Origin of the sequence: Scytonema sp. PCC 10023, from assembly GCF_963920835.1 — a bacterium.
GTDB lineage: Bacteria > Cyanobacteriota > Cyanobacteriia > Cyanobacteriales > Nostocaceae > Kalymmatonema.
In genome coordinates, this window is the sequence record NZ_CAWUDP010000085.1 from 1 (window position 1) to 41,461 (window position 41,461).

A 41,461-nucleotide genomic window follows, 5' to 3' on the forward strand; every position below is an offset into this window, starting at 1 on the left:
GGGTTTCATCCCCATGCATAAATGCAGGGGCTTTCACCCTTCAATTCTCGGTAAAAAGCTGAAATCTATATAAAATAAGCTTTAAGAGCCTCTATTTCCGTTGCATGCAGGGTTTTCGGCTCAATGCCGTTGAGACACATGAGAAACAGGAGCTAGGAGCATCTCCCCTAGCTTTTAACCACACTCTGCTTTTTGATGACAACCATTTTTTATCCTTCAAGTAGGCTGACGGCGGTGAACTACCCAATCAACCACCCACAGCAGATAATGCCATTAGTGTTTCTTTCGCACCCAACTCATGCAAACTGCTCAACTTGTCAGCAACAGTCTCGACGAAACGTGGCGACTGTACTAAATCTCCAAAAATCTCAAACATGTTGAGCAAGGGTCTGGGATCTGTTTTACCTGAGCGGGCTTGTTGAGTGAGGATCTCTGCTAATGGGTCATCAATGGGGATAGGACGGTTCTGGTCGTCATAACCATTGAGATAGCGACACCAAGCAGCAATGGTCAAACTTAGGTAATCGATCGCACCTCCAAGTTGTAATTTATCGCGGAGCGATCCCAAAACAAACTTCGGCATTTTGGCTGATCCATTCAGGCACAGGCGCGGAAGCTGATCGCGAATTTTGGGATTGGAAAACCGTTCAATTAAAGTCTTTTTATAATCGTCTAAATTAATCCCAGGAACGGGTTGGAGCGTTGGTGTCACCTCGTCCATCAAGTTAGCGACTGCTTGCTGAAACAAGGGATCAGCCATGACTTCATAAACGTAGGTATAACCTGCCAGAGAGCCGAGATAGCCAATCAGCAAGTGACTAGCATTAAGCAGCCGAATTTTCATCATCTCGTAGGGATGAACATCGTTAGTCATCTGTACGCCAACGGATTCCCAATCAGGTCTGCCTGCACAAAAGGTATCTTCGATTACCCACTGGATGAAAGGCTCCGCGACGCATGGAAATGCATCATCAATACCAAACTGTTCCGCCACCATTTTGATATCTGCTGAGGTTGTCACCGGAGTAATGCGATCAACCATGCAGTTGGGAAACGCCCCCTGTTCAGCAATCCAACGTGCTAAAGCCGGATCGCGCATTTGGGCAAATGTCGTTAGCATTTTCCGCACCATGTTGCCGTTGCCCTGGATATTGTCGCAGGACAGTACTGTAAAGGGTGCCAACCCCTGTTTACGTCGCTTTTCGAGTGCGGCTGTCAAAAAACCGTATGTCCCGATTGGTTGGTCAGGATGTTGCAAATCGTGCTGAATCGTTGGGTGGTTCACATCGAATTCGCCACTTCCTTCAATGTAGTAGTAGCCGCCTTCAGTGATCGTTAGGGTAACAATTCGGCATTCGGGGGTTGCCATTGCTTCGATGACTGCTTGACGATTGTCTGGTGCAAACAGGTATCGAGTGATTGAACTGATGATTCGAGCGCGATCGCTAGAAGGCGATCGCTCAACTAAGGTATACAAACAATCTTGGGACAGCAGCGCATCCCGCATACGCTTGTCATAGTCAGAGTCCAGCAATCCAACACCACAGATTCCCCAGTCACTACCAGGATTCTGATGGAAATAATTATCGAGATACAGCGCTTGGTGCGATCGATGAAATCCACCAACCCCAATATGCACAATTCCATTAGTGATTTGACGGCGATCGTAATTGGGTACGCGCACGTTTCCAGCTAAACGAGACAGGGATGCTTCATTCAGCTTGATTGTTGAGCCTGTGCTGGTATTGCTGTTCATCTTATTTATTAACGGTTAGGTGGTGACGACGACTTTTTGAAACTGCTTCACCCTGTAAGTCAAACAGATGGCAAAGATCACCGCTAATGTGGATAGGAACAAGATCGCGCAACTGGCTGGAATTATCTCCGTCTGTTTGCACGACTAGCGTTTCTCCACCCACAATTTTGACATAGAGATAGGTTTGTCCGCCCAGTCGTTCCACAACTAACACTTCGCCATTCAGTGTTGCGCTATTGCGATCAAGTCGTAGGTGTTCGGGGCGAATCCCCAATGTTGCTTTGTCCCCAACCGACAACTTTCCAGGGTTGACTGGAACGGTCACACTTGCCTCACCAGGAAGTTTGACAGTTATACCAGAGTCATTGACGGCTGTTACTGTGACCGAGACAAAGTTCATCTTCGGTGAACCAATAAATCCCGCGACGAATAGATTGCGGGGATGGTGGTACAATTCTAGTGGCGAACCCACTTGTTCTACAATGCCGCCCTGCAACACCACAATCTTGCTGGCAAGTGTCATTGCCTCAACCTGATCGTGCGTCACATAAATCATGGTGGCTTGCAGGCTGTCATGTAAGCTGGCGAGTTCGATCCGCATCTGCACGCGCAAGGAGGCATCCAGGTTTGACAGTGGTTCGTCAAACAAAAACACTTTGGGATTGCGAACCAAGGCACGACCAATTGCTACTCGTTGGCGCTGTCCGCCGGATAATTCTTTGGGCTTGCGGTTTAACAGTGGTTCCAGTTGGAGGACACGAGCGACTTCACGCGCCCTTTCATAACGCTTGGCTTTTGGCACACCCGCGAGGCGGAGGCTAAACGCCATATTCTCCGCTACGGTCATGTGAGGATACAAGGCGTAGGTTTGAAACACCATTGCCAAACCGCGTTTATCCGGAGGCACATCATTGACTTTGTCTCCATCAATCAGCAACTCGCCAGAGGTGATTTCCTCAAGTCCGGCAATCATGCGTAACAAGGTCGATTTTCCACAACCGGATGGACCAACAAATACAACAAATTCGCGATCGCCAACATCAAGATCAACGCCTTTGATCACCTCAGTATCGGCATAAGTTTTATGGATATCTCTTAAAGCAACTGTTGACATAAAATCTTCTGTTAATAAGTTTAAAAAAAGCAGATGATTATTTCACCGCACCAAACGTGAGACCGCGTACTAATTGCCGTTGACTCAACCAACCGAAGATGAGGATAGGCGCGATCGCCAGGGTTGATGCTGCCGAAAGTTTTGCCCAAAACAATCCTTGAGGACTGGAAAATGAGGCAATAAATGCGGTTAAAGGAGCGGCATTAGCCGTTGTTAGGTTAAGGCTCCAAAACGCTTCATTCCAGGACAAAATGATTGAAAGCAATGCGGTGGAAGCAATTCCAGGTAATGCCAGTGGCAGCAACACATGAATGAGTTCTTGCTGCGTGTTTGCCCCATCCATGCGATCGGCTTCCAGAATATCTTTGGGTACCTCTTTGAAAAAGCTGTAAATCATCCAGACAACAATCGGCAAATTGACCAAGGTGTAAATAATGATCAAACCGATGCGGGTATCCAGCAAATGAGCGTTACGACACAAGATGTAGATCGGCACCAGCACGCCAACGGGTGGCAGCATTCTAGTGGACAGCATCCACAGCAAGGTGCCCTTAGTGCGTTTGGTTGGGAAAAACGCCATTGCATAAGCGGCAGGTACGGCAAGCAGCAGCGCGAGTAGGGTCGATCCGAGTGAAACCGCCACACTGTTGAGCGCATAGTTGAAATAGTTTGCCCGATCTTGGATCGCCACATAATTTTCTAATGTCGGCTGGAAAAATAACTGAGGGGGAGTTGCAACCGCCGCCACCTCCGTTTTAAAACTGGTGAGAAACATCCAGAAAATCGGGAAAAACAAGCTGCAAGCGACAAACCAGCCGAGCAAGGTAAATAGCCAACGGCGAGAAGTTTTTTGTGCCATAGTTAGGTATCCAAATTACGAGCAACACTACGCATCAGAAAAATTGCCGCGATGTTGGCAAGAATTACCGCAATTAATCCACCCGCTGAGGCACCGCCCACATCAAATTCCAGCAAGGCTCTCAGGAAGATGTAATAGGCAAGGTTGGTCGTTGCCACTCCGGGTCCGCCACCTGTGGTAACAAAGATTTCTGCAAAGATAGTCAAAAAGAAAATCGTCTCGATCATGGCGACTACGGCAATGGCGCGGCTCAGATGCGGTAGCATGACGAAACGGAATAAGGCTAGAGCATTTGCTCCATCCATCCGGGCTGCTTCTAGCTGCTCATGATCTAAAGACTGAATTGCCGTCAGCAAAATCAGTAGGGCAAAAGGAAGCCACTCCCACGAAACAATGATAATGATGGCAAGCAATGGAAAATCTGCAAACCAATCGATCGCCCCCAAACCCAAACCTCTTGTGAATTGAGCAAACAGCCCATTCACCGGATGCATTAGCATATTTTTCCAGATTAGGGCACTGACCGTAGGCATGACAAAAAACGGAGAAATCGCCAGCACCCGCGCAATTCCCTGACCATAAAAGTCCTGGTCAAACAGAACTGCCAGGAGTGTGCCTAGACCAATCGTGATCACCAGAACGGACACGACCAGAATCACCGTAATGGCGATCGATGTCCATAAAGCTGAGTCAGTTAGGATGAACGTGAAGTTTTCAATCCCGATGAATTTGCGAGCATCTGGATTGAGCAGGTTATACCGCTGAAAGGAAAACCATAGCGTCATCGCTAGGGGCACAATCATCCACAGCAGCAAGGCAATAACAGAAGGCGCAACCAGGGGTAAGGTTGATGCCTGTCGCTTGGTTCGTTGCTTAGTGGGTGGCGTTTCCTGGTGACGCTTTACAGCTAATGAAGAAGACATAGCCTGATAGAATTTTGGATTTTAGATTTTGGTAGATTGTGAAAGTTTTATGGGCGAACATTGGCTCTGGTTGCCCTAAGGCGTGTTTTCAAACTTCCCCGTCAGATTTAGATCCCCCCCAGCCCCCCTTAAAAAGCTACCGTGTACACACAAGTCGGCAGACCTCTCCCCAAACCCCTCTCCGAAGCGGAGAGGGGCTTTGAAGGTGGCTCCCCTTCCCTCTCTTCTCCTGTCGGAGACGCTGCGCGTTGGCGGAGCCTGCGCTTTGCGCTTACGAGGCGCTGCGCGAACGCAGGGAAGGGGCTGGGGGTTAGGTCTAGGAGCACTTTGAGCAAAATAAGTCACTTGTGTGTACGCGGTAGCCTTAAAAAGGGGGACTTTGACTGAATTCTTCCCCCTTTTATAAGGGGGGCTGGGGGGGATCTCCGGGTTCACTCGATATATCCGGTGTGTTTCATAAACCGTTCAGTTGAATTCTGCGATTGCTGCAACGCCTGATCGACTGAAAGGCGATTGGTTAGCGCTGCTGCCATAGTTTGCCCAACCGAAGAACCGATCGCCTGAAATTCTGGAATATCCACATATTGAATGCCCTTGTAAGGCGTTGGGTTTGCGGCGGGACGGGTAATATCGGCAGATTGGATCGACCTCAGCACAATCGAAGCAAACGGTGCGGCTTTTTGATAGTTGGGATTGTTATAGGTGGAAGTCCGCGTACCTGGTGGTACGGCGACCCAGCCACTTTGGTCAGCAACTAATTGGATGTATTCCTTTGAGGTTGCCCAGGCAACGAACTTTTGAGCAGCTTCGGGGGATTTTGAGGTTTTTGGAACGGCTAGTGCCCAAGCCCAGAGCCAATTCGAGCCGTTTGGATATCTCTCAATTGGCGCACGGGCAAAGCCAACTTTGTCATAAACTTGAGATTCTTTTGGGTTGGATAACAGTCCTGCTGCAACCGTTGCATCTACCCACATGCCGCACTTACCCGTCGAGAATAGTGCTAGATTCTCATTGAATCCATTGGAACTGGCTCCCGGTGGACCATATTTGTTGAGCAAATCGACATAGAAGGCGATCGCTTCTTTCCAAGCTGGAGTATTTATAGTGGGTTGCCACTTCATGTCAAACCACTGTCCACCAAATGTGTTGACCAATGTGGACACAAATCCCATGTTTTCGCCCCAGCCCGGTTTTCCGCGCAGACAAACACCATAAACCCCATGCGCTGGATCGTGAATCTTGCTCGCCCATTCTCTGATCTGGGGATAGGTTGGCTGTTCGGGAACCGTAATCCCTGCTTGGACAAACAAGTCTTTTCGGTAATACAGCATGGAACTCTCCCCATAGAACGGGACAGCATACAGTTTGCCGTTGTTGGAAAGCCCTTCTCGTATGGGTTTTATCAGGTCATTCACGTCGTAGCTGGCGGGTAGATCCAATGGTCTTAACCAATCTCGTCTTGCCCAAATTGGCGTTTCATAAGAACCGATTGTCAGGACATCGAATTGCCCGCCAAGGCTTGCAACGTCTGTGGTGGTGCGTTGGCGCAACACGTTTTCTTCCAGGACTACCCACCTCAGTTGAATATTTGGGTTGGCTTGTTCAAACTTGCGGGAAAGCCCTTGCATGACCACCATGTCGCCATTGTTGACAGTGGCGATCGTCAGTCTTGTTTTCCCTGCTGCTTGCGAACTCGGCGAACACGCGTGCAGTAGCTGCACCAGCATCACTCCAGCAAGGAACCCAACCAACATCTTAGCGAAGCGGGGCATACGCATCGCACAGCTCCTTAAGTATTAAAATCACATAAAAAAAATTAATTTTATGCTCTAATATTGAGCGGTTGCCCAATAATTGAATCATACTAGCTCACCTTAAATACAGAACACTTAAAGAGTATTTGCAACATATATTCATAAGGATTGAAGAGTATGACAGCTAAAGCAAGCTATCACTTTGCTGGTAAAACGATTCTGATTACGGGCGGTGCTGGTGATATTGGTCGGGCTACCGCACAGCGTTTTGCCGCAGATGGTGCAGGTGTAGTACTCCTAGACTTAAACGAAGCGAAGATGGCGGACGTTACTCACGAATTGGAAGCATACAAAATTCCAGTCGCTACCTTTCGCTGCGATGTTACGGCTCCTAACGACGTTGCTCAAGCCTTGGATGGTGCTGTAGAGCGATTTGGGCGTATTGACTATGTTTTCAACAATGCGGGTTATCAAGGAGTGTTTGCCAAAACTGACGAGTATCCCAATGACGATTTTCAAAAGGTCATTGACATCAATGTTGTCGGAGTTTTTCACGTCCTTAAGGCTGCGGCACAACACCTACGTGAATCGGGTGGAGGAGCGATCGTCAACATGGCAAGCTATGCAGGAGTGGTTGGTCCTCCAAATATGATCGCGTACTCAGCCTCCAAGTTTGCTGTGATTGGGATAACTCAGACAGCAGCGAAAGACTTGGCTCCCTACGGCATCAGGGTGAATGCACTCTCGCCTTCGCTGATTGGTCCCGGCGTCATGTGGACGCGGCAGACTCAATTGCAGGCGGGCGTGGGGTCACAGTACTTTGATGCCGATCCTAAAGTGGTAGAGCAGCAAATGATTAATTCAGTGCCAATGCGGCGTTTGGGGAGCCTTGAAGAAGTTGCCAACGGTGTGGCATTTCTCATGAGCGAGGAGGCAAGCTACATTACGGGGTTTAACTTGGAGATTACTGGCGGACAATAGGGAAAAGGGCTGACCAGACTCGCTCGCCCCCTCCCTGACTGCAAGACCATAGATAGATGCAATTTTAAGTTTGCCTATAATCAAGGCTACTTTACAAAAAGTCTCTAGAGAAGGAAGCGAGACGCTAAATTTGTGCTAAATTTTTGAAACTTATCTGTTTGTGCCTTTTGGTGCGCCTTCTTCTAAAAAACAAAGTTAATGTTAAGTTTGAAAATATTCACACTTACAAACTAATACGAAGTTTTTTATCCGGTATAGGCTTGGGAAGGCTTGTTCTGTTATGTTTCAGTTAGAGTTGAAGTTAGGTACAGCGAAATATTGTCCAGCTTATGAACAACAAAATTCCCGACTTCTTAAAGAAGTCGGGAATGTGAGGCAATGGATTTTCAAAAACACACAAGAAACGTCATATTTTGCCCTTAAAAGTATCCATGTTTACAGAGAAACTTAATACTTTTTCTATCTAAAATATACTTATGCTGTTCATAATATGTGTTTTACATATAACACAATCTCTAAGGTGCAGCTAACAATACGTAGAGGAGAACCCCGACATAATCGGGTAATCAAGGAAACTTGAACATAGGTATAATATGAATGCTTTGAATCAAGAAGTCTCCACCAAGCTAGAGTTAATCCGCCAAACCCTCACCGAAACAGAGGCGCAAGGTTTGCGTCTACGCGGTACAGATTGGTTTGCTTGGGCGACTGCTGGCGCTTCTCACACCGTGCTGCTGACTGCTGAAACCGGAGTAGCAGAAGTGTTGGTAACGACACAAGATGCTTGGATATTGACTGATGAAATTGAAGCACAGCGCTTAAAGGACGAAGAACTGCCGGCTAATTTCCAACTGCACGTTAACCCTTGGGCTGATGCTGCTGCGCGTGAATCTTTTGTCCGTGATGCGACTGGTGGCGGGAAGGTTTTGAGCGATCGCCCCATCCTTGATGTAGAGAAGCTATTACCGCCGTCTTTACAAAATCATAAAAGAGTCATGATGTCAAGCGAGCTAGAGCGATATCGCCAAGTGGGGCGAAAAGCAAGCGAAGCGATGACAGAGGTACTAAAAGCAGCCAAGCCAACCTGGACAGAATATCAATTAGCGGGTGCGGGTGCAGAGGCGTTGTGGGCGAGGGGGTTGCATCCAGCGCTGACACTGGTGGCTGGCGAAAGGCGTTTACCGTTATACCGCCATGCTACAGCCACAGGCGAACAGATTGGACGGCAAGCGATGCTGGTGTTTTGCGCTAGGGGATATGGTTTGTATGCAAACCTGACGCGATTTGTCTGTTTTGGTGCGCTTAATGATGAACACGCGGAATTGCATCGTCATGTCCGTGAAATTGAAGCCGAAGCTTTGAATGTGTGTAAACCGGGAACACCTCTCAATGCAGTTTATGACACTTTAGCGAAAGCCTATCAACAGCACGGATTCAATAATGCAATCCGCGAACATCATCAAGGTGGAACTACCGGATATCTGGCGCGAGAAATTGTGGCAAATCCCACTACTACCGACACTTTAGAAGAAGGGATAGCTGTTGCTTGGAATCCTAGTTTACCAGGGGCAAAAGTTGAAGATACTTTTGTGATTCTCCAGGATGGCAAATTGGAAAATCTGACTTTAGATCCCAATTTTCCCAGTGTTGAGGTAGAAGGAAGGCTACGTCCCATTCCGTTGGAGAAGGGATAATTCTTAGTTCGATTGTAAGTGCGATTGGCTTTGCCACTGCCCCTTGGGCAATCGCCCAACTGAATGTATAGTCTATCACATATGCATGATTTATATCTTTTGGGTGGAGTGCAACTATTTGTCCTGGTCAAGAATATAAAACAATCTTAGATTCATGAGCTCCAATCATGAAAATCTATAGAGTAGAACCCCGGCATAATCGGGGTTTTTTTCTTGTTGAGCAAAATTCTTTCAAATCGAATGTATACACAATTACATATTTTCAATTTGTACCTTTTGGATGTGGGGCATCGCCAGTTTGAAAACCACAATAAAGCGAAGATGCAAAATAAACCTACAGTCCTTTTTTGGTGAGTGTGAGATGAAAAAGTCAAACAAACAATGCAAGGACAGTTAAGACAGTTAAGACAGTTAAGGAATATTTAATAATTTTTTTAGATTTCGAGAATGAAATTTTAAGGAAATAATATTTATAGAAAAAACCTCCAGTGAGTGTGATTACTGGAGGCGTATGCTGAACCAATATTTGTTCTATTCAGTATTAGACAGGTAAAACAAATATTAAAAAAGCTAACACGAGCTAATCTAAGTAAGTATTTAGATTTCTCTAATTAGTCCCTCAATTATCAGGTGTCAAAATCTTGGTTACAATTTTTTGTTTAAGTTCTAACTTATTTTCTTTGATTTCTTGTAACTCTTTTTGTAATTCAGGCAAATGCTTCTTCATCTCCCGTAAAATCATAGTATCCGTTTCTCCTTCAGTTGCTGTACCGAAATCAGCCAGTTTTGTAGTAAACTGACATATTTTGCTATCAGGCTCTAGGATTGTGAGAATTGCAAAGAAATTTGCCAAATCAGTCAACTCCATATTTAGTTCCTCACTTCTAATACGTAAATGTTGTTACTTGATATTTCATATCCATATTGAAACCAAGTAAGCATAAATGCAAGGACAGTTAAGACAGTTAAGACAGTTAAGGAATATTTAATAAAAATTTTAGATTTTGAGAATTAAATTTTAAAGAAGTAATATTTATAGGAAAGCCTCCAGTAGTACTCACTGGAGGCGTATGCTGAACCAATATTTGTTCCATTCAGTATTAGACAGGTAAAACAAATATTAAAAAAGCTAACACGAGTGAAAAAGAGAGGAAAGGACAGTTAAGACAGTTAAGAAAATCAACCAAGACAGTTAGGACAGTTAAGACAGTTAAGCCAAAAAATCTATCTTAGGAATGAAATTTTTACCATTCTTCAGGGGTGATTTTCTCCAACCGTCCTGTTACAGCTAGTTTCCAGCATTCATCAAAGCTGATTCCCCTTTTCTCTGCTAGGTACTGAACTCTGTTTCTAATTAGTTGCTCTCGTTCTTGCAGTTTATGCAGCTTTCTTTTCTTGTAATAGCTCATTAATTACTGTGTTAATAGCGAATAAAAGACCTTTGGCTTCATCTATTGTCAGGCTTCCACCTTTGACTTCTGTTGTCTGGGTTTCACCATTGGCATTCTTTTCTTGCCGGGGAATAAATTTGGAAACTTTTACCTTTAACTGTCTGTAAAAAGCGATTGCTTCATCAATTTCTTCGGGTGCGAATGTTTGGGTTTGTGTGGTGGCATCGGCAAGATACTGTGTAGCTGCAACATCCACAGAAGCAGCAACCGCAGGAGATGAGAAGAACATCGTGCTACTTGCAACCAGTGCCAAAAACACTAACATCAGTCGTCGTGCGATTCTAGTGATACTTTTCATGGTTTTCCTTGTATACGTACAAATACGTAAAAAGTTAGCAGTAATCAAAAAGGGATGCAAGGACAGTTAAGACAGTTAAGAAAATCAAGTAAGACAGTTAGGACAGTTAAGACAGATAAGCCAAAAAATCTATCTTAAGAATGATATTTTCATATATTGCGAGAATCTTCTAATACACGCTTGAAACATACATCAGCATATACTGATATGCAGATGTATATTTCAGTACTGCAAAATCTAAAATTTTTATTAAATATTCCTTAACTGTCTTAACTGTCTTAACTGTCCTTGCATCCCTTTTTTTACTCGTGCTAACTTTTTTAATATTTGTTTTACTTATTCAGTACTGATTAGAACAAATATTGGTTCAGCAAGTGCCTCCAGTAATTGCATTTACTGGAGGTTTTCCTATAAGTATCACTTCCTTAAAATTTAATTCTCGAAATCTAAAAATTTTATTAAGTATTCCTTAACTGTCTTAACTGTCCTTGCATCCCTTTTTTATTAGTGCTAACTTTCTACGTGTTTGTACATATACTTAGATCTTGCACCTCACCGTAAGAACCGAGCCTATGTAAAAAGCGGTGCGATAAAGTTACATTACTTTTTTGGACTTTTACAGCTATATTAAGAGCTTTGGGTTTGATACTGAGTGCTCAAATCTAATCAACTTTTATTGGTGCAATTTGCTTCAGCCAGCTTCACAACGGCTGCAACTAACTCAGCAGGTTCAACAGGTTTGGATATATGTATTTGAAACCCGGCTGTGAGCGCACGATTACGTTCGGATTCTCCAGCAAACGCTGTAAGAGCAACAGCTGGAATTTGCCCCCCAAGTTCTGCTGGAAGAGCTCGGATTCTCTGAATCAGCGAATAACCGTCCTCACCCGGCATACCGATATCACTAATCAGCACATTGGGTTTGAATTGTGAGAGCGCGGCTAGGGCTTCACTTGCTGATGTCACCGTCGTGACTTGTGCCTGAGATTGTTCTAAAATGAAGGTAATCAGTCCGAGAGTATCGATATTATCATCCACAACGAGAATTCGTAAGCCATTGAGAGATGGAAACTCATCACTAGCGACTGAGTCCAAGTTGGTTGGCTGTACAATTTGTTCTTCTGTTCTTATCGGTAGTTGCACCGTGAAAGTTGCACCCAAGCCTTCCCCATCACTAGTTGCATAAACTGTGCCATTGTGCATCTCAACCAAATGACGCACGATCGCCAGCCCTAAACCCAGTCCACCATTTGCTCTGGTGCTTGTCCCATCAGCTTGACGGAAGCGTTCAAAGACGTAAGGAAGAAAATCAGCGCTAATACCTGCTCCCGTATCGCTCACCGTAATTTGAGCCATTGAATTTACCTGCTCGAGCCGAATTTCAACCCGTCCTCCAGAAGGGGTAAATTTGACAGCGTTGGAAAGCAGATTCCACACAACCTGTTGCAGGCGATCTGCGTCACCTGTCACCTGAGCAACATTAAGGTCAAGTAACGACTGAAACTGAATTGCTTTGGCTTGAGCTATGGGATGTATACTTTCGCTTACGGCATCAATCACTCTTATCAGGTGCAGGGGGCGTAGGTTAAGGCGGATTTTGCCTTGGACAATCCGTGAAACATCGAGAATATCTTCAATGAGTTTCTTTTGAACTTCAGCATTGCGCTCAATAGTTTCTAGAGCCTTGGCGGCAGTGGCTTGATTTAACTTCCCCTGACGAAGCAGTTTCGCCCAGCCTAACATCGAGTTTAGCGGCGTGCGTAGTTCGTGGGAAACGATCGCTAAAAACTCGTCTTTTATCCGGTTGGCTTCCCAAGCTTCCCAGTAAAGCCTTGCATTGTCAATCGCGATCGCAGCCCGTTGAGCAACTTCAGTAGCCATCGCCAAGTCTGCCTTTTGATATCGACGTTCTGGCTGTCCCAACACAAAAGCGATTGTACCGAGCTTGCGCTGACCAGCAATCAGCGGCACAATCATATAAGACTGTGCATTCAACTGCCGCATCAAGCTCAAGTGTTCGGCATCCTGGGCTACGGATAGTACAAGTGACTCTGGAATTTCGGTAGCCATTTCCGGCTGTCCGGTTCGTAAAACTTTTGGTGCGCCAAAATCTGCATCAGCTGGAGGTGGATAACGTTCCCTGAGTTCTCGTATCAGCGCTTCCTTCTCTGGGTCAAATGCAACGATGATTGGATTATCAAAAACGACCAAATTCTTCTCAATAATATCAACAAAGCACCAGTCTGCAAGAGTTGGTACTGCTATACTCGCCACGCTAGTGAGCGTAGTACGGTAGTCGAGCGAAGAAGCTAAAAGGCGGCTTGCTTCAGCTAAGAAGGTGGAACGCCTTTCTTGGGCTTCGGCTTCAGCACGGGCGGCTTGCTCACGAGCAAGAAACTGCTCTCTTTCCGATTCCGAGCGTTTGCGATCGCTGATGTCGTGGCAATAAATAGTCAGCCCATCCGAGCGTGGATAAACTCTCACTTCCAGCCACATATTGAGATGGGGACAAAACGCTTCAAATTGGACAGGAAGTTTTGTTGTTGCTGCTTCATAGTACTTTTGATAAAACACTGAGCCGACTGCTTCAGGATACTCTTCCCAAATGTTCTTGCCGAGAAGCTCTGCCTGCGTTTTGAGCAAAATTTGCTCTGATTTTCGATTAACGTACGTAAATCGAAACTGCTGATCTAAAGCACAAAAGGCATCAGTAATGCTTTCAAGAATATCGGCACAACGCTGATTGGCTTCTTGCAAAGCTCTCTCTGCTCTCTCCTGTTGTTCTAATCGTTGCAAGATTGAGCGGACAGCAACAGGCAAACGAACATAGTGTTTTGCTGATTTGATGATATAGTCGTCCAGCCCAGCCTTCATTGCTTCGACTGCAATCTCCTGAGTGCCGCTATCGGTAAACATAATTACTGGACACTTGGGGTAGCGGGATTTGATATCCTGTAAAAGAGCCACTCCATCACTCCAACGCACACGATAGTCAGTGATGACAAACTCAAAGTTACCTGCTTTCAATGCTTGATGGAAGTCCTCTGCTTTTGTAACTTGTTCAACTTGAACCTCAGGAAACTCAGACTTGAGTTTATAGACGATTAAAGCACGGTCATGTTCGTTATCATCAATCAGAAGCAAACGCAGCATTTGAGTTTTTTTTGTCAGCAGTGAACACTCGTTATCATCAACACTAGTATTTATATTGATTTGGCGTCAGTCATCCCATTTCTTGCTATAAATATTAATAATTGCTAAGCCTTAGTAAAGCATACTATCCTCAGAAGGAGCTGGTAACTCTATCCAGAAACGACTTCCAACAGATGCTGTTGATTCGATGCCTACTTGCCCCCCCATACGCTCGATTCCTCTACGGACGATCGCTAATCCAATGCCAGTACCAGGATAAACTTCCTCAGCGTGCAAGCGTTCAAAAACTTTGAAAATGCGCTCTTGGTACTTCGGCTCGACACCGATGCCGTTATCTTCCACCCATAACCGCACCCATTCATTGCGTTTTTGTGTCCATACCCGTACAGATGGCTGAACTCCAGGAGCCATAAATTTGATAGCGTTGCTCACTAGGTTTGTGACCACCTGAACAAGGGTAGTATAATGCCCAACAACTGGAAGCAGTGGTTCCTCTACTGTCACAATCGCGTGTTGCTCCTGAATTTGTGCTTCCAGTTGAGTCAGCGCCTCCGCCATAACATTTGACAAGCTAATGGGTTTTGGTGACAGCTCATTGCGATTCAAGCGACTGTATGCTAGTAAATCGCGTAGCAGCCTTTCCATCCGCTGGGCGTTTGTGAGAATGCGCTTTATAAAGTCCTGTGCGATCGGGTCTAGTTCGCCGGCGTAGTCTTCCAACAAAATTTGAGCAAACCCTTGTAAAACACGCACAGGTTCCCGCAGGTCATGAGAAACTGAGTAAGTAAAAGCTTGCATATCAGCATTCGATTCGTTCAGCGCAGCCGTTCGCTCTGCTACTCGCTGTTCGAGTTCGGCAGCGTAGCTTTGCAGTTGTTCTCGTTGTCGAGCCTGCTGAATCGCCACTGCTAGCTGGTTTGCAACCTCAATAGCAATTTGCTGGTGTTCCAGATTAAACGCTGCTGTTTGGTTGGCAAATAAACTGAGTTCACCAATCAAGTCTCCTTCAATCACCAGTGGTACTGCCAGGAAACTTGGCTTGCCTTCTACAAGTTGCCGCTCGATTAAAAGCGGGCGTTCCTTAAGGGTAGCAATATCTTCTACATAACGAATTCCCCCTGATTCCTTTGAGACAAAAGTTGGTATGAGCTGCTCAAGCTCAACGCTTTCCCCTTTTGACACGCCATCAATTGTCCCTGCCAGTATCTGGGCATTGCCTGTTTCAAAATTAAATAATGCAACGACAGCTTCAACGTAAGGTAGCACCCGATGCATTCGTAAAAGTGCAGCACGGGCAATCTCTTCGGTAGACTCTGCTCTAAGGATGGCACGGTCGATTCGTTGCAGGGCTTCCAGCCGTTGAAGAGAGCGAGACAATGCTTCTTCCGTCTGCTTGCGTTTTGTAATATTTCGTGCTATGCAAATTAAACCGATAACATTACCAACAGCATCTCGATAGGGGTCTTTTGTTGAAAGATAGATGTGAATGCTGCCATTCGAGCGCACCTTCTCTTCCACAACTTCCCCCCGTCCCGTCGTTATAATTCTTTGGTCAACGTCTCTCAAAGCTGTTGCTAAGTTGAACGGTAAGAGTTCTCTGTCATCAAAGCCAATGATTTCTTCTTTTGCCCTGTTAAAAATCCGAGATGTAGTCGCATTAATGAATTTGTAGCGTCCTTGGAGGTCTTTGACAAAGACCGCATCCGTGGTTCCCTCAATGACTGCTTGCAGTAGGTTAGTTCCTTCCTGCAATTCAATCTCGGCTTGTTTGCGTTCGGTAATGTCAATAGCTGTAGTAATAACTAGGCGTCTCCCATCAGGAAGATTGCCCAAAGGAGCCGAGTAAAAGTCCCAAATCCGAGTTTCACCGCTACATGTGGTTACGGTGTATTCTCCTTCTGCAATTCGTGCATTCAGGCTGTAAAGGCGATCGATGTCGGCTCTAACCAATTCTTTCCTTTCACCGTAAGCTTTTTGAGTCCATTCTGAGATAGTCGGGATGTCAACAGGAGTATAACCTGTTAGCTCTGTCCAAGTTCGGTTAATTTGAACAACTTGCCCATCCTCAGCATGTAGCATTATTGGTATTGGAGCATCACTGATGGCACTGCGGAAACGTTCTTCGCTTTGCCGTAGGCGACTTTCTGTGGATTGACGAGCGGCACTTAGACCGCTAATTAGCAAAGACACTGCCACAAATAAGCTCAGTTCCAGAATGCCATTAACAGTGGCAACAGCCAGAGAATAAATTGGAGCTAAAAAGAAGTAAGCGCTTGCCAAGCTACAGAGTACGGTAGCAAGCATTCCTACGTTGCGACTTCCATACCAGGAGCTAACCACGACAGCCGTGAGAAACAGGACGAGGGAACTTTGCGGTAGAAGTGGTGATAAGACGAGCGAAACTAGCAGTGCCACTAGGCTGGTGACAACCGCGATTGGGTAACTTAGCAACCAAGAACGTTCTTCGAGCAGCATATTCTGGTTCAATGCTTGCATAAACATTTGTATGTATCCTGAGCAACACCACTGTCATCTCATACTTATAGCTCTTGAGTGCCTGGTAAAAATGAAATCATCTTTTTCACTATTTCTGCCAACATATCTAAAGAACTCGTTTTTACAAAGTAACCACTACCCCCCAAAGTAGTAACCTGGTTCATTTCATCAGGATCTTCAGAGCTACTCATGACGATAACAGGCAGATGTTTTAGATTTGGTTGCTGCTTAAGCCATGCCAATAACTCTAACCCGTTCATCCTTGGCATTTTCATGTTGCTAATGATTAGCATTGGCAAGGGGTAACGCTCTCGGTCTGCATATTTTCCTTCACCTAACAAATAGTTCACCGCTTCCTCCCCATTGCGTACGAGTTGGAGAGAAACGGACACACCAGCTTTACGGATAGCACGCTGCAGAAAAATTAAGTCGCTGTCATTGTCCTCCGCTAGCAAAACTGGATACGGCTCAGGATGATTCATTGAGAAAGTGGCGCTTTTGGTGTACTTTAACTTTAAAATTTTTTGCTGTGGACTTACCCTATGGGAGGACGTATAATATTCAATTTTTTTGCTATCAATCAATTAATTAATAATTATGGATTTCCAAAAGATTAATTAGTAATTATGAATTTTCAAAAGATATTCGGTAAACCACCTGAAACAGAAGCCAGTGCGCCAGGAAGAGTCAACTTACTTGGCGAACATACTGATTATAATGATGGCTTCGTTCTTCCAACAGCAATTCCCCAACGCACAACGGTACAGCTAGGTTTTAGTACCGATGGACACCACCACTTTTATTCTGAAGATTTAGACGAGCAAGTTAGCATTTTAGAAAGTAATCATACGCCGTCTGGATTTGCAAGTTATATCTTTGGGTGTATTCAACTTTTGCAAAAAGAAGGACACACGATACCATCGCTGAATTTGCACGTCAAATCGACGGTTCCTATCGGTTCGGGTTTGTCTAGCAGTGCGGCTTTGGAAGTCGCAACGCTGAGGGCTGTACGCCAACTCCTCAACCTCCCCATCAATGATGTCGAAATCGCCCAACTCGCACAGCAAGCAGAAATTCACTATGCTGGCGTGCAATGCGGCATTATGGATCAGATGGCTTCCAGCCTCGCTGACACTGAGCATATGCTGTTTTTGGATACCCGTAGCCTGGAACGTCGCGTGATGCCTTTCCCCAGCGGAACAGAGATTGTGGTGATAGATAGCGGTGTGCCTCGCACACTTGCAGGTAGCGGATATAACCAAAGACGTGCTGAATGCGAGGAGGCGGCGCGGTTGCTGGGGGTGAAGGCGCTGCGAGATATTACTGACAGTAGCGCAACAGAAGTATTACCCGAACCGTTGCGGCGTCGCGCCCGTCATGTCGTAACGGAAAATAACCGCGTCTTAGAGGTTTTGCAGGGAGTCTCATCTCAGCGCTTTGGCGAATTAATGAACGCATCCCACGCCAGCTTGCGTGACAATTACGAAGTTTCTGTCCCTGCGCTGGATACGCTGGTAGAGATATTGCAGAAAACAGCAGGAGTATTTGGCGCAAGGCTGACGGGTGCAGGTTTTGGCGGGGCTTGCGTAGCTTTGGTAGCAGCGGGTGAGGGCAGAGGTATTGCTAGTAACGTCCTCGAACAATACAATCAAACAGGTAACACCGGACGAATTTTAGTTCCCGCTACTGATTTTTGATTGGGGAGATGAGGGAGTGAGGGAGTGAGGGAGTGAGGGAGTGAGGGAGCAGGGGAGATAATTTTGGATTGTTGACTAATGACTAATATTATATCCGCTCAATTACCAACAAATCCTGGAAAACCCCACCCCCGTAAAGCTACGCTTCACGTCCCCTCCCCGCAAGCGGGGAGGGGTTAGGGGTGGGGTTTTGTAATTATCGGTAATTTGCCGGACATCATATAATGACTAATGACTGGTGACTAATGACTAAAGTAGTTTTTGGTAACGCTGTTAACGAAGGGGCGAAGCGCTGGGGATGGTTTCTTGGTCACTTTATCACCCCAAGTGAAGATCCGCGATCGACGGAAGAGCTAGAAGTGAAATGGGCTGTCCACAAAGTAGGAGACAGTAGAACTGAGTGGGCAGTCAATAACCAAGCCGCCACCCTTTCTATCCTGATCAAGGGACAATTTCGCCTTCAATTTGAGGACGGAGATATTGTACTATCTCGTGAGGGCGACTACGTTCTTTGGTGTGCAGGTGTGCCGCATTGTTGGGTTGCTGAGTCTGAGTCCACTATTCTTACTGTGAGATGGCCCTCTAAAGCTGGTGATAGTGTGGGAATGCCGACACAAGAAATTAACCAATAAAGGTCTAAAATTAAACCAAAAGATAGAAAAGTCCTTGCGCCAGTTGGTACAGGATTTAATATATTAAATAATAAGATAATAAGATAATCCGTGTGAAATTTTGCTTAAGCCGCCGATGCAATTTCCTTTTCAAAAAGTGAAGTCCAGGAAGACAGCAGTGCTTAGGCAACCAGAAGTGAGCAAACTGATTCGGGAACTTTGGCATTCGCCAGAGGCAACTCTACGGGAACGCGGCAAAGACCTCCTTACCAAATATTTTCCACAAGCGGAGCAGAGATGGTGAGTGATCCAGTAAAGGCGACTGTCCCTGAGGATATCTTTGCAGGCGGTGGAGAAATGGGAGCGTTGATGCGAAACTCCTTTGGAGACGCTGAGCGATCGCTCGACTGCTCGCAAACGCTTTTGGGTCCAGTATCTCAATGGGCACAGAGCTTAAAAACTGCCGTTAGCATTATTCTCAACTCGCGCTACCCCATGTTCATCTGGTGGGGAAGCGAGTATGCCAAGCTCTACAACGATGCCTACCGCCCAATGCTTGGTGCCAGCAAGCATCCCCAATTTTTGGGACAGTCTGCCAAGCAGTGCTGGGCAGAAGTTTGGGATGTCATTGGTCCGTTAGCTGATAGCGTCCTCACCACAGGTCAGCCTACCTGGTCAGATAATCTGCTGCTGATGATCGACCGCTACGGCTACGTGGAAGAAACCTACTTCACCTTTTCCTACAGCCCGATACGAGACGAGAGCGGTGGAATTGGCGGAGTTTTTTGTGCTGCGATCGAAACAACAGAGCGGATCATTGGGGAGCGTCGGCTGCGATCGCTGCGTGAACTTGCCAGCAACACCGCACAGGCAAAGACGGTCAAAGAAGCTTGTCACATTGCCACGCAAACTTTATCCCACAATCGCGACTGTATTCCCTTTGCTCTATTGTACTTAGTTGAGGCGGACGGAAAACAAGCACGTCTGGTAGAAACAACGGGCATTGAGGCAGGCACACTAGAGCGCCAAGAACTGATAGATTTGACTCAAGAGACAGACTGCTGGCATCTGGCACGAGTTAGCCGTACGGGGCAAGCTGAGGTGGTGGATGATTTAGTAACTCGGTTGGGAACACTGTTTGAAGCAACCGGGAAGCAACCGCCAAACGCCGCCTTGGTCATGCCTATTGCTCAATCGGGACATAAGCAGCAGTTAGCTGGATTCCTGGTTGCCGGAATAAGTCCTCGGCGTGCATTTGATGACGACTACCGAGGGTTTTTTGATTTAGTTGCCAGTAATGTTGCGACTGCGATCGCCAATGCTGATGCTTACGAAGCAGAACGCAAACGGGCTGAAGCACTAGCAGAACTAGACCGGGCGAAAACTACTTTCTTCAGTAACATCAGTCACGAATTTCGTACGCCGCTGGCTCTGATGCTGGGTCCTCTTGAGGACGTGTTAACCAATCCCTCAAGCGTTCTTCCCAGACACGACCGTGAGCAGTTAGAAATGGTGCAGCGTAATGGGTTACGCTTGCTGAAGCTGGTTAATACCCTGCTGGACTTTTCCCGCATCGAAGCAGGGCGGGTGCAGGCGGTTTACGAACCAACCGACTTAGCGATGTTGACGGCAGAGCTAGCGAGTGTGTTTCGCTCCGGAATCGAACGAGCAGGGCTAAGGCTTTTGGTCAACTGTCCACCTTTGCCGGAACCTGTGTACGTAGACCAGGAAATGTGGGAAAAGATTGTGCTTAACCTGCTTTCCAATGCTTTCAAGTTCACCTTTGAGGGGGAAATTGCAGTAACGCTCCGTTATTGCGACGACCACGTTGAGTTAGACGTGCGCGATACAGCCATAGGCATCCCCGATGATGAGCTACCCCATGTGTTCGAGCGGTTCCATCGCGTCAAAGGAGCGCAAGCACGTACTCATGAAGGTTCGGGCATTGGGCTATCGTTAGTCCAAGAGTTGGTAAAGCTGCATGGTGGCACGATTCAAGTCAGCAGCATTGTGAATCAGGGAACCTGCTTTACCGTGTTGATTCCCACAGGAACAGCCCATCTGCCGAGTGAACGCATTGGAGCAACCCGTTCACTTGCATCTACAGCAGTAGGCGCTACGCCGTATATCGAGGAAGCGTTACTTTGGCTACCGGAAGAAGGTGGGGAAGATGAGGGAGATGAGGGAGATGAGGGAGATGAGGGGATAAGGGGACAAGGAGAAATAGATACTCGTTCATCTATCTCAGATACTCGTTCATCTATCTCAGATCCTCGAACTACCCGCTCTGCACGCATTTTGTTAGTCGATGACAATGCCGATATGCGCGAGTACGTGAAGCGTTTGTTAAGTCAACGGTATGACGTGGAGACGGTAGCAAATGGCACTGAGGCGTTAGCTGCTGCTCGTGCCCAGCTTCCAGATCTGATATTAAGTGATGTCATGATGCCAGGGATGGATGGCTTTGAGTTGCTTCGCGAGTTGAGGGCTGATCCGCACACGAGAGAAATCCCCATTATTCTGCTTTCTGCACGTGCTGGGGAAGAGTCCCGCATTGAAGGTTTGGAAGCTGGGGCAGACGACTATTTGGTTAAGCCCTTTTCTGGACGTGAACTATTAGCTCGTGTCAATGCTAACTTGGAGATGGCTCGATTGCGTCAGGAAGCAACGCGGCGAGAGCAGAAATTACGTGCTGTTAGCGAAACGGCACAACGTGCGGCTGAGGCAAGCCGTGACCAAATCAGCAACATTCTTGAAAGCATCACTGATGCCTTTGTGGCTTTCGACCACGAGTGGCGCTACACCTATGTCAATCAGCAAGCCACGCGGCTTTTACACAAAACCCGTGAAGAACTGCTCGGCAAGCAGGTCTGGGAGGAGGTGTTTCCAGAGACAGTCGGAAGTTTGGCGTACCAGGAATTTCACCGTGCCGTTACTGAGCAAGTTGCCGTTGTCTTTGAAGAATTTGGTCAGCCGATAGATAAGTGGCTGGAAGTCCACGCGTATCCTTCGCCAGATGGTCTTGCCGTTTATTTTCGGGACATTAGCGAACGCAAGCAGGCGGAGGAAGCGTTCAAAGAACAGGAGAGAAAATACCGCTATATCTTTGAAGCCGCAGGCGTGGCGATTTTTGAAGAAGATTTTTCTCTTGTCCAAGAAGCGATCGCTCATTTAAAAGCGCAAGGTGTCCAAAATTTTCGCGCCTATTTCGCGGAACACCCTGAGTTCGTTCGACAGGCAGTTGACATGGTAAGAATTGTCAACGTGAATGACACGGCGGTGCGGATGTTTGGCGCTCAAAACAAAAATGAGCTCTTGGCTTCACTTGACCAAGTCTTTATACCGGAAACCCTAGAGGTGTTTGTCGAAGAACTGCTCGCGCTTGCTAACTCCGAAACTTATTTTGAATCTGAAACAATTCTGCAAACTATAAAGGGAGAACGCCTCAACGTCCTTTTTACGATTACTTTTCCGCCGCCAACCGCAAAATTTCACAACGTCTTGGTAAGCATAATGAATATCACGGAGCGCAAACAAGCTCTTGAAGCGCTACGCCACAGTGAAGAGCGATTTCAAGCTTTTATGAATAACAGTCCAGCAGCATCATGGATTACAGATGCAGACGGGCGTGTGATTTACCTTAGTCAAACTTATTATCGCATATTCAAGCTACCAACAGACGATGCGCTCGGCAAAAGTATCTTCGAGCTATATCCGACTGAAATCGCTCAGCAATTCCTTGATAACATTAGAACGGTTGCCCAGACAAAGCAAGTCCTTGAGGCGATTGAGCATGCCCCGCGCACAGATGGCACGCTCGGCGACTTTCTAGTGTACAAGTTTCCTATTGCAGATATGTCTGAGCAATGCTTGATAGGAGGAGTTGCGGTTGACATCACCGAACGCGAACGCGCACTTCGTGAACGCCACCTTGCAGAACAAGCTCTCCACCGGCAAACAGAGCAATTGATTCAAGCTAACCGCATCAAAGATGAATTCTTGGCAGTCCTCTCCCATGAACTTCGCACGCCGCTCAACCCCATACTTGGATGGTCGAAGTTACTACGAACTAGAAAGCATGATGAAGCAACTACTGCTCGCGCCTTAGAAACCATTGAGCGGAACGCCAAACTCCAAACCGAACTGATCGAAGATTTGCTGGATGTCTCACGCATCCTACAAGGCAAACTCAGCCTGAAGATTGGTGCAGTTGATTTGGCATCTGCGATCGCAGCAGCAATAGAAACTGTGCAGTTAGCTGCCCAAGCCAAATCGATTCAGCTAGTGACCGTGTTTGAGGAGAACATACGACAAGTTTCAGGCGATTCAGGTCGCTTACAGCAAGTCGTCTGGAATTTGCTTTCCAATGCCATTAAGTTTACACCAGAAGGTGGACAAGTAGAAATCCGTTTAGAGTCCGTTGGTTCTGTGGCTCAGCTTCAAGTGCGCGATACAGGTAAGGGAATTGCTCTTGAGTTTCTACCGTATGTGTTTGAGTACTTCCGACAAGCTGACGGCTCAACCACCAGGAAATTCGGTGGACTAGGGTTAGGTTTAGCGATTGTCCGCCACATTGTAGAGCTACACGGCGGCACGGTTAAAGCAGAAAGTTTGGGTGAAGGACAGGGAGCAACCTTTACAGTCACTCTACCACTGATGAAGATTCATCTACATGAGCAACAGAGTGATACACACTCTGATGAGTTGCCCGATTTAAATGGGCTGAAAGTTCTCGTTGTGGATGATGAGGTAGATACACGAGAGTTGATTGCTTTTATTTTAGAGCAGTCTGGAGCAGAAGTGACACAGGTAGCATCGGCAACTGAAGCACTACAAGCCCTGACTCAGTTTAAACCAAATGTCCTGGTAAGCGACATCGGAATGCCTGAAGTCAACGGCTATATGCTGATGCGTCAAATCAGAGCAATGCCTCCAGAACTGAAAGGGCAAATTCCAGCGTTAAGCGAAGCTCTGCCGAAGGCAATCGCCCTAACGGCTTATGCAGGTGATGTTGATTACCAACAGGCAATTGCCGCCGGATTTCAACAGCATATTGCCAAGCCAGTGGAGCCAGCCGCGTTAGTTGCAGCCGTCGCCAACCTTGCCGGACGTTGTAGCGGTGTGTCGCGAGAACGCTAGAGCATCGATTCAGTAATCAAAAACCTAACCCCCCAGCCCCCTTCCCTTGTAGGGAAGGGGGAGTACTCTATCATGTCTGGTTATATAACCGTGCGGAAATTCGTAGTGGGGAATGCGCGTCCTCTTTACCGACAAACCAAGGACTCTTGTCCTTACTACAAAGAAGTTTTATTATGGGCAACTAAGCGAACATGATATTACTCCCCTCCCCTGGTAGGGGAGGGGTTGGGGGAGAGGTTCTTCTGTGGATTACTGAATTGGTGTTCTAGGCAAACCTTTGTGACACTCCTAGACCTACAAAGTAGGTCTAGGCATAAGAGGGGAAATTATCCTTCCAGAACTTCATTCGTGGTACTCAATAGTGTTTCCCACTACGCTTTTTAGTCTTTGTCAACACTCCTTTATGTTAACATGGTGGCAAGTCAATGGCTATCCATTATGAAAGATTCACGATTAAGTTTAAGAATGTCTTCTCGTAGGCTGAATAAGTTGCGGTTATATGCAGCAAGCAAAGATAAGACGATTACTCAAATTGTCGAAGACTGGGTTGACAGGTTGCCCAACACAGAGATTGGCAATCAAGGTACTGTCCCCAGTCCCCCTTCTAGCAACGCTGAAAACTCGTCAGAGGACGTACCTTAATTTCCCGGTCATTCATCCGACGTCTGCCCCTTCAGGGGAGCGTGGGATGAATGACCGATTCAGCTAAAGTTCACACTACCCGTGCCGTCGCTGATGCCACTGCCAAGCGTGGGTGAGGATGTCCTTAATGTTTGGGTATTGGGGACGCCAACCCAAAACTTTACTTGCTTTGTCGCTGCTGCCGACTAAAATAGGTGGGTCACCTGGTCTCCTGTCGCGCTCTTCTATTTTGATGTCTTTTCCTGTGACTTCCTTTGCACTTTCGATGACTTCTCTAACTGAAAACCCACTGCCATTCCCTAAATTAAATACTTCGCTATCTCCTCCTTTGAGGAGATACTCCAAACCCAGAACATGTGCTTGTGCCAAATCAGTGACGTGAATGTAATCTCGAATACAAGTACCGTCAGCCGTAGGATAATCAGTGCCAAAAATCAAAATGGATTCGCGCTTACCCAAAGCAGCCATGAGCACCAGTGGTATGAGGTGAGTTTCTGGTTCGTGGTCTTCACCTAACAACCCATTTGGGTCAGCGCCAGCGGCGTTAAAGTAGCGGAAACGGACAGACTTGAGATTATAAGCCGTATCAAAATCAGACAAGATTCGCTCTACCATCCATTTGGTAGTTGCATAGGGACTGATGGGGTCTTGAGGATGGTCTTCAGTCAGCGGCACAAACTTCGGCACACCATAAAGAGCGCAAGTAGAAGAAAAGATGAACTTGTTAATGGAAGCAGCAAGCATTGCTTCTAAAAGCGTCAGGGTGCCTGCGACGTTGTTGTGGTAATATTTGGCTGGGTCAGTGACAGATTCACCCACGGCAATGTAGGCAGCAAAATGCATCACCGCAGTTATATTGTGGGTTGTAAATATGTTATCTAAAAGAGCGCGATCGCTCGTATCACCAACAATCAACTTTACCTGCAAAACCTGTTCTACAAGTTCTCGATGTCCATTGGACAAATTATCAAGAACAACGACCTCATAACCTGCGCCCTTTAGAGCTAATACTGCATGGGAGCCAATATATCCTGCTCCACCTGTAACTAAAATGGTTGTCATAACTGTACTAATTTTAGGTTTTAGATTTTAAATTTTGGATTAAACAATAGACATCTCCAGAAATTAATTGTGCCTTGTCTACAACCCTTGTAGAGACGCGCTATTTGAAGCGTCTCTTGTTTTTCGGAGATATCTAATCAATTAGGTAGGGGCGAAGCTACGAAGCAAAAATATTTCTGATAACTCGATATATTTCTACTCGAATGCAACGCCCGTATAAAGTTAAAAATCATTGACAAATGACAAAAATCTAAAATCGTTGACACTCATCAAAATAACGAGACATCGCACTGTCAAGAGATGACATTAACTCACCTCTATTGCTACCAAGAACGCTGTAAGTCGGGCGCTTAGCAGTTAAACCAAGTTCTTGCGTTGGCACGGCAATCACATTGCTAGGATTAAAGCCTGCTGTTTTCGCCGCTAGCCGTGCCAAATCAGCCCATGCGATCGCACCTTTGTTAGCCAAATGCCACAAGCCACTTTCGCCGTCAATCAACAAATCGAGACTAGCGTGGACAAGATCCGGCACATAGGTAGGCGAAACAATTCCATCCTCAGCAGCGACGAAGGTATTCCCAGCACTGAGCTGACGCAGGGCAATAGTGACGAAATTGTAATCATCCCAAGGACCGAAAAATGCACTGGTGCGAATCACTAGCGATGCCGGATTCACCTTCAATACCAGCTTTTCTGCCATAGCTTTGCTGCACCCATACACATTCAGGGGGGCAACGGCATCACTTTCGACATAAGGGTTGAACACAGCACCGTCAAATACCAGGTCTGACGAGAAAGTCAGTAGCCCCACATTATGCTGAGCGCAAGCAGCAGCTAAAATCGCTGGTCCCTCAGCGTTCACCCGCAGGCAAACATGGGGTTCGCGTTCCGCATCGTCCACCCGCACATATCCCGCAGCGTTGACAACCGCCCACGGCTTCAACTCAGCTAGAACAGCATCCACCGAGGCAGGATCGGCAATGTCCATTTCTTGGCGTGTCAGCAAGCGGTATGAGATCCCCCGTAGTTCACACAACCGCGCAAAAGCCCTTCCTAAGGTTCCTCTCGCACCCACAATAGCTAAGGGGGATGAGGAGGATGAGGGGGATGAGGAGGATGAGGAGGATGAGGGGGATGAGGGGGATGTTACTCCCTTATCTCCCCGTGCCCCACCGCAACTTACCGCAGGGTATAATAACCGCTCTTGCCGATGCCACCATCCGGGTGTCTCAAGTAGCGGGTGATCTGGTTTGCGCCCAGCGGATAGGTCGCGTATCATTTTGGCAATTGCTGTCGGTCTGGGACGTGACGATCGCAAGTCAAACACGCCTGACTCGTAGTAGCCGACCGAACGAGTCACTAAGCTATTCCAATCGTAACTGCCAAGGAGTGCCCAAGCAGTGACAGCACGGACATCCACACCCTGATCTCGTAATTGAAGCGCCGCATTCCACACCTCATACAGCCAGCGCAGCTGTTCCTCACGGGTACAGCTGAGGTGAGCTTCGGTAACAGCAAGGGGCAGTTTATACCGTTCCCATGCTTCTAGTAGCAAGTTGCGCGGACCTGCTGCACCCTCAGCACAAACCCGCACTGCCTCTATATCTGCGTACTCGTCCCGCCCGTTACCCCCATGCGAGCTAGTCGGATAGCGTTCTTTGCGCTCATCCAAAAAGCGATCGCTCGTCAGGTAGTGGTTAATCCCAATAATGTCTGGCGGACAGGGATTTTCCAGAAACCAATCAAGTTCAGCCTCACTGATGCCACAGTAGCGCAGGTGACCCCCCATCCGATGAGTCGGCGTGACTCGACCGCACAATAAATCAAAGCTCAACCAGCGGCGCTCGTTCTCAAATTCTGCTTGATACGCCAGCTTTGGTGTACTGTAAATCTTACCCAAATCGTCGGTTTGCACAAGTTGGGCGTTGGGGTTCACTTCCCGGATTGCCTTCATCGAAAGGGCGACCCCACGGCACTCCCCCAACAAAGCACGTAAAAAAGTTAACTCATCTCCACCGTGAGGATACCAGTGACCATACATTCCACTGAATCGCGCCGTTGTCAGTGGCTCGTTTACTGGTGTGTAATGCGTCAGCCAAGGATAGCGCTCTGCAACTGCACGGGCATACAAAGCTAGTTTTTCTGGAAATTCCGGATCTACCAAGCTGGTGTGACGTGGTCCACTACCATGATGCACTAATCCGACAATCGGATTGATCCCGAGTTCGCGCAATCGCCCTAGCCGCTCATCCGCCCACGCCCAGTCAGCATTCTCCAACCCGTTGGGTGCGGTTCGCTCCCACAGCACCGGGTAGCGGATCGCCTTTATCCCTAGTTCGGCGAATAAGTCTAGGTCATCCAAGCGCGTTGCATGACCGTTGCGTTCCAACTGGTCAAAATACTCATCACCCACACGATTAACCGTACACTCCACACCAGCCCACACTTCTAAAGGAAGTTGTGAGTTATGAGTGTTGAGTCTTGAGTTGAAGGAAACCATACTTTAAACTCAATCTTATATATTCTCTTTTTCTTTACTTGGCGTTCTTCTCCTGTCGGAGACGCTGCTTTGAATGCGAAGGCGTGCGGTTCGTTTTATAGCGGTTCTCAATTGAATGGAATACAGTTCTAGATTCTTGTGGGAGTGGCACTAAGCGCCCGTCCTATATCCGGGCGGGCACCAATCCCACCCCACAAGATTTGTATTGCCCTCAAACGAGAACCGCTATATTAACCGCCAAGACACATACAAAAGTGGGCATTGCCCACTCTACAACTCAAGCTTTAACCGCGATTTGTTTGTAAACAGAAAGAGCCTGAGCAACACATTGATCCATGTTGTAATACTTGTAGGTTGCTAAGCGTCCGACAAAATAGACCCCTTGCGTTTCATCAGCCAGCGCCTTGTATTGCTTGTAAATTTCCTGATTTTCCGGACGTGGCACAGGGTAATAGGGGTCTCCCTCTGCCTTGGGAAACTCGTAAACAATACTAGTTTTGTGGTGTTCCTGTCCAGTTAAGTACTTAAACTCCGTGACGCGAGTATACAGGTGGTCGTTCGGATAGTTGATGACTGGCGCTTGCTGAAACACCGAGGTGTTATGCGTCTCGTGCTTGAAATCAAGCGAGCGATACGGTAGTTTGCCGTAGCGATAATCAAAGAACTCATCAACGGGTCCAGTGTAAACTATCTCACCGCAAGGTATTGCTTTCTCGATTTCACGGTAATCGGTGTTGAGCATCACCTTGATGTTGGGGTGTGCCAACATCGTCTCGAACATCCGGGTAAAACCGTACCGGGGCATTGCCTGGTAACTATCTGTGAAATAGCGGTCGTCGCGGTTGGTGCGGGTGGGGATGCGGGCAATGACTGATTTGTCAAGTTCCGATGGGTCGAGTCCCCATTGTTTGCGAGTGTAGTTGCGGAAAAACTTTTCATACAGTTCCCGACCGACTTTGCTGACCACCACATCCTCTGAGGTGCGGATGTATTCTTTCGGTTCAGCAACTGACTTGAAGAATTCCTCCACCTGGAATGAAGTCAGGTTCATTCCATAAAGTTTATTGATAGTGTCGAGGTTGATGGGGATGGGAACAAGTTGCCCGTCTACGCTAGCGAGGACGCGATGTTCGTAAGCCCTCCATTCAGTGAACTGCGAGAGGTATTCAAAGACTTCGCGGGAGTTGGTGTGAAAGATGTGGGGACCGTATTTGTGTACGAGGATGCCATGATCGTCGTAATGATCGTAAGCGTTGCCGCCGATGTGCGATCGCTTGTCCACAACCAGCACTTTCTTACCAGACTGAGTTGCCAACCGTTCCGCGATGACGCTTCCTGAGAATCCCGCGCCGACAATCAAGTAATCAAATACAGGCTCTTTGTCTCTGTTAATGATACTTGGTGCTTGTTTACCAGCAATAGCCAGATTTGAGTTCATTTTGCTGTCATCCTTTTGTGCAGCGATCGCAGAGTCTATCAATTGCATCATTGATCCCCAAGTGCGATCCCAAGAAATTTGCTCCAAAAAGGCATCTACCCGACTCAACCATCCTGACGCAGAGGTGTCCTCTTGCATAGCCTTTTCGGCGGCGGCGACGAACTCAGAAGCCGTGTCTGCAATTCGCACCAGCTTCAAATCTCCGTAGGGACGCACCACATCCCGAATTGAAGTAGAAACCACAGGCTTACCTGCGGCAAGATACTCTGGGGTTTTCGTGGGGCTAATAAAGCGAGTTGACTCGTTACGCGCAAACGGCAGCATCGCCAAGTCCCACCCCGCCAAATATGCAGGTAGCTCTTTATAGTCTTTCCCACCGAGATAATGAATATTCTCTCGCTGTGGCAAAGTTGCGGGATCGATTTTCACAACCGGTCCAATGATCACCAAATGCCAGTCAGGGCGTGTGTCGGCAATACCAGCCAACAGTTCGATATCCATCCGCTCGTCAATCACCCCAAAGAACCCAAGGCGCGGATGGGGAATATTCGCTTGATCTGCTGGTTCTGATCCCTGGGAATTTCTTGCTTGTGCAAAATGTGGTACTTCAACACTACTAGGAAACGCGTAGACGTTAGGGTGCTGGTTCACCTTGCTTTCGTAAAGGCTTTGTCCACCTGTAAACACCAAATCTGCACGGCGGAAAAGTTCGGCTTCGTTGTTCTTTAAAGCAGGCGACGCTCCTTTGAATGCAGATAATTCATCCATGCAATCGTAGACAACTGCCAATGGTTGTAAATGGCGTGTAAATGCGATCGCCATCGGCGTGTAGTACCAACAGATGTACTTGCGGATTTTATGCTCTGCAAACAAACTATCAATCAGCACTTTTAGATCTGCGTTTACTGCTTCCTCACTCAAACCTTGTGGTAAGTGTGGAACAACAACCACGACTCCATTGTTGTCTTGGCTTACATCCAAGCGTCCCAACGGTTCGTCCGTAAACATTGGCTCCTCGATGAAGAAAACCCGCCGTCCTTGAGCGCAACGAACTAGAAGATGTTGCGGTCTTTGATACACGAAATTCCAACGCAAATGAGACAAACAAACTATATCAGGCGTGTCTGTAGAGGCTTCTTTATAAATTTTGTTGGGTATGGATAAATTCTGCGATGATACACCTGATGATTGCGGTTCAGTTAGTGTTGAGACCTTAGCTTTAAGCATCTTCTTACCATTGCTGAGACCGTTATTTTTTATTTGACTTTTTTCGCCAGACATAGGTTATCTCGATTTTATGTTTGTAGGATATAGAATTGTTCCCAAATGGTCTTTACATCAGATCATGTTCATTACAAAAAATACGCTTATAGCGTAGTTTTGCTCAGTACAAGGGCACTGAGCATTATCTGCTCAAGAAGCGTTTGGTGTTTTATTGACTGCCTAAAAAGTATTAAGGCTGTTTACCTTGACAACGATCGCCATCACTAACATTTAAAAATACTATTAACTGTTTCTAGAACCTTCTATCAATTGACATATTTGTCTCTGACCAAGAAATTCAGTTCATATTAAGCTGATGTGTAAGCATGAATACAAAACTGTTTTTTCTAAGAGTGTCGGCGATGGACACAAGCCTCGAACGCCTGTCGCAGCAGGCTCTACTCTAAAGCTCAGTACTGATTTTCCTGGCGATTGCGCTCCCTTGCCTGCCCCGTTCGGACGTTCGGCGAAGCTCAGTCGAGCCGCTGAGCGCGGTTCGGTGTTCGGCGAGCTCACACGAGCCGCTGAACTCACCGTCGAAGCCTCACGGCGAAGCCTTGGGCGATTGGCTTTGCCACTGCGCTTTGCGCAATCGCCACCGCTTCATTAGAATTGCAGTCTTTTGTCATCATCCTTTGCAACTCACGTCGTCAGCACCGAAGACGGTTGAGATCAGATTCATTTGCCAAAATAATAAGTTTTGTAAAGACGTTGTATGCAATGTCTCTAAATAGACAGCAGCAAATAAATTGAGCTATATAAAGATTTTAGGACTAGCCCTTTCAAGGTGACTCGTAAAATCTCTTCTTTTCTCTCTGCGCTCTCTGTGTCTGGTGCGGTTTATAAGTAATTTATTTAACTACAGAGGCACTCCAGAACACAGAGTAAAGAGGTTAAAGAGGAATTTCTTGACCAAAATTTTTACCCACCTTGAAAGGGTTGGATTTTAGGACTTATGCATTGACAAAAATCATCAAATATGAATTTGATTTTTCGACTGTAAGGTGGGCAGTGCAAAACATTAGCATATCTGGACATAATATTACGGCACTGCCCACCCTACTTTGTGTTGTGGTCTGAAACTTACAGCTATGAAAACTATGGCACATTCATGCCAGACTATGCCCTGCGAACAGGCACTCGCGTTTTTTACCACAAAAAATCCTTAATTGAAGTATCTTCCGCAACTAACCACATCATTTTTTTGTAATGACTTGAGATTTTAAGAGTGCATAAAAAAATTCCTCACCTCTATCAAACTTATGAAGCGGTTGAAACATGCAAAACAAACAACAAACTGATTTGCAAGAGGAATTTCAAAATGGACACCACAACAATGCTCGATATGTGCAAACTAGCAAACATGCAAAAAGGTAAGCGCATCACCATCCTGGGTGCAGGAATTGCAGGTTTAGTCGCAGCTTACAAGTTAGAAGGAATCTTTACCGACACTCGCTACAGTGAAAAAACTCGGTTGTTTGCAGCATGGCTGAAAACTATTGTCAATACCATCTCTCCTGGAAAATTGCGTGAAAGTTTGGATTCTAGCTTGAAATCACACTTAATGGATGACTTTACCAGCCAATGAATTGCTGAAAATCCTTAGCCATGAATGCTTTTCGCCCTCTGCTTTGCCCCCTTTGCACGCTAGGCACCGCCCCCTCAAATCTGTAACTGCATAAGTTCGATTCACTCAACTCTATATATTTGTAACTGCATAAGTTCGATTCACTCAACCCTATATACATACTAGTAGTGACCTTATGACATCCACCCCTAGTAATTGAAGGAACGCTATTTATAAAGAAAAACCGAAGAAAACAAGATAATAACATTTGAGACAAACACAATGTATTTGGGAGGAAACAAAAGATGTATCCATAATGCCTAAAACCAAATATTACAATAACTTAACTAAAAATAAAAAGTAAAAAATAAAACAATTTGCTCGTACGTGTAGCTTATTAATAACAATTTTGCTGTCAAAAGACAGTATTAAATGATACGCTTAAGCACCAGAAAACTGTCCGGATACGGTTGAATTCCACCAGAATGTCATGCCCTGTCCAATTGCAATATGAATCCGCATTAATCGGGAAAACTCAATCCTTCTTTGGTCCAACTCCCATGACTTCCCCAATTTCCCGACTTGTCAGATGTACATGAGAATTCAGCAAAGCCCTTTTTTCTTTCCTAAGTTCCCTTTTTGTCCAAAGTTATAAAAGCGGTTTTTAGATATGAGCATCTTAGATTTTCCCCGCCTACACTTACTCGGCTTCGCCCGCATCCACGCCCCAACAGGACATAAAAACGGAGGAGTGGATGTCAGTAGCAACACAGTCTACATGAACGGTAAGCCCTTCGACCATCACCGTGGAGCGTCCGAGTACCACGAATACCTCTACAATTTGGGACCAAAGTTTAACGCCCAAGGGGAACTAGATGAAAATGGTCCTTTCAGTATGGCTATGGGATGGGACTTTGGCGGTAACGGTCACTTTTCTATCGAAGCACAAATTGTTAGCACGCAAAGGGAGTTTGGACAAGTTGATCAAAATGACCCAGTGGTAGGACGTTCTGTTGATTTATGGGGTCATTACAACGAATACGTCAAAACAAGTTTCAATCGCGCCCGAATTTTTGAATCTGACCCAGCTTCCAACTGGACTAGCACAATTATGTTGGGTCAACTCGCCTTCGGACGCCAAGGCGTTTCCCACGAAGTTCCATATATGCTCTCTGCCCCCATTACAGGTATGCAGTTAGCTCGCTGGCAAGACTTTAACTACATCCGCGAATTGCCTCAACACTGCCTCAACGATGAGTTTAAACGAGCGGCTGTTTATCAGTTTACAATCCCCAAAGATGCCCAAGATTTCTTGTGGTCTGAAGAAGCCGCCCAGTCCCCAACTGTATCTCTGTTACGCGAAGCAATGAATCGTGAGGATGTCTTGGGGCTGGTGATGCAATTGGGCATTAGTAATATGTCTGCGCCAGTTCAACCCGATTTGCCTAGTTTCTGGGAATTGCACGGAACTATTGGTTTATGGTGTCAAGACGAACTCAGCACTTATCCTCACGGTCGGCTGCTGACTCCCCGACGTGCTGCTCTTTCGCAAACAGAATCTAAACCGCTTTCTAACCTCACCCTGCAAGTCACCCCGCAAGGCGTGAGTTTAAATATGGTTACCGCAGTGCCTTGTGTGGGACGCGCCCCCAAAGCGGGACCAGGACCAACCCACGCGATTGGTTCTAAGCTGGACTTGGGTGATTTGGAATTGCGTACTGTTAACAGCCAAGAGCTGATAGCGCGGATACCCAAGGAAGCATACCAAAAGGAGGCGCATCAATTAACGAGTGGAATTGTAGATGTTCCTTTGGCCCAAGAGTGGGAAAATTTATCTCAGGAAATAGAACAGCAAGGTCTGTGCATCATCGGAACGGCACCTGACGGACAACAGCGAATTCTCGTTCAAGAAGAAGAAATCAATATTCAGGTAGATGACGCTTGTTTGTTTGTCGAACATCCCAATAGACATAGCGGTGAAGACCACGCAGTCGAGTTAGAAGTGCGGTCTTTCGTGCGGGGGCGTCCAGCACCAGTTGAAGCGGTTTACCTGCGTCAGTTTTATAACCCGAGAGCCTTTCCTCAACTACGCTACGAGTTTGAAAGCGACCCCGCCAATGCAGGTAAGGCTTTCCATTACCCGCGTAGCTCGGAAATGGAAATTGTCCACTTTAAGCCAGGGAAACGCCAGTCCAAAGGAGAGTTTGCCCCCACATGTGCAATTTCCACCGACGACAAGGGGCGTGCTTGGGTGACTCTGCGCGGTGCCAGAGCGGGAACGACACGGGTGCTGCTATCTGCTCGCCCTGATGAGTTACCATGTGACCATAACCACGCTGATGAAGCGGAAATTGCGTACGACAATGATGATAAACTAGGGGTTTGGTCTGGTGCTGGCTTTTTTGCAGTGCGGGTGATGAGTGATGATTGGCACCTGGATGAAATTCCCGATGCAGCCGTAGATTTTAAGTTAATCTATGAACAGATCCTAGCTTTCTACGAGTTAAGTTTCTCGTTTATGAAAGTCGATGTGTTTAGTCTCGCCGACCAATGCAAGGTTGAGACTTACGCACGTCTGATGTGGCAAATGTCCGACCCACGCAACAAATATAAGACTTACTATATGCCGCCAACGCGGGATATGTCCCAAGCCAAGTCGATGCTTTTGCTGAAGTTTCTGCAAAATCTACAGCGAGTCGGCTATGTTCCGCCTGCGATCGCAGAACCAAAACGCCCGCAACGCACGATCCAAACACGGGAAGAGTTGGTAAGCGCGCTGAAACAGGCGGCAGAGTTGGAAGTGACTGTGATGTTGCAATACATTTATGCAGGATACTCTATTCCCAACTACGTCACTGGTGAGGAATACGTGCGTCGGGGTTTGTGGAGTCCCGAACAGTTACATTTAGCTTGTGGCGACGGCAAAGAAGTCCAAAGTTATGGTATGCGGGGTGTGGTGCTGGGAATTTCCCGCGAGGAAATGATTCACTTTTTGATGGTTAATAATATATTGATGGCGATTGGGGAACCTTTTTATCCAGCAGTTCCTAACTTCAAGGAACTTAACGCACGCTTCCCCATTGATGTAGACTTTGCCCTAGAACCAATGAATGCCGCTTCTCTACAGCGTTTTATGCGTTTGGAGATGCCGGACTTTTTGGAAGAAAACTTGAGCAACGAACCAGGAAGTGGCGATCGCTCAGTTGACAACTTGCACGGTTATGGTTCTTTAAGCGAGTTGTACTATCAGATTCGCCAAGGGCTAGAGAATATTCCAGATTTATTCATGGTTAAGAAGGGTCAAGTGGGTGGCGAGCATCGTTTGTTCCTGCGCGATGATTTTAATAAAGTTCACCCAGATTACCAGTTTCAAGTTGACGATCTCAACAGCGCACTTTTTGCGATCGACCTTATTGTTGAGCAAGGAGAGGGATGTCATGCTAAATCGCCTAAATTTGAACGTTCTCACTATCAACAATTTCGTCGTCTAGCGGATGCACTTTCTAAAGAACACATGACCGATGCCGAGACTGGACGCAAAGTACCGTGGAACCCCTCCTACCCTGCTTTGCGTAATCCTTCCTTACAGCACCGAGATTACAGCACCAACGTTGTCACTGTTCCGCAAACGAGGGCAGTTATGGAAATATTCAACGAAACTTATTTTCTGATGATGCAGTTGATGGTGCAACACTTCGGCTTCATGCCTACTGGTAGTTTGCGACGCTCAAAGCTGATGAATGCTGGTATTGACGTGATGACGGGAATGATGCGTCCTTTGGGTGAGTTGCTGATGAGTCTGCCTTCAGGCAAAAGCGGTAAAACAGCCGGACCATCGTTTGAGATTGAAAACCCGGTTTATATCCCGACTCCAGAAATCGCAATGAGTGCGATCGCCCGTCGATTTGAGCGGCTTGCACATCAGGCGCGTGAATGTCAAGTTATCCACAGCACCGTTTACGAGATGTTTGATTTCTACGCCAAATTCTTTGAGGATCTGGCTCATCATCCCCAGTCGTTGTTGCATTAAGAGAGTTCTTTGTTGGGAGTGATGCCTAAGGTGTTGACTCAGCTGACTTTTCACGTCATTTGGAAAAACCAACAAAGGAACCTAACCCCCCGACCCCCTTCCCTAAGAGGGAATGGGGAGAATTTAAAGCCTCTCTCCTTGCAGGAGAGAGGTTTGGAGAGAGGTTCTCGAGATCCTGTGAAAAGTAAGATTGACTCAAAGGCGCTGACTTACCGAGTTCAAGGAGGTTTTCATCAGAAGTCGCCCCGCCCTCAAGTCGCTCATCAACAGTGCTCAGTTATTAGTGTCCGATGAATTTTTGCTTTCCCTAGTCCAAATTCACTGACGAGATGCATAAATTCATTTTTTCTCCGGTATGGATAACTAAGAACGGATAACTGAGAACTGATAAGACATAGGTGAGTTATGAAACTTTATTACGCCCCGGCATCATCTTATTCCCAACGAGTCCTGATCGCGCTATACGAAAAGAAAGTTGATTTCACAGCTATTGAGGTAAATCTTTTTGACCCCCAAGCCCGTGAAGAGTATATGCAAATTAACCATTTTGCCAAGATACCCACCCTAATGACTGAGAAAGAAAATGTTTTATTTGAGGCAAACATCATCATTGAATACCTTGACCAAAAATTCCAAAATACATCCCGCCTGATTCCTGTTGATCCAGAACAAGCCCTAGAGGTGCGGATGCTCGAACGGACGATTGATGTGTACATCAACAGTGGGCGAGAGGCGCTGTTTGCCGATACCCAACGTCCGGTTGAAGAACGAGGCAAAAAAGAGGTGATCAAAGCAAAACGGTTATTGGAAACAGCACTCGCTCTGCTGGATGAAAAACTGGCAACTCGGACTTGGCTGGGTGGCGAAGACTTTACAATCGCTGACTGTGCTGCTGCTCCCACCCTTGCTTACCTGCGTATGGTTTACAACTACAAGCACTTTTCCAACTTGACAAATTACGTCAGACGCTTGGAATCTAGACCATCCGTAGCGCAAGTTTTCAACTTGGGACGCGACCAGATGACAAAGATGTTGTCTGAATTGCGGAATCCGTTGCAACTTGTACCCCTAGACGAATTACTGGTTACTCAAGCAAACTAGTACGTCGGGCGCGTAAATAGAGCAACCATTTAAAATCCACAAAAAGCCCATTCCATAATACTTTTGACTTTTGACTTTTGACTTTTGACTTCCGCCTTGCGGTGCTAGCCTGCACTAGAGTTAAATTTACTAGGAACTTAACAATGTCTACTTCTACGATTGACAGACTCAACCCATTTATACGTGAAGTTATCCAAGACCCCTACACAGTCTATCGTCGCTACAGAGAGGAAGACCCCGTTCATTGGGGGGTATCGGCGAATCCCCAGTTGCCCGGTGCTTGGTACATCTTCCGTTATGACGATGTGATGAAGGTTCTTGAAGACCGGAGATTTGGTCGCGAGACGTTGAACGAACGAGAAGACGTTGAAACCACGCCAGTGCCAACAGCATATAACGCGTTCCTGTCTCTGGTGAGTAACTGGATAGTCTTCCGGGAACCACCCAATCACACACGGCTAAAATCGTTGGCTAGTAAGGCATTCACCCCAAAAATTGTCGAAAACATCCGTCCAGCCATCTACGAAATCGCAGACAATCTGTTGGATAAAGTCCAGAACCGTGGTGAGTTGGACTTGGTTGAGGAGTTCGCTTTCCCTCTGCCAACTAAGGTGGTTGCTATTATGCTAGGTGCTGATCCCGAAGATTTGCCGTTGTTCCGTCAATGGGCACTAGCCATGCAACAAGCCAGCGCCTCCCGTTTGAAACCACCACCACAAGTCTACGAACGTGCAAACGAGGCGGCTCAAGCATTCGTCGATTATTTTACCCCTTTAATCACAGAACGACGTGCCAATCCGCGCGAGGATCTGATCTCGGCACTCGTCAAAGCTGCTGATGAGGGCGATAAACTGAGCGATTTTGAGATCGTCGCCACTTGTACCCACCTGTTGACAGCAGGACACGAAACCACAATTAACCTGATTGCCAAGGGGACACTGGCGTTACTCCAGCATCCAGAAGCACTCAAAAAGTTACGCTCCCACCCAGAACTGATCCCTGCGGCAGTAGAGGAGTTCGTCCGCTACGACACGCCAATCCAGATGGTAACACGCTGGGCTTATGCAGATATTGAGGTCGGCGGCAAGTTGATTAAGCGCGGTGATAGCGTGGGAGTCATGCTTGGCTCAGCCAACCGCGATCCCGCCCAATTCAAGAACCCCGATGTTCTGGATATACAGCGGCAAGAAAACAACAAACACAGTGCCTATGGCGGCGGTATCCATTACTGCCTTGGTTCGACGCTAGCTCGTGCCGAGGGTCAAATCGCCATGAATGTTCTACTCAATCGTTTGCCTGAGCTTCGTTTGGCAGATCAAAAGATTAAATGGGCAAACAACATTATATTTCATGGTCCTAAAAATTTGCAGGTTAGTTTTAGAAAACCTGCGATCGCCTAATTCAAAGATTTTAGATTTTGGATTGAATCCAAAATCTAAAATCTAAAATGATGTCACCCCTACGTATAAAAAATTGCAAATAAGGTACAATCATGAGTGTTATACAAGGTTTGACAAAAGCCATCCTCTACGTCAAAGACATAGACACACAAACCGACTTTTACCAAAATAAGTTGGGTTTAGGAATCAAATCTCGGCAGAGTATAGAAGGACGTATCGATAAACAATGGGTGGAGTTTACCACAGGCGAATGCACCTTCGTATTGCACGGCAATGTGGACAAAGAATTTGCTAAAAATAAACCCACACTATTAGCATTTCATGTAGATGATATTGAAACTGCGTACAAAGAACTGACGGAACGCGGCGTTAAACTCAGTGATATTCGTTCTCCCTCGCCAGGATTAAAAATTGCTGAAGGTGTTGACCCAGAAGGCAACTCGTTCAGTATTGATTGTCAGAAATGAATGATTGTCAGCAATAAAAAGAAAACAAAAGTAGAGAACGGAAACTATGATTGGACAACATTCGACTCAAAGCGAAAATCAAAGCTGCCCTCATCTTGGGGAAAAATACCAACCATTTGTCAACCCACAACTTGACGATCCATATTCGTTTTATAAACTTGCAAGACAACAGGAACCGCTATTTTATAGCCCATTGTTAAACGGCTATATTCTCACTAGCTATGACGAAATCTTGAAGGTACTCAAAGACCCAGCAAGATTTTCTTCAATGGATACTCTCACTCCGATTGTCGAATTCACGCCCCAGACGCGTGAAGTCCTCAAGCAAGGTATCCCCCTAGTTCGTGATTTGGTGAATAGCGACGGCGAAGAACACAAGCGCTTGCGCGCTCCTTTCATGAAAGTGTTTGCACCCGAGCGGCTTGAGGCGATGGAAGGACCAATTCACACTATTGCTAATAGGTTGGTAGACAATTTTGTCAATGATGGTCACGCCGACATCGTATCGCAATTTTCCTATCCACTGCCGCTTGAAGCCATCCTCACCATGTATGGTATCGCCCCAGACAGAATGGCAGATATCAAAAAGTGGTGCTATGACATGGATGAATTGCTTTCGACGCCAATGACGCCGGAACGTCAGTTAGAATGCGCTCGCAGTTTTGTGTCAATGCAGCACTATGTTATCAGTCTAATTGAGGATCGACGCAAGTCACCTCAAGACGACCTAATTAGCAATGTACTGTCCTCTGACCTAAACACGGTAGAGTTAGTCAGAATTTTATGTGGGTTAATACAAGCTGGGCATAAGACGAGTTCCCATATGATTGGGAATGCACTAAAACACTTGCTAGAGCAGCCTCAGTTATGGCAGACTATCTGTGACAATCCATCACTCATTCCTACGGTAATTGAAGAAACACTTAGGTATGATGCTCCTGTCTCATCAATGTCTCGCACAACGACTCAAGAAGTTGAGTTAGCAGGAGTCACGCTACCCAAGAATACTCGAATCTATTTGATATATGGCTCAGCCAATCGGGATGAAACTAAATACACCAATCCTGATAGTCTTGATTTAGAACGCTTCAAAGACATAACTCCCAACCATCTTGCATTTGGTCATGGAGTCCATCGCTGCATTGGTTCCAACTTCGCTCGTCGGGAAGCAAGGATAGCGCTGGAGATCTTATCTAAGAGGCTACCAAATCTAAGACTCCGCCCAAACCAAGAACTCACCCACTCCCCAAATATGATATTTCGTGGTTACTCACACCTAGAGGTGGAGTGGGATGTCGCGCCTAGAGGTTGAGTGGACTTATCGATAAAAAATTTTGGTCACGTAGGCTTCCTACTGTAGCTGCGTGCCATTAAATTGAAGCCATCCAATAAAAACTGAGCTTCAAAATGTTCCTTCAATATGTAGTTTCCAGGAGAAACACAACAATGAGTACGCCTCCAACTTTAAGTCTTGGTTCCATAGATCCATTTGTATCAGAACTGCAACGTGACCTGTCTGCAAAGGGATATCTCGAAGCTACTGCAGTTAACGGCATATTTGATGAAGCAACCGAAAATGCAGTCAAAGCATTTCAAAAGGATAATGGCTTAACAGTTGATGGAATTGTTGGACCTCAAACTGGTCAAAAATTAGGTGGTCCTCCTGCATAAAACCAAAAGTTGAACCCTAGAGAAAAGTAGGAAGAATCAAAGTTGAAGAATCACGCTCTCTATATTTGTTTTGCGGCTTCTATCTTCTTACTTGTTTTTCAAATCTCAATTTCACACAGTAGTTAATCTTGTGATTCATCAAGGAGAAACAGAACAATGGGTATGCCTCCAACTTTAAGTCGTGGTTCAAGTGGTCCATTTGTAGAAGGACTGCAACGCGATTTGTCTGCAAAGGGATATCTCGACGCAGGTGCAGTTAACGGCACATTTGATGAAGCAACCGAAAATGCCGTCAAAAAATTTCAAAGCGACAACGGTTTAACAGCAGATGGAGTTGTGGGACCTCAAACTGGTCAAAAATTAGGTGGTCCTCCTGCATAAAACCAAAAGTTGA

The 41,461-nt window shown here is 46.4% G+C and carries 27 protein-coding genes and 1 pseudogene; 15 read left to right on the forward strand and 13 right to left on the reverse strand.

Translation table 11 applies throughout. The annotated features are described in order from the left end of the window. Positions 1-247: 247 nt before the first annotated feature. The 5 genes from ACM0OZ_RS36075 to ACM0OZ_RS36095 all read right to left on the reverse strand — a co-directional run bounded on the left by ACM0OZ_RS36075 (position 248) and on the right by ACM0OZ_RS36095 (position 6,430). The gene (locus ACM0OZ_RS36075) at positions 248-1,756 is read right to left on the reverse strand and encodes a mannitol dehydrogenase family protein (RefSeq protein WP_414587648.1); all 1,509 of its coding nucleotides are present in this window, start codon (positions 1,754-1,756) and stop codon (positions 248-250) included. A 1-nt stretch (position 1,757) separates the two neighbouring features. Further along, positions 1,758-2,870: an ABC transporter ATP-binding protein gene (locus ACM0OZ_RS36080; RefSeq protein WP_414587649.1), complete on the reverse strand. Its 1,113-nt coding sequence runs from the start codon at positions 2,868-2,870 to the stop codon at positions 1,758-1,760. 37 nt (positions 2,871-2,907) lie between these two features. Then, complete coding sequence (locus ACM0OZ_RS36085) at positions 2,908-3,729, reverse strand: carbohydrate ABC transporter permease (RefSeq protein ID WP_414587650.1); 822 nt, start codon at positions 3,727-3,729, stop codon at positions 2,908-2,910. A gap of 2 nt (positions 3,730-3,731) precedes the next feature. Beyond that, positions 3,732-4,652, reverse strand: a complete 921-nt coding sequence (locus ACM0OZ_RS36090; RefSeq protein ID WP_414587651.1) for a carbohydrate ABC transporter permease — start codon at positions 4,650-4,652, stop codon at positions 3,732-3,734. Positions 4,653-5,083: 431 nt separating this feature from the next. Beyond that, on the reverse strand, positions 5,084-6,430 hold the full coding sequence (locus ACM0OZ_RS36095) for an ABC transporter substrate-binding protein (protein ID WP_414587652.1): 1,347 nt from the start codon (positions 6,428-6,430) through the stop codon (positions 5,084-5,086). Between the two features lie 153 nt (positions 6,431-6,583). Between ACM0OZ_RS36095 and ACM0OZ_RS36100 the strand changes: the two genes are divergently transcribed. Further along, entirely contained in the window at positions 6,584-7,387 is an 804-nt protein-coding gene (locus ACM0OZ_RS36100) for an SDR family NAD(P)-dependent oxidoreductase (protein ID WP_414587653.1), read from the forward strand. A 593-nt stretch (positions 7,388-7,980) separates the two neighbouring features. After that, on the forward strand, positions 7,981-9,081 hold the full coding sequence (locus ACM0OZ_RS36105) for a M24 family metallopeptidase (RefSeq protein ID WP_414587654.1): 1,101 nt from the start codon (positions 7,981-7,983) through the stop codon (positions 9,079-9,081). Positions 9,082-9,700: 619 nt separating this feature from the next. Here the strand turns inward: ACM0OZ_RS36105 and ACM0OZ_RS36110 are convergent. The 5 genes from ACM0OZ_RS36110 to ACM0OZ_RS36130 all read right to left on the reverse strand — a co-directional run bounded on the left by ACM0OZ_RS36110 (position 9,701) and on the right by ACM0OZ_RS36130 (position 17,063). Beyond that, the gene (locus ACM0OZ_RS36110) at positions 9,701-9,949 is read right to left on the reverse strand and encodes a hypothetical protein (protein WP_414587655.1); all 249 of its coding nucleotides are present in this window, start codon (positions 9,947-9,949) and stop codon (positions 9,701-9,703) included. Positions 9,950-10,458: 509 nt separating this feature from the next. Then, the gene (locus ACM0OZ_RS36115; protein ID WP_414587656.1) at positions 10,459-10,830 is read right to left on the reverse strand and encodes a hypothetical protein; all 372 of its coding nucleotides are present in this window, start codon (positions 10,828-10,830) and stop codon (positions 10,459-10,461) included. Positions 10,831-11,496: 666 nt separating this feature from the next. Next, positions 11,497-13,983 carry a response regulator gene (locus ACM0OZ_RS36120; RefSeq protein WP_414587657.1) on the reverse strand — a complete coding sequence of 829 codons (2,487 nt, stop codon included), beginning with the start codon at positions 13,981-13,983 and terminating at the stop codon, positions 11,497-11,499. A gap of 111 nt (positions 13,984-14,094) precedes the next feature. Next, positions 14,095-16,485 (reverse strand): PAS domain S-box protein, encoded by a 2,391-nt coding sequence (locus ACM0OZ_RS36125; RefSeq protein ID WP_414587659.1) that lies wholly within the window; start codon positions 16,483-16,485, stop codon positions 14,095-14,097. A 38-nt stretch (positions 16,486-16,523) separates the two neighbouring features. Next, positions 16,524-17,063, reverse strand: a complete 540-nt coding sequence (locus ACM0OZ_RS36130) for a response regulator (RefSeq protein ID WP_414587660.1) — start codon at positions 17,061-17,063, stop codon at positions 16,524-16,526. Between the two features lie 42 nt (positions 17,064-17,105). Here ACM0OZ_RS36130 and galK point away from each other — a divergent pair, with 42 nt between their 5' ends. The 5 genes from galK to ACM0OZ_RS36155 all read left to right on the forward strand — a co-directional run bounded on the left by galK (position 17,106) and on the right by ACM0OZ_RS36155 (position 24,568). Then, positions 17,106-18,176 (forward strand): galactokinase, encoded by a 1,071-nt coding sequence (galK, locus tag ACM0OZ_RS36135; RefSeq protein WP_414587661.1) that lies wholly within the window; start codon positions 17,106-17,108, stop codon positions 18,174-18,176. A 245-nt stretch (positions 18,177-18,421) separates the two neighbouring features. Continuing rightward, a complete protein-coding gene (locus tag ACM0OZ_RS36140) occupies positions 18,422-18,808 on the forward strand; it encodes a signal peptidase I (protein WP_414587662.1) in 387 nt (128 codons plus the stop codon). A 157-nt stretch (positions 18,809-18,965) separates the two neighbouring features. Continuing rightward, positions 18,966-19,091 carry a hypothetical protein gene (locus tag ACM0OZ_RS36145; RefSeq protein ID WP_414587663.1) on the forward strand — a complete coding sequence of 42 codons (126 nt, stop codon included), beginning with the start codon at positions 18,966-18,968 and terminating at the stop codon, positions 19,089-19,091. Further along, positions 19,085-23,926, forward strand: a complete 4,842-nt coding sequence (locus ACM0OZ_RS36150; protein WP_414587664.1) for an ATP-binding protein — start codon at positions 19,085-19,087, stop codon at positions 23,924-23,926. The genes ACM0OZ_RS36145 and ACM0OZ_RS36150 overlap by 7 nt, the downstream gene beginning before the upstream one ends. A gap of 438 nt (positions 23,927-24,364) precedes the next feature. Then, positions 24,365-24,568: a hypothetical protein gene (locus tag ACM0OZ_RS36155; protein WP_414587665.1), complete on the forward strand. Its 204-nt coding sequence runs from the start codon at positions 24,365-24,367 to the stop codon at positions 24,566-24,568. 75 nt (positions 24,569-24,643) lie between these two features. On the opposite strand, the gene galE is transcribed toward ACM0OZ_RS36155, so the two are convergent. From galE to glf, 3 genes are all read right to left on the reverse strand, one after another. Further along, a complete protein-coding gene (gene galE / locus ACM0OZ_RS36160; RefSeq protein WP_414587666.1) occupies positions 24,644-25,630 on the reverse strand; it encodes a UDP-glucose 4-epimerase GalE in 987 nt (328 codons plus the stop codon). A gap of 250 nt (positions 25,631-25,880) precedes the next feature. Then, complete coding sequence (locus tag ACM0OZ_RS36165) at positions 25,881-28,130, reverse strand: family 1 glycosylhydrolase (RefSeq protein ID WP_414587667.1); 2,250 nt, start codon at positions 28,128-28,130, stop codon at positions 25,881-25,883. A gap of 277 nt (positions 28,131-28,407) precedes the next feature. Then, entirely contained in the window at positions 28,408-30,849 is a 2,442-nt protein-coding gene (gene glf / locus ACM0OZ_RS36170; RefSeq protein ID WP_414587668.1) for a UDP-galactopyranose mutase, read from the reverse strand. Between the two features lie 1,303 nt (positions 30,850-32,152). Between glf and ACM0OZ_RS36175 the strand changes: the two are divergent. From ACM0OZ_RS36175 to ACM0OZ_RS36210, 8 genes and pseudogenes are all read left to right on the forward strand, one after another. Further along, positions 32,153-32,404, forward strand: a pseudogene (locus tag ACM0OZ_RS36175) (hypothetical protein); the annotation flags it as partial. A 664-nt stretch (positions 32,405-33,068) separates the two neighbouring features. Continuing rightward, the gene (locus ACM0OZ_RS36180; RefSeq protein WP_414587669.1) at positions 33,069-36,428 is read left to right on the forward strand and encodes a ferritin-like domain-containing protein; all 3,360 of its coding nucleotides are present in this window, start codon (positions 33,069-33,071) and stop codon (positions 36,426-36,428) included. Between the two features lie 405 nt (positions 36,429-36,833). Beyond that, on the forward strand, positions 36,834-37,529 hold the full coding sequence (locus ACM0OZ_RS36185; RefSeq protein ID WP_414587670.1) for a glutathione S-transferase family protein: 696 nt from the start codon (positions 36,834-36,836) through the stop codon (positions 37,527-37,529). A gap of 143 nt (positions 37,530-37,672) precedes the next feature. Then, a complete protein-coding gene (locus ACM0OZ_RS36190; RefSeq protein ID WP_414587671.1) occupies positions 37,673-38,929 on the forward strand; it encodes a cytochrome P450 in 1,257 nt (418 codons plus the stop codon). A 92-nt stretch (positions 38,930-39,021) separates the two neighbouring features. Next, positions 39,022-39,396, forward strand: coding sequence for a VOC family protein (locus ACM0OZ_RS36195; RefSeq protein ID WP_414587672.1), 375 nt, complete (start codon positions 39,022-39,024; stop codon positions 39,394-39,396). A 46-nt stretch (positions 39,397-39,442) separates the two neighbouring features. Beyond that, positions 39,443-40,708, forward strand: a complete 1,266-nt coding sequence (locus tag ACM0OZ_RS36200) for a cytochrome P450 (protein ID WP_414587673.1) — start codon at positions 39,443-39,445, stop codon at positions 40,706-40,708. Between the two features lie 134 nt (positions 40,709-40,842). Further along, positions 40,843-41,067: a peptidoglycan-binding domain-containing protein gene (locus ACM0OZ_RS36205; protein WP_414587674.1), complete on the forward strand. Its 225-nt coding sequence runs from the start codon at positions 40,843-40,845 to the stop codon at positions 41,065-41,067. A 156-nt stretch (positions 41,068-41,223) separates the two neighbouring features. Next, positions 41,224-41,448: a peptidoglycan-binding domain-containing protein gene (locus ACM0OZ_RS36210; protein WP_414587676.1), complete on the forward strand. Its 225-nt coding sequence runs from the start codon at positions 41,224-41,226 to the stop codon at positions 41,446-41,448. Positions 41,449-41,461: the final 13 nt, after the last annotated feature.

Coding starts and splice junctions, on each gene's coding strand:
- ACM0OZ_RS36100 (WP_414587653.1), top strand. CDS start 6,584: ATGACAGCTAAAGCAAGCTATCACTTTGCTGGTAAAACGATTCTGATT.
- galK (WP_414587661.1), top strand. CDS start 17,106: ATGAATTTTCAAAAGATATTCGGTAAACCACCTGAAACAGAAGCCAGT.
- ACM0OZ_RS36115 (WP_414587656.1), bottom strand. CDS start 10,830: ATGAAAAGTATCACTAGAATCGCACGACGACTGATGTTAGTGTTTTTG.
- ACM0OZ_RS36200 (WP_414587673.1), top strand. CDS start 39,443: ATGATTGGACAACATTCGACTCAAAGCGAAAATCAAAGCTGCCCTCAT.
- ACM0OZ_RS36150 (WP_414587664.1), top strand. CDS start 19,085: ATGGTGAGTGATCCAGTAAAGGCGACTGTCCCTGAGGATATCTTTGCA.
- ACM0OZ_RS36075 (WP_414587648.1), bottom strand. CDS start 1,756: ATGAACAGCAATACCAGCACAGGCTCAACAATCAAGCTGAATGAAGCA.
- ACM0OZ_RS36195 (WP_414587672.1), top strand. CDS start 39,022: ATGAGTGTTATACAAGGTTTGACAAAAGCCATCCTCTACGTCAAAGAC.
- ACM0OZ_RS36105 (WP_414587654.1), top strand. CDS start 7,981: ATGAATGCTTTGAATCAAGAAGTCTCCACCAAGCTAGAGTTAATCCGC.
- ACM0OZ_RS36110 (WP_414587655.1), bottom strand. CDS start 9,949: ATGGAGTTGACTGATTTGGCAAATTTCTTTGCAATTCTCACAATCCTA.
- ACM0OZ_RS36080 (WP_414587649.1), bottom strand. CDS start 2,870: ATGTCAACAGTTGCTTTAAGAGATATCCATAAAACTTATGCCGATACT.
- ACM0OZ_RS36140 (WP_414587662.1), top strand. CDS start 18,422: ATGACTAAAGTAGTTTTTGGTAACGCTGTTAACGAAGGGGCGAAGCGC.
- ACM0OZ_RS36085 (WP_414587650.1), bottom strand. CDS start 3,729: ATGGCACAAAAAACTTCTCGCCGTTGGCTATTTACCTTGCTCGGCTGG.
- glf (WP_414587668.1), bottom strand. CDS start 30,849: ATGTCTGGCGAAAAAAGTCAAATAAAAAATAACGGTCTCAGCAATGGT.
- ACM0OZ_RS36125 (WP_414587659.1), bottom strand. CDS start 16,485: ATGTTTATGCAAGCATTGAACCAGAATATGCTGCTCGAAGAACGTTCT.
- ACM0OZ_RS36190 (WP_414587671.1), top strand. CDS start 37,673: ATGTCTACTTCTACGATTGACAGACTCAACCCATTTATACGTGAAGTT.
- ACM0OZ_RS36165 (WP_414587667.1), bottom strand. CDS start 28,130: ATGGTTTCCTTCAACTCAAGACTCAACACTCATAACTCACAACTTCCT.
- ACM0OZ_RS36120 (WP_414587657.1), bottom strand. CDS start 13,983: ATGCTGCGTTTGCTTCTGATTGATGATAACGAACATGACCGTGCTTTA.
- galE (WP_414587666.1), bottom strand. CDS start 25,630: ATGACAACCATTTTAGTTACAGGTGGAGCAGGATATATTGGCTCCCAT.
- ACM0OZ_RS36210 (WP_414587676.1), top strand. CDS start 41,224: ATGGGTATGCCTCCAACTTTAAGTCGTGGTTCAAGTGGTCCATTTGTA.
- ACM0OZ_RS36095 (WP_414587652.1), bottom strand. CDS start 6,430: ATGCGTATGCCCCGCTTCGCTAAGATGTTGGTTGGGTTCCTTGCTGGA.
- ACM0OZ_RS36155 (WP_414587665.1), top strand. CDS start 24,365: ATGAAAGATTCACGATTAAGTTTAAGAATGTCTTCTCGTAGGCTGAAT.
- ACM0OZ_RS36180 (WP_414587669.1), top strand. CDS start 33,069: ATGAGCATCTTAGATTTTCCCCGCCTACACTTACTCGGCTTCGCCCGC.
- ACM0OZ_RS36090 (WP_414587651.1), bottom strand. CDS start 4,652: ATGTCTTCTTCATTAGCTGTAAAGCGTCACCAGGAAACGCCACCCACT.
- ACM0OZ_RS36205 (WP_414587674.1), top strand. CDS start 40,843: ATGAGTACGCCTCCAACTTTAAGTCTTGGTTCCATAGATCCATTTGTA.
- ACM0OZ_RS36185 (WP_414587670.1), top strand. CDS start 36,834: ATGAAACTTTATTACGCCCCGGCATCATCTTATTCCCAACGAGTCCTG.